Annotated in this window: 43 protein-coding genes and 1 CRISPR repeat array (1 of these 44 running past the window's edge); of the genes, 22 read left to right on the top strand and 21 right to left on the bottom strand. The window is 55.5% G+C overall.

What is annotated here, in order from left to right:
* Positions 1-94: 94 nt before the first annotated feature.
* Positions 95-5058: a CRISPR direct-repeat array (repeat unit 32 nt; unit sequence GTTTCAATCCGCGCCCCCGCACGGGGGGCGAC).
* Positions 5059-5233: 175 nt separating this feature from the next.
* The 11 genes from cas2 to HQL76_10140 all read right to left on the bottom strand — a co-directional run bounded on the left by cas2 (position 5234) and on the right by HQL76_10140 (position 18114).
* Complete coding sequence (gene cas2, locus HQL76_10090) at positions 5234-5524, bottom strand: CRISPR-associated endonuclease Cas2 (protein ID MBF0109515.1); 291 nt, start codon at positions 5522-5524, stop codon at positions 5234-5236.
* 10 nt (positions 5525-5534) lie between these two features.
* Complete coding sequence (cas1c, locus tag HQL76_10095; protein ID MBF0109516.1) at positions 5535-6569, bottom strand: type I-C CRISPR-associated endonuclease Cas1; 1035 nt, start codon at positions 6567-6569, stop codon at positions 5535-5537.
* Positions 6566-7237, bottom strand: coding sequence for a CRISPR-associated protein Cas4 (cas4, locus tag HQL76_10100; protein ID MBF0109517.1), 672 nt, complete (start codon positions 7235-7237; stop codon positions 6566-6568). Before cas4 ends, cas1c begins: the two co-directional genes overlap by 4 nt.
* 4 nt (positions 7238-7241) lie before the next feature.
* On the bottom strand, positions 7242-8195 hold the full coding sequence (cas7c, locus tag HQL76_10105) for a type I-C CRISPR-associated protein Cas7/Csd2 (GenBank protein MBF0109518.1): 954 nt from the start codon (positions 8193-8195) through the stop codon (positions 7242-7244).
* Positions 8192-10003, bottom strand: coding sequence for a type I-C CRISPR-associated protein Cas8c/Csd1 (cas8c, locus tag HQL76_10110; protein MBF0109519.1), 1812 nt, complete (start codon positions 10001-10003; stop codon positions 8192-8194). The genes cas7c and cas8c overlap by 4 nt, the downstream gene beginning before the upstream one ends.
* Positions 10000-10746: a type I-C CRISPR-associated protein Cas5 gene (gene cas5c, locus HQL76_10115; GenBank protein MBF0109520.1), complete on the bottom strand. Its 747-nt coding sequence runs from the start codon at positions 10744-10746 to the stop codon at positions 10000-10002. Before cas5c ends, cas8c begins: the two co-directional genes overlap by 4 nt.
* Before the next feature lie 33 nt (positions 10747-10779).
* Positions 10780-13023 carry a CRISPR-associated helicase Cas3' gene (gene cas3 / locus HQL76_10120; GenBank protein MBF0109521.1) on the bottom strand — a complete coding sequence of 748 codons (2244 nt, stop codon included), beginning with the start codon at positions 13021-13023 and terminating at the stop codon, positions 10780-10782.
* Positions 13024-13238: 215 nt separating this feature from the next.
* Positions 13239-13934 (bottom strand): hypothetical protein, encoded by a 696-nt coding sequence (locus tag HQL76_10125; protein ID MBF0109522.1) that lies wholly within the window; start codon positions 13932-13934, stop codon positions 13239-13241.
* Positions 13935-14007: 73 nt separating this feature from the next.
* Positions 14008-15597 carry a hypothetical protein gene (locus HQL76_10130; GenBank protein ID MBF0109523.1) on the bottom strand — a complete coding sequence of 530 codons (1590 nt, stop codon included), beginning with the start codon at positions 15595-15597 and terminating at the stop codon, positions 14008-14010.
* A gap of 20 nt (positions 15598-15617) precedes the next feature.
* Positions 15618-17738 (bottom strand): ABC transporter substrate-binding protein, encoded by a 2121-nt coding sequence (locus HQL76_10135; protein MBF0109524.1) that lies wholly within the window; start codon positions 17736-17738, stop codon positions 15618-15620.
* Between the two features lie 13 nt (positions 17739-17751).
* Entirely contained in the window at positions 17752-18114 is a 363-nt protein-coding gene (locus HQL76_10140) for a hypothetical protein (GenBank protein ID MBF0109525.1), read from the bottom strand.
* A gap of 69 nt (positions 18115-18183) precedes the next feature.
* Here HQL76_10140 and HQL76_10145 point away from each other — a divergent pair, with 69 nt between their 5' ends.
* From HQL76_10145 to HQL76_10220, 16 genes are all read left to right on the top strand, one after another.
* Positions 18184-18480, top strand: coding sequence for a hypothetical protein (locus HQL76_10145; protein ID MBF0109526.1), 297 nt, complete (start codon positions 18184-18186; stop codon positions 18478-18480).
* Positions 18481-18509: 29 nt separating this feature from the next.
* Positions 18510-18986, top strand: a complete 477-nt coding sequence (ccmE, locus tag HQL76_10150) for a cytochrome c maturation protein CcmE (protein ID MBF0109527.1) — start codon at positions 18510-18512, stop codon at positions 18984-18986.
* 78 nt (positions 18987-19064) lie between these two features.
* The gene (locus HQL76_10155; protein ID MBF0109528.1) at positions 19065-21023 is read left to right on the top strand and encodes a heme lyase CcmF/NrfE family subunit; all 1959 of its coding nucleotides are present in this window, start codon (positions 19065-19067) and stop codon (positions 21021-21023) included.
* Between the two features lie 13 nt (positions 21024-21036).
* The gene (locus tag HQL76_10160; GenBank protein MBF0109529.1) at positions 21037-21573 is read left to right on the top strand and encodes a DsbE family thiol:disulfide interchange protein; all 537 of its coding nucleotides are present in this window, start codon (positions 21037-21039) and stop codon (positions 21571-21573) included.
* Positions 21570-22043: a cytochrome c-type biogenesis protein CcmH gene (locus HQL76_10165; protein MBF0109530.1), complete on the top strand. Its 474-nt coding sequence runs from the start codon at positions 21570-21572 to the stop codon at positions 22041-22043. Before HQL76_10160 ends, HQL76_10165 begins: the two co-directional genes overlap by 4 nt.
* Before the next feature lie 119 nt (positions 22044-22162).
* Positions 22163-22795, top strand: coding sequence for a DUF2760 domain-containing protein (locus HQL76_10170; GenBank protein MBF0109531.1), 633 nt, complete (start codon positions 22163-22165; stop codon positions 22793-22795).
* Positions 22796-22868: 73 nt separating this feature from the next.
* The gene (locus HQL76_10175; protein ID MBF0109532.1) at positions 22869-23282 is read left to right on the top strand and encodes a clan AA aspartic protease; all 414 of its coding nucleotides are present in this window, start codon (positions 22869-22871) and stop codon (positions 23280-23282) included.
* A gap of 24 nt (positions 23283-23306) precedes the next feature.
* Positions 23307-25148, top strand: a complete 1842-nt coding sequence (locus HQL76_10180; protein ID MBF0109533.1) for an Hsp70 family protein — start codon at positions 23307-23309, stop codon at positions 25146-25148.
* Positions 25149-25185: 37 nt separating this feature from the next.
* The gene (locus HQL76_10185) at positions 25186-28026 is read left to right on the top strand and encodes an Hsp70 family protein (GenBank protein MBF0109534.1); all 2841 of its coding nucleotides are present in this window, start codon (positions 25186-25188) and stop codon (positions 28024-28026) included.
* 34 nt (positions 28027-28060) lie between these two features.
* Positions 28061-29005, top strand: coding sequence for an Rpn family recombination-promoting nuclease/putative transposase (locus HQL76_10190; protein MBF0109535.1), 945 nt, complete (start codon positions 28061-28063; stop codon positions 29003-29005).
* Positions 29006-29172: 167 nt separating this feature from the next.
* Entirely contained in the window at positions 29173-29736 is a 564-nt protein-coding gene (locus tag HQL76_10195) for a hypothetical protein (GenBank protein ID MBF0109536.1), read from the top strand.
* Between the two features lie 43 nt (positions 29737-29779).
* A complete protein-coding gene (lolA, locus tag HQL76_10200) occupies positions 29780-30490 on the top strand; it encodes an outer membrane lipoprotein chaperone LolA (protein MBF0109537.1) in 711 nt (236 codons plus the stop codon).
* Positions 30491-30523: 33 nt separating this feature from the next.
* On the top strand, positions 30524-31009 hold the full coding sequence (locus HQL76_10205) for a YajQ family cyclic di-GMP-binding protein (protein MBF0109538.1): 486 nt from the start codon (positions 30524-30526) through the stop codon (positions 31007-31009).
* 8 nt (positions 31010-31017) lie between these two features.
* Positions 31018-32361 carry a 30S ribosomal protein S12 methylthiotransferase RimO gene (gene rimO / locus HQL76_10210; GenBank protein ID MBF0109539.1) on the top strand — a complete coding sequence of 448 codons (1344 nt, stop codon included), beginning with the start codon at positions 31018-31020 and terminating at the stop codon, positions 32359-32361.
* A gap of 3 nt (positions 32362-32364) precedes the next feature.
* On the top strand, positions 32365-33333 hold the full coding sequence (locus tag HQL76_10215; protein ID MBF0109540.1) for a DUF4351 domain-containing protein: 969 nt from the start codon (positions 32365-32367) through the stop codon (positions 33331-33333).
* A 61-nt stretch (positions 33334-33394) separates the two neighbouring features.
* A complete protein-coding gene (locus HQL76_10220) occupies positions 33395-34696 on the top strand; it encodes a replication-associated recombination protein A (GenBank protein MBF0109541.1) in 1302 nt (433 codons plus the stop codon).
* 67 nt (positions 34697-34763) lie between these two features.
* Here the strand turns inward: HQL76_10220 and HQL76_10225 are convergent, their stop codons facing one another.
* Together HQL76_10225 and glnE are read right to left on the bottom strand one after the other, a co-directional pair.
* Complete coding sequence (locus HQL76_10225) at positions 34764-35075, bottom strand: HNH endonuclease (GenBank protein MBF0109542.1); 312 nt, start codon at positions 35073-35075, stop codon at positions 34764-34766.
* A 33-nt stretch (positions 35076-35108) separates the two neighbouring features.
* On the bottom strand, positions 35109-38129 hold the full coding sequence (gene glnE / locus HQL76_10230) for a bifunctional [glutamate--ammonia ligase]-adenylyl-L-tyrosine phosphorylase/[glutamate--ammonia-ligase] adenylyltransferase (GenBank protein ID MBF0109543.1): 3021 nt from the start codon (positions 38127-38129) through the stop codon (positions 35109-35111).
* Positions 38130-38287: 158 nt separating this feature from the next.
* Between glnE and HQL76_10235 the strand changes: the two genes are divergently transcribed.
* The 4 genes from HQL76_10235 to HQL76_10250 are packed head-to-tail and all read left to right on the top strand — an operon-like array spanning position 38288 to position 44968.
* Positions 38288-41557: an AsmA-like C-terminal domain-containing protein gene (locus HQL76_10235; protein ID MBF0109544.1), complete on the top strand. Its 3270-nt coding sequence runs from the start codon at positions 38288-38290 to the stop codon at positions 41555-41557.
* Complete coding sequence (pdxJ, locus tag HQL76_10240) at positions 41554-42291, top strand: pyridoxine 5'-phosphate synthase (protein ID MBF0109545.1); 738 nt, start codon at positions 41554-41556, stop codon at positions 42289-42291. Before HQL76_10235 ends, pdxJ begins: the two co-directional genes overlap by 4 nt.
* Positions 42288-42671: a holo-ACP synthase gene (locus HQL76_10245; protein ID MBF0109546.1), complete on the top strand. Its 384-nt coding sequence runs from the start codon at positions 42288-42290 to the stop codon at positions 42669-42671. The genes pdxJ and HQL76_10245 overlap by 4 nt, the downstream gene beginning before the upstream one ends.
* Before the next feature lie 17 nt (positions 42672-42688).
* Positions 42689-44968, top strand: coding sequence for a GspE/PulE family protein (locus HQL76_10250; GenBank protein MBF0109547.1), 2280 nt, complete (start codon positions 42689-42691; stop codon positions 44966-44968).
* Positions 44969-44987: 19 nt separating this feature from the next.
* Here HQL76_10250 and HQL76_10255 read toward each other — a convergent pair whose 3' ends face one another.
* Together HQL76_10255 and HQL76_10260 are read right to left on the bottom strand one after the other, a co-directional pair.
* Positions 44988-47219 (bottom strand): adenylate/guanylate cyclase domain-containing protein, encoded by a 2232-nt coding sequence (locus HQL76_10255; GenBank protein ID MBF0109548.1) that lies wholly within the window; start codon positions 47217-47219, stop codon positions 44988-44990.
* 97 nt (positions 47220-47316) lie between these two features.
* Complete coding sequence (locus HQL76_10260; GenBank protein MBF0109549.1) at positions 47317-48939, bottom strand: GAF domain-containing protein; 1623 nt, start codon at positions 48937-48939, stop codon at positions 47317-47319.
* 330 nt (positions 48940-49269) lie between these two features.
* Between HQL76_10260 and HQL76_10265 the strand changes: the two genes are divergently transcribed.
* The gene (locus tag HQL76_10265) at positions 49270-49449 is read left to right on the top strand and encodes a hypothetical protein (GenBank protein MBF0109550.1); all 180 of its coding nucleotides are present in this window, start codon (positions 49270-49272) and stop codon (positions 49447-49449) included.
* 218 nt (positions 49450-49667) lie between these two features.
* Positions 49668-51719 carry a methionine--tRNA ligase gene (gene metG, locus HQL76_10270; GenBank protein ID MBF0109551.1) on the top strand — a complete coding sequence of 684 codons (2052 nt, stop codon included), beginning with the start codon at positions 49668-49670 and terminating at the stop codon, positions 51717-51719.
* A gap of 17 nt (positions 51720-51736) precedes the next feature.
* On the opposite strand, the gene HQL76_10275 is transcribed toward metG, so the two are convergent.
* The 6 genes in view from HQL76_10275 to fabF are tightly spaced (at most 53 nt apart) and all read right to left on the bottom strand, a layout consistent with a single transcriptional unit that may run on beyond the window.
* On the bottom strand, positions 51737-53116 hold the full coding sequence (locus tag HQL76_10275) for a YchF/TatD family DNA exonuclease (protein MBF0109552.1): 1380 nt from the start codon (positions 53114-53116) through the stop codon (positions 51737-51739).
* 53 nt (positions 53117-53169) lie between these two features.
* Positions 53170-54645, bottom strand: coding sequence for a hypothetical protein (locus tag HQL76_10280; protein MBF0109553.1), 1476 nt, complete (start codon positions 54643-54645; stop codon positions 53170-53172).
* Complete coding sequence (gene holB, locus HQL76_10285) at positions 54642-55616, bottom strand: DNA polymerase III subunit delta' (protein ID MBF0109554.1); 975 nt, start codon at positions 55614-55616, stop codon at positions 54642-54644. The genes HQL76_10280 and holB overlap by 4 nt, the downstream gene beginning before the upstream one ends.
* A gap of 8 nt (positions 55617-55624) precedes the next feature.
* Positions 55625-56344, bottom strand: a complete 720-nt coding sequence (tmk, locus tag HQL76_10290; protein ID MBF0109555.1) for a dTMP kinase — start codon at positions 56342-56344, stop codon at positions 55625-55627.
* The gene (gene mltG / locus HQL76_10295) at positions 56298-57305 is read right to left on the bottom strand and encodes an endolytic transglycosylase MltG (GenBank protein MBF0109556.1); all 1008 of its coding nucleotides are present in this window, start codon (positions 57303-57305) and stop codon (positions 56298-56300) included. The genes tmk and mltG overlap by 47 nt, the downstream gene beginning before the upstream one ends.
* Positions 57302-57671 carry the 3' end of a beta-ketoacyl-ACP synthase II gene (fabF, locus tag HQL76_10300; protein ID MBF0109557.1) on the bottom strand. Its footprint extends 872 nt past the window's final position, so the window shows 370 of its 1242 coding nt (coding positions 873-1242); the start codon falls outside the window, past its right edge; the stop codon is at positions 57302-57304. Before fabF ends, mltG begins: the two co-directional genes overlap by 4 nt.

Consider the following 57671-nt stretch of genomic DNA (forward strand, 5'->3'; position numbering starts at 1 on the left):
AAATTAAGGAAAGTTACATGCCGATCATGCCACATTTGAAGCCCGAAAACTACGTGTCCCGTGATGGTTGCGGTTTACATACTCTGGGTATGTCGTTTCAATCCGCGCCCCCGCACGGGGGGCGACTTATACGGATTATTTGTTTTCGTCAACAAAAGTTGTTTCAATCCGCGCCCCCGCACGGGGGGCGACCATTTTCGAAAAGTTACCACTTGCGGAAATTATAGTTTCAATCCGCGCCCCCGCACGGGGGGCGACCTCTTTTTTGCTCGTCACGGTGGCGGATAGGGCAGTTTCAATCCGCGCCCCCGCACGGGGGGCGACGCAACTGGCTCGTCGGAATCAGCAAAACGAGAAATGCAGTTTCAATCCGCGCCCCCGCACGGGGGGCGACTTGATTACTCTTTCTTGGTAGTCCCGTCAGGAGTTGTTTCAATCCGCGCCCCCGCACGGGGGGCGACTGCGCAGGTCGTTTCTGGACAATCGTTCGTCCTGGTTTCAATCCGCGCCCCCGCACGGGGGGCGACATAGCACCAAGGCCGAGGATGTGCAGCGGCTCATGTTTCAATCCGCGCCCCCGCACGGGGGGCGACCGGTACAGGACGTTTTTGTGTGCCATGGCACAATGTTTCAATCCGCGCCCCCGCACGGGGGGCGACGAGCATGATGACTACTTGCAAATCATCATGCGGGTTTCAATCCGCGCCCCCGCACGGGGGGCGACCGCCTTCTTGGCGCGACAATATGTCTTTATTTGCGTGTTTCAATCCGCGCCCCCGCACGGGGGGCGACATCATATCTGAGGGAGACAATAAATGACTACAGAGTTTCAATCCGCGCCCCCGCACGGGGGGCGACCTATTCTCATAAAATCATCGACCAGAATGGGATTGTTTCAATCCGCGCCCCCGCACGGGGGGCGACGTGTCCATGATGGTGGCCCAAGCTGTGTCTGGGAGGTTTCAATCCGCGCCCCCGCACGGGGGGCGACTTTATTCATCGACGGATGGCGAAGCATGGTACATGTTTCAATCCGCGCCCCCGCACGGGGGGCGACCAGCAATATGCTGACTTTGTCGATCAAATGGAAAGTTTCAATCCGCGCCCCCGCACGGGGGGCGACTGATCAAGGCGGATGCTCCATCTTCCGCCTTTACGTTTCAATCCGCGCCCCCGCACGGGGGGCGACCTTCGACTCAATTTTCAACCTCAAATTGGCGTCGTTTCAATCCGCGCCCCCGCACGGGGGGCGACGAGCGATGTAATTGATGTAATGGTGTTTGGAGTGTTTCAATCCGCGCCCCCGCACGGGGGGCGACCAGGTCGGTACAAAAATGCTCCTGTACCGTGCAGTTTCAATCCGCGCCCCCGCACGGGGGGCGACCCTTGCGGCGGACAGCCTCTGATACGACATCAGACGTTTCAATCCGCGCCCCCGCACGGGGGGCGACGTCGGACGGGATTGGCTTGGACGACAAAAAATGGTTTCAATCCGCGCCCCCGCACGGGGGGCGACGAGGGATTTATGGACTGGCCCAGTACATCACTTGTTTCAATCCGCGCCCCCGCACGGGGGGCGACATTAGTCAATTCATGGAGGATTCGACATACAACGGTTTCAATCCGCGCCCCCGCACGGGGGGCGACTCAATGGACTCCGTTATCGTATCACTGGCGGACAGTTTCAATCCGCGCCCCCGCACGGGGGGCGACTAGAATTGTTCAATTGCTCTGGCGTCCCAATAAGTTTCAATCCGCGCCCCCGCACGGGGGGCGACTCAAGCTACTCTTGATGATTTCAACGTTGAGACGTTTCAATCCGCGCCCCCGCACGGGGGGCGACCCGTCCAGCTAATACCTATCCAGCCAGACAGGCGTTTCAATCCGCGCCCCCGCACGGGGGGCGACCATGAGCCGCGGCTGGCCGTTCATATCGAAGCGGTTTCAATCCGCGCCCCCGCACGGGGGGCGACGATTGTTTCCTTCCAGTTTATTATATTTTCGCAAGTTTCAATCCGCGCCCCCGCACGGGGGGCGACTCTTCGCCATCGTTGGTCGTCCATGCCATGACGTGTTTCAATCCGCGCCCCCGCACGGGGGGCGACCCCCCTTCGAGATCACACCGTCACCAGGGAGGAGTTTCAATCCGCGCCCCCGCACGGGGGGCGACGACATCTTGCAAATTATCATGCTCACTTACCTCGTTTCAATCCGCGCCCCCGCACGGGGGGCGACCACAAAAAAGTCATTTGCATCACCATATCCAGGTGTTTCAATCCGCGCCCCCGCACGGGGGGCGACCGTTCAAAAACGTTACTTGGATTCGACCGAAAATGTTTCAATCCGCGCCCCCGCACGGGGGGCGACAAGCTGTTATCAACGGGAAGCGGTATGATACTGAGTTTCAATCCGCGCCCCCGCACGGGGGGCGACACACCGTTGGGTGGAAATGAGGTGGCGGGGGGGGTTTCAATCCGCGCCCCCGCACGGGGGGCGACTAATCCCATCATTTTGCATCAAATAATCATGTAAGTTTCAATCCGCGCCCCCGCACGGGGGGCGACTTATGGTACGCAAAATGTTATATTGCGTGCAAAAGTTTCAATCCGCGCCCCCGCACGGGGGGCGACTCCAGCAAGGATGATTAATGCTCAACTTCAATTGTTTCAATCCGCGCCCCCGCACGGGGGGCGACTTTTCGCTTATGCATCCATTCTTGGATGCAAAGGCGTTTCAATCCGCGCCCCCGCACGGGGGGCGACCGCCTGGACTGCCGCCAGGGCCGCACAATTAGTGTTTCAATCCGCGCCCCCGCACGGGGGGCGACATCGGTACGCGAATCCCTTCAGTCTTAATGATCTGTTTCAATCCGCGCCCCCGCACGGGGGGCGACGATTCGGCGGCCTTCTGAGAGACAAATATATAGGTTTCAATCCGCGCCCCCGCACGGGGGGCGACGCTTCCAGGGCCATCCGTTTTTTTGCCTCCACCTGTTTCAATCCGCGCCCCCGCACGGGGGGCGACCCGTAAGGTCTTGGCTGTGATCAATACCCTTGCGTTTCAATCCGCGCCCCCGCACGGGGGGCGACCAGAGATCAAGGAGCACTTCCCCCGGTCTTGTTGTTTCAATCCGCGCCCCCGCACGGGGGGCGACTAGACCTTGATACCAAATCGGCCCTCTGTTGCAAGTTTCAATCCGCGCCCCCGCACGGGGGGCGACCGTCCAACCGTAGGGAGGACGCCACCGTGGGTGGGTTTCAATCCGCGCCCCCGCACGGGGGGCGACCCGTTGCTGCTTCCATTACCGCTTCCATGCTCTCGTTTCAATCCGCGCCCCCGCACGGGGGGCGACTTTCCCATGGGGCGAGGGGGATCTTGCCGATCACGTTTCAATCCGCGCCCCCGCACGGGGGGCGACTTTGGATCGCGCCATGTGGCGCGCTGTGCCTGGCGTTTCAATCCGCGCCCCCGCACGGGGGGCGACAAGCAGATTGCGGCAAGCGACCTGCGTGTTTACGTTTCAATCCGCGCCCCCGCACGGGGGGCGACAATCTTTGATCACATTGACGCAATGTTTTGATATGTTTCAATCCGCGCCCCCGCACGGGGGGCGACACGAGCTGGCGCATAGGTACAGCTTATCCTGGCGTTTCAATCCGCGCCCCCGCACGGGGGGCGACGACCGATCGACTGGCAAGTACGATTGATCATCCAAGTTTCAATCCGCGCCCCCGCACGGGGGGCGACATGCCGTGGCGGGCAAATCCGGGTGCCATGGGAGTTTCAATCCGCGCCCCCGCACGGGGGGCGACCAGTTATTTGAATACGCCAGTATCTCTTTACAGGTTTCAATCCGCGCCCCCGCACGGGGGGCGACTAGGACCGGGCAGTCCGTTCAAGGTCCGCGACGGTTTCAATCCGCGCCCCCGCACGGGGGGCGACGGCGGGATTGCCGCCAAGACCGGTCACGACATTTGTTTCAATCCGCGCCCCCGCACGGGGGGCGACAAGGGTCTCGCCAAGGCCGTCACCTACGATGGCGTTTCAATCCGCGCCCCCGCACGGGGGGCGACCTGGCCAAGCTGGCCGAAAGGAGGTTCGCTGAGGGTTTCAATCCGCGCCCCCGCACGGGGGGCGACCTTTTCCAGTCCGCCTTGCCGGTGGTGACAAACTGTTTCAATCCGCGCCCCCGCACGGGGGGCGACGATAGGAGTGACAGGTCAACGTGCCGCTGCCGTAGTTTCAATCCGCGCCCCCGCACGGGGGGCGACATCCAGGCCGACCCGGATCCAATTCGAGGTAAATGTTTCAATCCGCGCCCCCGCACGGGGGGCGACTGCCTTAAATCGTATCAATAGTCGTGAGGAAGCGGTTTCAATCCGCGCCCCCGCACGGGGGGCGACCAGGGTGAGTGTGGTCTTTTCTCACCAAGAGTGGGTTTCAATCCGCGCCCCCGCACGGGGGGCGACTCCATTACTTTATTTTCTTTTTTTGGATCTTGCGTTTCAATCCGCGCCCCCGCACGGGGGGCGACCGCCTGGGGCAGGACGTCGTCCGGGTGGACGAGGTTTCAATCCGCGCCCCCGCACGGGGGGCGACCATTGATGTTGGCGTCGTTGCCAGGACAGACGTGTTTCAATCCGCGCCCCCGCACGGGGGGCGACCATCGAAGGAGAGGCTGAAAGGGCAAAAGCAAAGGTTTCAATCCGCGCCCCCGCACGGGGGGCGACTACATGTTGCGGTTAATGTCGGGGTAAATTCTGCGTTTCAATCCGCGCCCCCGCACGGGGGGCGACGTTCTCCGACCGCGGAGAGCCTTCCCGCAAGAGGTTTCAATCCGCGCCCCCGCACGGGGGGCGACTAGTCATTTATTGTCTCTCTCAGATATGATAGAGGTTTCAATCCGCGCCCCCGCACGGGGGGCGACTCTCCCTGCCGCGTCACGGCGGCAGGTCAATCCTGTTTCAATCCGCGCCCCCGCACGGGGGGCGACCTTCCTGGCGCGACATTTGATAAAAAAACAAAAGTTTCAATCCGCGCCCCCGCACGGGGGGCGACTGCTCCATTGTAACTACAATGGAATGAAAAACATTTCAAGGCTATTTGCGCGAACCCTTGATAATGAGGTGATTGTTGTAGCGAAAATTTTTCCTTATTATTTATTATCAATCAGATACGATAAACATAAAGATGATGTGCAATATGTACGCTAATGGTTCGCGACGAGTCATGCTTATACGATCAGAGGACCCTCAATATTGAATGAGGGTTTTGCACCAATATGCTCAACGCGAGATTCCCAGTTATTACCAAGATTATAGAAACGGAGGCTGTCTTTTTTGGGATTGATCAATTTTGTCAGGTCATTTTTCAGTGTCACATACTGAGCTGGGTCTACTTTGCACTCAAAAACAGAGTTTTGGACACGTTGTCCGTAGTCGAGACACTTTTTTGCCACGTGTCGTAGGCGTCGTTGGCCGCCAACATCTGAAGTGGAGACATCGTAGGCGATAAGCAAATACATTTTGTGTTTCCTATTTCCAGAGGAAGGCGGGATAGAGGTCCAAATCACCACGGAGATGACGGGCAAGAAGCCGGGCCTGAATGTGTGGCAAGAGACCGACTTCCATTTTTTCATTGAGAAATGGATGCGTCAGTGATTCGCGCTTGCGTTCCTGCCAGGCGACCAGAACCTTTTTACGAGCCTCATCTTTGAGCAAAACGGCTCCGTTTTCATGGTGGTCAAAATCGTTGGCGGTTATCTGTTTGCGATTGAACAGTCCGAGAACCAATCGATCTGCCAGAAAAGGGCGAAACTCTTCCATCAAATCGAGTGCCAGGGAGGGACGACCGGGTCGATCCCTATGTAGAAATCCTACGGCGGCGTCCAATCCACAAGCCTCCAGGGCAGAACGACAGTCATGGGCGAGGAGGGAGTAGGAGAATGATAGCAATGCGTTGACCGGATCACGTGGTGGACGACGGTTGCGTCCATTCAAAACAAGGGTGGGATCCTCTGTCGTCAACATATGGGAAAAAGCCCCAAAATAAACGACAGCCGCATCTCCCTCGATTCCGATCAGTGATTCCCGATCTTCTGTACGCTCGGCACTGCCAACGGATTGTTTCAGAAGCTTGACGGCGTCCTGGATGTGATCATTCCCCAATCCATTCGGACGATCTCGCAGCGTCCGTTGCAATGAAGATCGGGAATTTGCGATTTTGGCAAGGATGAACTGTCGCGCAATGAGCAACGAAGCGTCACTCCGATCGGCACGACGATATTGCTCTCGCCGAAGCAAGACATTTCCCGGAGTAAACCCACTGACAGCCGCCAGAAAACGACCATGGGGGGTGCAGAAAGACAAGGTTACCCCCGATTCGGCGCAGGCAGCCATAAGATGCGAAGATGCCGAAATATCCCATCCCAGGCAGAGGATTCCATCGAGATTGTGCAGGGGAGCACGCAGTAACACTTCCCCATTCAATCGAACTTCGACGGTCTCTCCCGACTTGCCAAGCCACGATCCCTCACGAGTGACAAACAGAGTGTTCAGATAGTGTGTCATGGGTCATGATCCAACATGTGACGCAAACCCTTCCGAAACCAAAGAGAAGCCTGTTCCTCTCGCCCCTCCCGACGGGGAAGACACAATTCCAACAGCGAACAGGCACGACAACGTTTGGCAAGATACCGCTCCGGTGGGGTCACCCCTTCGAAAAAGAGTTTTTTGACCCCATTGATGGCAACAAGGGTGGTGTTACGCAATTCGGCGGAAATGGTTACCGGAAGGCGATGCCGGGTCTCGCCATAAAAAAGCGTCCCCTCGGTGATGGAAATTCCCAGCATCTCCTCCAAACACAAAACCTGGGCGCAAAGTTGTACCGTATCGGCCTCATGAACCTTTGGCCGCCCCCGTTTGTATTCGATGGGAATCACGGCACTCCAAGGTCCACGTCGCGACCGTCCCAATGGTATCCATTCGACGCAATCACATTGGCCACCGATTCCCAACTTTTCCGAGAACACAGGCATGCCGTGACGGAGGATGACGCCGGGACGGCGTTCCACCGTTTGTTCATGGACACGTTCGTGAAGTACGCCACCTTCCGCCGTCCAACGATTTTCAGCCCAAAGCCGCTCCAGATGGATCAATGCACATTGGCGCGGGCAAAACAGAAAATGTTGCAGGGCTGAAATGGGAACATTCGTTCCCATTTCATCATTGCTGCCCATGGATCTACAACCGACGCACCAAGGTCACCTTGCCATTCTCGGTGACCTGCAGACGGTCGCCGACATGGATTTTTTCCTCCAAAGGCTTGCCATCCAGAAGAATCTGATAGTCGGAGAAGGAACGAGACGGTCTGTCGGCAGCCAAACGTTCCGGATTCGCCACCACCGTCACACGGTCAAACAACACATGGGCAGGCGCGTTGCCCATGGGGGTCTCGTGCCGAAAGATCAGTAGTGCCCGAGGTGTCATTTCACCGCGCGCCGCCGAGCGATCATGCTCGAACATTTCTTCCAGGGATTGCCAGAGCAATTCGACGTCGGCATCGGAAAAACCTGTCTGCGCCGCCAGGGGAGCACTGACAAATCCATGGGTCCGATACAAACCATAGGGAATGGTGAATTTTCGTCCCATGGTACGGTTGTCGCCACCTTGCTTTTCTGCCTCTTCCTTGGTGGTGACCGCCATACGGGTGATGCTGTGTTCCGCAGTGATGACCGGATCGATGCTCCGTCCGAAGGTGAATTGCACCGGACCACGTACTTGACCGCAGTTGACTCCGGTGGTCATGACCGCTCCAAAAGCGCGTACATCATAAAAGTTCCCGCACATCCATCTTTTGGCCTTTTCGACATCGTCACCACCACCCTTGCGTTTTCCCTTCTCGCCCTCCAGAGGAAACCCGCAGGCGATATAGGCCCGTTCATGTTGCTGGTTCAAAATGGCCTTTTCACGTACATAGATTTCATATCCCTGGGGATTTTCTTTCCCACCCTGACTGTGATCGATACCATGGGACAGCTGGACATAGTTGCGAATTTTGCGTTTGAGACAGACATCGGTCACCAGTCCATGACCGGTTTCGGCATCCACTCGGGGCAGATTGCCAGCGTCCGGATCACCGTTGGGATTGCCGTCGCGGACGTCGAAAAGATAGATGAAATCATATCTGTTATTCATTCATTGCTCCCTTGTTTCGCTTCATTGCGGGTAAAAAATGATTGACGTTGATGGTAATAGCCGATGGCAAAGGCTCCCTGTTCCTCAAGAGACAAACTTTTTGGTATCTTGTCGATACCGTTCATGATTTCCTGGATCAATCGTTCACGATTGATTTTGGCGCCAGGATTCAATTTGGCCAGGTGGTGTTGATAGGTTCGCAACAACCTTGGCATGACCGCTCCCGGCGTGGCGGAAGCGGCGCCAAAGAAACGGTCGCGTATGGTGGCATTGATCCCGGGAAGGGCCTCTTCCTGGGTTTTTTCCAGGGCGGCAAAGAGACGTCCCATGCGGTAAGAGGGTTCGGTACGTTCGGAATCGAGACTCACAGGTGGTTCTCCTTGGTAATGAGCGGATCGAGTCAGCCAAGCCTTCAGCATGGCCGCACGACAATAATTGATCACACGATCGGCACGAATGCGGCGGATCAGGGCGGCGGCCAGAGCGTTGGGATAGGGACCTCCTCCAAGAATGGCACGCAACAGGGCGCCGCCCAACAAGGGAGGAATATCCTTTGTATCACGCACGGTTTCCCGCAAGATTCTCCAGACGGGAATGAACTCGGGGTCAGGATGTTTGCTGTCAGGACCGTGCTGTACCGCAATTTTCAGTGCGGAATAATGGTCGCGAAGACACTCTATGAAAGAGCCAAGCGTCGAAACGTTCCAAAAACGGACAGACATGCGTCCGGCGTTGGGTGAGAGTCCCAACAGGTAGAACGGGGTCATCGGGTCGTCTCCGATGACGTTCAAATTGCCGCTGCCATGCCGCAGGGCCATCAGAAACCCTTCCATATGACGAAGGGTCTCGACATCCTGTGCGTCATCTTGTCGGTTTCCTCCCGCGCCATCGGTAAAGAAACCGGCCAGCAGATCTTCGCTAACGGTTTTCTGTCCTGTCCACAGGGCCACCGTGTCTCCTGCCAGGGAAAAACGATGCCGTCCCTTTCGCGGTCCATCCAGAAGGGCATTGATGGCCGTGCAGTAGCGAAAGGCCGCATGTTGTGACACCGGTGCGTTGAAACTTTGTTCCTTGGCATAGGAGGTGAAGGTTTCGTCGTTGAACGAAACCAGGGGGGCCCCGGCAGACTGGGTTCCGTGGACCCCCTTGATTTTGGGTTCGTGCAGGCGCGCCATGGACTGATCGGGCAAACCGCTGATCAGACACATCCCCCGGACATTTTCCTTGTCGCCCTCTTCAGGAACCGATCCCGGCAGATTTCGGCGCCACCATGCCTGAATGATCGGGCGGTCGTGAACATATTCCAGCGCCCCCTGGAGTCGAAAGACGCCAAAACCGGTGTTCAATTCCGCCAGATGAGGAAAGTCAACGCCACGTTCGGGACTCCAGGATTCCAGAAAGCGACAGACGGCGGAAAATCCCGGATCGGCAATCTGTTGTTCAAGTTCCAGATGGTGTTTGCGAAACGCCGCGAAACAGGCCCGGGTCCGTTCCGGTTTGTCCTTGGTGTCATAACCCAGAAGATATGTTGCATTGTTCCAGAGAAAACCGGGATGAATGCCGCTGCCGGATGGTTTGGCCTGTCCCGGAACAATCCGCGGTTTTGCGGTCATGGCCTGTTTGCTTTTGCCATTTTTCAAGGGAATCGTGATCTCTTCACGCTCATCCTGGATGGAGTTCAGTGTTCCGTCCTCGGTCAGGATGACGGAAAAAGTCAATTTTTGCTGGCTGAACCCCGGTTCGGCCACCCCATATTCCGGTTCGCGGGCCAGCCGGTCATAAAGATGATACAAGGATTGCAGAATCATCGTCCGTACTCCTGGCAGGGGGTCGCCAGGCATGCGGCCAGATCGATGACACCATCCACCATGTGGGCACGGAAAAATCGTGGGACGCACCGTTCGGTGCAGCAATGCCGCCATCCCTGATCCTTCCGTGCGTCATGGACCAGGTCGTGAAGCATGAAGCCCAGATCTTTCGAACCTTTTAATTCCTCGGGCAATTCATTGGTCCAGGCTTCGAATTCTCCCGGTTGTGCCGGACGAACGTGGGCAGAAAACTCCCGGCATCCCAGGTAGGGACGATGAAAACAGGATCCCTGTTGCAACCGTCGGCGTGCCGTATCCAGGTGTTTGGCGACCGGTTCGGCAGAAAGATCGCCGTTGCGTTCCCGTGGATCCAGCACTTCAATGTGCGCTTCGATGCCGTAACGAACATCCGTCAAGATCAACCCTGCCCGCTGCTGGCGATTGTCTTCAATAGTAATTCCCAGGTGAACCTTGCCACCCCCCATGGCCTGTTTGATCTTGGGGATGGAAACCTTGTGTGGATCCCCCACTTCGTTGCGGCGTATGTTGGTGAAACGGATCGGACGCAAAACCCGGATGCGGTCCACAACCCAACGCATCTGCGGCTTCCAGTAGATCGCCTCCAGAATACCCCGGGCCCCGGATGGCGTCATGACATCGTAGGAAACCCGCTCCACCTTCATTTCCGGTCGCGTCCAACAGGCATAATCGCCCCAGACAACCAGTTGCACTCCATAATTCATGGCCTGGATGCCTCCTTCTTCCAGTTGTTTTCCCTAACCGATCAATCGCGCCGGATCGATGGGTCCCTTGACACTATTTTTCAAACCTGTAAATGCGTCATAGTCATGTCCCGGATGCGTCAGAATGAAAAACCGACCGTGCAACGGTTCCGGGTCGATCATCGCATGTTGAATCATCTGGGCGAACTCCCACTCGGGAACGGTGACAATATAACGTTGTAACGTGCGACTGGCCTTCGCAATGAATTCCCTGGCAGGTTTTTGAATCTTTCTCAATGTTTCCACAAGAGTTTCTGACCGATCATCCCAGGGGATGATGATCGGACGTTGTCCGTCGTCAATAAGGCGAAAACGTTCGGCAGCGGTTTTGAATTGGAAGGGAAACAGGGATTCCGGGCAACTGCCCAGTTTGAACAGTTGCATGATGTCTCCCTTGTCCCAGTCATGAGTGCCCTGAGCATTCCAATAATGGAGGCGAAAATAATGGTCGATGGCCTTCAAACCAAGAGGGTCGTTGCCATATTGGGGCAGTTCGATGATTTCACGGGTCAAATCCGCGGTTTTCCGTTGTTCTCCTGCCGGGATGTGTTGTTTTTCATGCGGTACGAAGATGAACAGGTTGCCGGTTCTGGCACGGCCTTCGCGATTGCATCGCCCCGCGGCCTGCACCAAGGAAGGGAGGGAAGCCATGGCGCGCCAGATCACGGGAAAATCCAGATCGACCCCTGCTTCCACCAATTGGGTGGAAACCACCCGGCACTCCTGTTCTGCTTTGAGCCGCGCTCGAATTTCATTCAAGACGGTGGTTCGATGCTGGGGACACATGCGGGCACTCAGATGCAGGCAATGATCGGAAACCTTGTCCAGGACATCGAACAATTCCCGGGCATGACGGCGGGTATTGACAATGATCATCCCCTGTTTGACGCCAGCCAGTTGTCCAGCCAGATCGTGGTCCGTCACCGGTTGCGTGCAATAATGGACCTGAACCCTTTTGAGGGCGGTGAACAATGTTTCAGGGTTGGAAACAAGTTCCCGCATGTCCACCAGGCCAATGGGAAAATCGGAACGCCGTCCCAGGGCGGGTTGGGTCGCGGTGCAGGAAACCACCGAGCACCCATAGCGGGCAGTCAATTCTTTCAGAACTTCGAGCGCGGGTCGCAACAAGGTGACGGGCAGGGACTGGGACTCGTCGAGGATGATCACCGAGCCGGCGATGCGATGCAGTTTGCGGCAACGCCCGGGACGATGGGCGAACAGCGATTCAAAAAACTGAACATTCGTGGTCACGATTACGGGTGCGTCCCAGTTTTCCGCGGATAAACGGGTATGTTGTGTCTTTGGATCGTCCACATCCAGGTTGGCATGATGTTCCAAGACGATTTCAGGTCCCAAAGCGGCCAATGCCTCCCGAAACCGATCAGCGGTTTGTTCGATGATGCTGGTAAAGGGAATGACATAGATGACCCGGCGCAAGTCATGGTGGGCGGCATGACGAAGGGCAAACGAAAGTGAGGAAAATGTTTTTCCGCCACCGGTGGGAACGGTCAGGGAAAAGAATCCCGTTTCGTCTTCCGCTCTGGCACGGCAGGCGCGGAGAACATCATGACGATGGCGATGTACCTGGGTTTCTGCCTCCGGAAACCTCGCCGCCAGCCATTCATCAAGAGTCTTCGACAATCGCGCCATCCCCGGTCCTTCGCTGGGACGTTGCGCTGCCTTGTCGGGAGACATGAAGCGTTCCGTGGCCAGGAAATCGGCATCGGTAAGACAGGAAAAAAGCATGCGAATGAACAATGCCGCAGCAAATCCATCCCGTGGCAGGGGAAAAGATTTTGCGGAAAATTGCATGATCTTAAGAACTTCGCCAGGGGCACATGATCGCCATTCCTGATCGATGGTTTTGCGCAACCTGTATTTGAGGGCCGATTCCGAAGATTGAGAATCCCAATCCGCAAGACCCGCATGATGACCGGCGACAACATAGGCCAGAATCAGTCCCAGAGGTCCAAGCATCTCCACCGCATAGTGTGCCCCGGCAGTGGAATGATCGACTCGTCCCAGGTCCGAGGCATGACAGTCCGGATCGGTTGCCCTGTGCAGGTAGGTTTGAAAGGCCTGAGTGAATTTGCCCAGGTCATGCCATCGTCCGGCAATACCGCCAATTTTACGGGCAAAAGTTCGCAGTTCGGTCCTGTGTTCCGGAAACATCCGTTCCGCAAACACTGCCGTCATGGCTTCGACCTGGTTGGCGTGTCCATGGGGATGTTCCCACAAGGGGTCGTCTATATATCTTTTATCTTCAGATTCTGCCGTCCGTCGATGTGCAATATGAATTATCATTGATTTTAATAATCATTTTCTGTTGATGTTGCGTAATGCTATCAAGAATGATAGTATCAATCAAGGATCATTTGGAAAATGAATCGTTTCATAGTGCATGAAATAGGCGCGATGAAAATCAATGATCAGAACTGGAACGCGACGAATGATCAACTGTTATGATGATTTTTTTTCGAGACCGGTTTGTCCGGGCCATCATCATCCTGGGAAAACCACTGGGAGAATAGATCGAGAAGGGGAATATCGCTGCTTTCTTCGAGGATTGCGCCAAAATGCAATGCCAGCCAGTTTTCTTCCAGGGAAAGGGGAAGATGAAAGAATCCTTCACCGATGATCCGATCCCTGAGTGTGGCCATCAAACCTGAATCGCCAAGGTTGCGGGTGATTGTCAGGGCGTCTTCGGAAATCTCGACCCCCTCCATGTTCCCGATTCTTTTTCGCGCCGTTCCGAACAGGTGATCCATCATGCGAATGGAAAAGGAGATCGGCGCGGAATCATGCTGAAATTCCATTCCCGACTTTTGTCCGCCAAACAATTTCAGACGCAATTTGAATGTATCGCCATCAATCCGCATCCATTCCGGAATCATGCGGATCAAGACACGGGTATTTTTGGGTCCAGACAGCAGGAAACCATAATGATCGTCATGAAAAGTCATCTCGACCAGGGACGCATCCTTCATGGAGCGTGCCGCCCGGCGCGCTGCCCGTTCGACAAGTTGTGGCGACATCATGACAACGCCACCCGCTTTCCGGAACCGGATCGGCAGAAACGGTCCCGCCTTCTCCAGTGCCTTCCGGGCGCCAAACAGCAGAATCGACTTGAACAGATTGGTTCCAATCATTTCCACGCTCCATGGCTTCGGCCCCATGGTATCCCAAAGTGTATCTCCATTCGAACGTATCTGCCGCCACAACTCATTGAGTCGCCGGGACCGGGGCCGCGGCGCCGGAAGTTGATCCCGACCATGGATCGGTCGCCTTCAGCAATGATTCCATGGATCCCGTCCAATGACTCGTTGAACGCAGACATTCCTCCAGAATACCTTTTTCCTCCACGATTTTTTTGTCGAATACGTCCAGCGATGAATGCAATTCCTCCACCCGTGGCAATTGCTGTTCGTTGGGTTGTCTGAGTTCGACGATCGTTTGCCCACCACGAAGCCCAAGATCGATCAGCTCATCAATTCTTCCGCGAATCTCCTTCACGGTTTCAGTATCGTTGCCAACCTTTCCCTGGTGATGCTCCAAAAGTTCCGCCACAAGTTCCGCTTCTTCCGCGCTCTTTTGGGCATGCTCCCTGATGTCATCGGTAAAGACGGAAAATCCCCGGGTTGCCTCGTTGCGAAACGCCTCGGCGGAGGCGTGGGTCGTCAACATGTTGATTTGCATCAACCGGTTCTTGAGCGAACGAATCACCTTGACCGTCTCCCGACTGGCGATCAAGGCTTCCCGCGCTTCACGGTCGAGAACGGTGATCTTCTTTTCCGCCTGCCGCAGCAGACCCTCCCGATGATTCAGTTGTTCCTGGAAGCCACGAGCCGTGGCAATGTTGTCCTCGATCATCCTTTGAATGGCGTTCAGATGTTTCCCCATCCCGACGATCCATCCGGATTGTTGCCGCTTCTGGTCGTGAACCACCTGGACCATCTGTTCCATGCGCCGAATCGTCGGCAGAACCCCGCGGATCGTTTCTTCAACCTGTCCCGACAGGGTTCGATACTCCGTCTCCCGGGCCAACGCCCGTCTTTCGTGAATCCGTTCAATGAGAATGCCAAGAAAAAACAAGACCGCAAGCAGAGAAAAAATAATTGAAACCAATATCTTGTAAAAAGAAATCCTGGCAGAGGCGGTATCGGCGACCAGGGTTTGCGACAATCCCTCGATCTGTTCAATCCCATCCTTGATCTTGTTTTCCAGGCGGTTGGTCTCGTCTTCCATGGCCGAAAGGCTCTTGGCAAGCGAAGCCACCTGTCGCGCTTCCTCCTCCTCGATGGCCACATGGTCCCCATTCTTCATCAATTCCGGTTTCATCAGGAATTCATACTGATAGATGCCACGAATCAGGGTGGCGGCAAGATGTTCGAAATCACCATGGAGTTTCTCGATTTCCTTGAGGGTGGTCTTGATGGCATCCACGGCCCGCATCCGCTCGGGATCTCCTTCCCGCTCCAGCCTTCGCTGCGTTATGTTGCGTCCCTCCAACAGGGTATCGCCAATTCTTTTTCCATATTGAATGAATGAATCATTGGCCAGCTCGAATTTTTCCCGATTCCCGATCCTGGCGTTCAAGAGCACTTTGTTGAATTCGATGCCCTGACCCAAATGCTCGCGGGCAGCCACGCCGATGATCCGCGACAAAGGAAGATCCAGTCCTCCCAACCGGTTCAGGGTGTCGGTCCATTCCTCCGCCGCCATCAGGGCAATGGTCAACACCGCCAGCACCGGAAGCGCCACGGCAAAGAATAGAATTTGCAGATGATGGGTAAATCTTAATTTTTCGAGCATGGATGCCAGAAATCCCAGGGTTACCGGAACAAATGGATGATCGCTCCGAGCATGAGCACCGGATAGAGCACGATGGAGGCAATATCGATCCTGTTGGCCATGATCTTGTTGCCATGGATGAAAAAAGAACTGGTAACAACAGTTTCAATAATTGTCAGAAAAATAAGATAGTAGGTCATCATGAAAAAAATATCCGCACGAACCAGATAACCAACATCAATCTTGTTGACATTGTGAAAGGACATGGCCGTCAGCAATGCCAATATGCCTAATGAAAACCGGGAGCCAACATATTCATAGTTGACGAAAAACTGACTGTAGGCCATCAATACCATGACCAGCAGCGGAAGTAATTTGACAGTGTATTGTTCCCAGTTTCTCCGCAACAATATGTGATAATCAAATTGCGAGTGTTCCATCTCGAACAGTTTTTTCTTGTATTTTGGATTCCGATAGCTCCAGATGGTATCCTTCTCTCCGGTGAACTGAAAATGTTTGACGTCGGTCCATGATTTCAGACTTAGATCGTTGCGCAAAAATGAATCATCGGCAATATCGGTCACCAGGATCAGGTCTTCCTTGACCTGCACCTTGGGTTTGATGCGGATTTGCAGTTCCTGTTCGTCGAAGGGATACTCTTGAAGCGGAAAGATTCCTTCCATCTGGGCAGAGACATCATAGGAAATAAAATTAAAATTATTCTCCGGATCAAAATATTTTTCCCGAATCTGCGCTGAAAGAACCTTGCCATAGGTCATTTCAAAATTCAGCTTGGCATTCCAGGTGGGATCCCATCGAAACCAGAGCAGAAAGTCGGCGGTGAATGAACCGCCAATGGGGTCGAAATCTTTGATTTCCTTGACATGGAGTCCGGTGAAGACAACCGTCGTTCTCTTGACGAACCGGCCATTCATCATGAAGGCGTTACTCTTGGCGCCACGCGCCTTGACAAGTTCGGGATACCTGGCATTGCTGAATTGAAAGCGGGCAGGGGCATGGCGACCCTCCTTGACCTGGCCGATCGCGATCCGTTTTCGCGAGGCCCCCTCCTCATTGAAATAAATGGGGCCGGTAATGCTTTCGACCGCATCTTCCTCATCGAGAATCTTGGACAGAACCGTTCGTATCGCCACCCGGTCGGCCCCACCTTTTCTGATCGCATGGGCGAACAGCATGACCGCTTCATAGGCGTGCGTGGCCACCCAGTCGGGATTGGTCTGAAAGGTTTGCACAAAATCATCCTGGTAGCGCTTCGCTTTTTCCCCAAGAAGATTGGGAAGAAATGGGGTGACGGCATAGACATCCTCGGAGTAGATCCCCGCCAGCCTGATAAAATGAGGACCACCAAGGCTTTCCCCGCCAATAAACTCGCATTTCAACCCCTTGTTCTTGATATATTTGATGACGTGTGCCGCGTTGGTATAGTTCATCGCCAGAAAAACGGCGCTCGCCTGTCCGAGCGCGCCCAAACCCCTTTCGAGCGGATCGGGATCAAATTTTTCCGGATTGATGGCAATATCGGCAACCGGTTCCACGGCGTTTATTTTCAATTCTTTTATAAAATAGTCACGCAGTGACTCTCCATACAAATTGCTGGTATTTATTATTGCTATTTTGTTTTGGTCAAGACCATGCAATACATAGTTTGCCAGAAATACCGCCTGATAAAAGTCATCGGGGATCAGACTGAAATTTCCAGGATACAGGGCGGTTACCTTGGGATTGGTCGCCGACGGGGTGATCAACGGTATTTTCAGTGCATCGTAGATCGGACTGGCTTCGAGTGTCGCGTTGCTGAAATAATGGCCAACGACGCCGAGAAGATTTGCATTTCGGGCAAGATGTTCCGCCGCCTTGTGAACGCCTTGATTGTCGGCAAGGTTGCTCTGGTCATCTTCGATGCGGGCTTCAAGGGTGATGGGTCCCAGTTCACCACTCTGGTTGACATGGGTGATCGCCAGTTCCACCCCCCGACGCATCGATATTCCGACCTCCGAGAAGGGTCCCGACATCGGTCCCGCCAGACCAATGAGGAAAATCTGCTTTCTCCCACCGTGGAACAGCGTGCCATAAATCAGGCTTCCCGTCAGAACCACGACCAACAGCAGCAGCAGATAGACCCTCCGTCGGGACCCCTTCATGCGCTTCGCCTCCTCAATGAATGGGGGCGGGGATGTTGAAATCATGCGGCGACGGTGTCACGACCGGGGGGCGGTCAAGGATGCCGCCTCCGTCCTCCGGGTCGAATTCATGGACGGGACCACCTCCCTCCAGGGTGAAACCGTTCACCGATGGCATTGGAACATCATCCGGTTCCACCTCACGGGAAAAATCGCCGCCGCTGCCAATATCCCCAGGGGATCTTTTCGTTCCAAATGGTTCAAGTTCGCCACCTCGCGGTTCGGTCGCCAATACGGACGCCCCCTGGGCATGGGATTCCAGGCCAACGATCAAAACCAACCAGGCCATCACGGTAGCCAGTGACACTGCAATCCGATGAACCGTTTTTTTTTCCATGGAAACCATCACCAGACCGCCCGTGTATCCGGATGGATGCGGTTACCCATCCCATGAAGTTGGTTTCGGATGTTTGCCATCAAACTTGAGCCAAAGCTGAAAGGACACATGGGGAAGGAAGCGAGGAGGGGCCGTTCCCAATCCGGGAAAAAAAAGAAAATGCGCGAATTGCGGTTGACCGGCGGAATTCATTCCCGGAAAATGACCGTGGCGAAGGCGATGCCGTTCAAGGTCCTCTCCCGTGTGGCAGCATCAGAAAGGCATCGCTCCTCGCCATTGACGAAAGTCTGGCTTGATCCATATCCGTTTTTTCCATTGCGGCTTGAAGTGAACCAGGACGAACAAGGTCCGGAAAGGGCTCCTTGACGATGCGCCAGGAGCAGTGAATCGATCTCATGAACCGATCAGGAAACCAGGACGCCATGCGGGCCAAACGACGTCTTTTTCTTTCCTTGACCCTTCTGGTCGTCTGCGGCGCCCTGGGGGCATTGATCTGGACCTCCTTTTCGGGTTCGCTGGTCTATTTCCACACCCCCACGGAAATCCGTGAAACCGGCGCCGCCAAGGCGGGACAGAAGGTACGGATCGGCGGCATGGTCCAGGAGGGTTCGCTCGTCAAGGAACCGGGAACGCTCAAGATTCGCTTTCTTGTCACCGATGGACAGAATACGGTACCCGTCCTTTATGACGGCATGACGCCCGACCTGTTTCGCGAAGGGCAGGGGGTTGTCGTCGAAGGTCCGTGGCGACCGGGCGAGGCATTGATCGCCTCCAGCATCCTGGCCAAACACTCCGAGGATTACATCCCGGTCGAAATGACCCCCGAAGGGATCGCCAAATCCAAGGAATCGCTGCTGCGCTCACTTCAATGACCGTACCGTCCATCCGTTTGACCACGTTGCGGACGTCACCGTCATCTTGTCGTCCCTCCCAGGCAGCCAGGAAAGACCATGTGGATTGAAATCGCCCATTTTGCCACGATCATCGCCCTCCTGCTGCTGCTTGTGCAAACGATCGCTCCCATCGTCGGCGTCGGTCTGGGACGTCCCGTCTGGATTCGGGTGGCTCGCCAGGCATCCTTCACCACGGCTTTTCTTCTGACTCTGGCCATCGTTGGTGTCGTCGTTTCCTTCCTGAATCATGACTTCTCCGTCAAGTACGTCGCAGAGCATGCCTCGCGCAGCTTGCCGCTTTTTTATCTGACGACCGCGCTTTGGGGCGGGCATGAAGGTTCATTGCTGTTTTGGGCCTGGTTGATGGCGCTCTTTTCGGCCCTGGCTGTCGCCTGGCACTGGTCCACCCACCCCCGCTCGATCCCCTGGGTATTGTCGATCCTCGGGGCGTTGGGTTTTGGTTTTCTGGTACTGGTGCTCTTTCTTTCCAGCCCCTTCGAAAGGCTTGCCGAACCCCCGTTCGATGGCCGCGATCTCAACCCGCTGCTCCAGGATCCGGGCATGGTGTTCCACCCACCTTTTCTCTATATGGGTTACGTCGGTTTCGCCATTCCGTTCGCCTTTGCCATCGCCGCCCTGATCAATGGCCGGATCACCGATGAATGGATCCTGGCCACCCGGCGCTGGACCCTTTTTTCATGGGCCATGCTGACTACCGGTATCGTTTTTGGCGCCTATTGGGCCTACTACGAACTGGGCTGGGGGGGCTATTGGGCCTGGGATCCGGTGGAAAACGCCTCCTTCATGCCGTGGCTCGTTGGCACGGCGCTGATCCATTCGGTCATGGTTCAGGAACGGCGCCGCATGTTCAAAACCTGGAATCTGTTCCTGATCATCACCACCTTCGCACTGTCGCTCCTCGGGACCTTCCTGGTCCGATCCGGGGTGCTTTCATCGGTTCATGCCTTCGCCTCCGATCCTGGTCGGGGCGTCACGATTCTCATCTTCATGGCCGTGGTGCTGCTTTTTTCCTTCGGACTTCTTGTTCTGCGCGCCGACCGCCTCCGTGGCGAAGTCCATCTCGAAAGCCCCTTCTCCATGGAAGCCGCCTTTCTCTTCAACAACCTGTTCCTGGTCATCGCCGGATTGACCGTCCTTCTGGGTACCCTGTACCCCCTCGCGGTCGAAACCCTGGGAAACGCCAAGGTCACGGTCGGGGCTCCTTATTATAACAAGGTCTTCATCCCCATCATGTTGGGTATCCTGATTCTCATGGGTTTGGGACCACTGCTCGTCTGGCGCGGCGACAAGGGATCCCGGCTGCTGCGAACTCTGATGCTTCCGGTCGTCAGCGGCATCGCGGGAATGGGCCTGGCCTTTCTGGTCTTCGCCATCGATCATCCCTATGGCGTGGCGACTGTCGGTCTGGCTTTTTTCGTCATTCACGCCCATGGGCTTGATTTCATCCAGGGAATCAGAAAAAGAATGGTCAACGCCAAGGAGGGACCGATCCAGGCGGGAATGACCCTCATTGGCCGCAACAAACGGCGCTACGGCGGCTTCCTCGTCCACTTCGGGGTGTTGATGATGGCGGCAGGCTTCGTCGGTTCCGGATTGTTCCAGGAAGAAAAAAATCTGGTCATGGCCCAGGGGGATTTCGTGGTCATCGGCCCATGGCGGCTTGAGTTCGAAAAACTTGTCGAAATCGAGGGCAACAACTGGAAAGCACAGGAAGCCATCATCCAGGTGAATGGTCCTGCGGGGAAATTAACCCTGCATCCACAAAAGAGGGTCTACCGCGATCACCAGATGCCGACCACCGAGGCGGCCATCTTTTCGGGCCTTCGGGAAGACCTTTATATCGTCCTCGGCGACCCTGTCACCGATACCACCTGGGCGTTCCGGGTCTACCGCAACCCACTGGTTTCGTGGATCTGGAACGGATCGGGTCTCATGGCCCTGGGCATCCTGTGGGCCTTGATGCAGGGGCGTCGTCCGGTGAAAACCAGGGAATAAGTGGAAAAGATCAATGGCCAACCTGTGGAAAACCATTCTGTTGGCGGGGGTGGCAATCATTCTGGGGTTGTTTGCCCTGGGATTGGGCAACGATCCCCGCAACATTCCCTCACCCCTCGTCGGGCGGTCAGCGCCAAACCTGGACGGACCAGCCCTCGATGAAGGGCCGCCAATCGCCATGGAAGCGTTCAAGGGGCGATGGCTTTTGGTGAACTTCTGGGGCTCCTGGTGTGGTTCCTGTGTCCGTGAACATGGGTATCTGGTGGCATTGGCCCGGAAAACCGCGTCGCGCCCCGACTTTGCCATGGTCGGCGTCGATTTCAAGGATACCCGGGATGGGGGACGCAGGTTTCTCGCCGAACTGGGCGATCCCGGTTATCGCCATCTTTTCGACCCGGATCAAAAAATCGCCATCGATTGGGGGGTCTATGGCGCCCCGGAGACCTATCTCGTCGATCCTTCAGGGATCGTTCGCCATAAACATGTAGGGCCGCTGTTCGACGGATGGTTCGAAAAAATCGCCCTGCCCATCATGGAAACAAAACCATGAGCCGCGCCAAAATGTTCTTGATGGTACTGTCGCTGATCATCGCCGGCATGGGGGTGGAACTTGGCGCGGCCACGGAAAAAAAAGAGGATCCCACCGAGGCGAGCGTTCGCGAAATTGCCAAATCATTGCGCTGTGCCGTATGTCAGAACCAGTCGATCTACGAATCCAATTCCGACCTGGCCAAGGACATGTTGGCGGTGATTCGCGCCAAGGTGACTGCCGGGGAATCGGAACCGGCCATTCGCGACTATTTTTTTCAGCGTTATGGTGATTATATCTATCTGGAGCCTACCATTCAGGGCGGTAACCGGATTTTGTGGCTTGGTCCGTTCATCGCCCTGGCGCTCGGGGCTTTGGCTTTGTTCTTTGCCCTGAAACGGTGGTCTGCCTCTTCCCCGAGGACGCCGCCGTCGCCGGACGAATCTTTTCGTCATCGCCTGAAAGAGGAGATGGAAAAGGTTGATCTTTAGGGGCGTTCACCTTTTAATGGATCGCCCGGAGCGGGAAATGTCACCCTTGAGATCGCGCTCAAGCGGACTCAACCATCAAACAGGAGCGGAAAGGGGCTGTCTCGATGCGCTCGATTTCCATGTTCGCAGTCTTTACCCAGGTCATTCTTCTTGTTGCCTATATTGATCCGGAAGCAATTGTTCCCTTTGACTTTATTGAACTTGTTCAGCAGAATCGCGAACAATTCCCCTGGGCCGTCCTTGCCATCTCCCTGTTGCTTTTGCCTGCCATTTTCGTGATCAGAATTCAGTCCGGACCGAAAAAAATAAAACCTCGGGCCGAGGCGGTACGTCCCGAGGCGGAATTGCCGGGGAGCCAACGTTGCGAGGCGGAGATCGTTGCCTTTCTCGGGGTGTTGCAGGAGAAGGGGCGGTTGATTGATTTTCTGATGGAGGAGATTGTTTCCTATGAAGATGCGCAGGTCGGGGCTGCCGCCCGCGTGATTCACGAAGGATGCCGCAGTGCCTTGAAGGAACATTTCGACATCATCCCCGTCCGTGACGAGGCCGAAGGTTCCAAGGTCATTGTTCCGGCGGGGTTTTCTCCCGATTCCTTTCAATTGTTGGGAAAAATTACCGGGGAAGCGCCGTTTACCGGTACTTTGGTCCATAAAGGCTGGAGAACCCAAAAGGTCAAGCTGCCCCGGACCCTCAAGGATTCGGGGGGGGGACGACTTCCCGCCATTGCTCCGGCCCAGGTCGAGTTGAAATGACCGGATCTGTTTTGTTTCATGGTGTTTGACTGCCCGATTTTAGCCCAACTTTTGAAAATGTCTGGAGAATGAAATGGGGTTGGTCACTGCGAAAATTGAACTCAACAATGCACGGAGTGAAAAGAGGCCGGTCTATACCGAGGCTTTAGTGGATACGGGAGCTTTGCATCTTTGTATCCCTGAGCATGTTTGTATCCAACTTGGATTGGAAGAAGTTGGAAAACGGGAAGTGATCACCGCCGATGGAAAAAAACACCTTGTTCCCTATGTGGGTCCAGTCACGATCAAATTTGAAGGTCGAACCTGTATGACGGGTGCTTTGGTGTTGGGTGATGGTGTTCTTTTGGGAGCCATCCCAATGGGGGATATGGATTTGATCGTGATTCCTTCTTTGCAAACAATCACAATCAATCCTGAGAGCCCGAATATACCAATGTCCGTGGCAAAGGGAATAAGGCGCGTGGAAAATTTTCTTTCAATCGTTTGAAATCCGGGGGGAGAAGCCATTGCCATGACCCGTCGATTTGTTTTGGGAATAGACCTTGGAACCAGCAACAGCGTCCTTGCCGTCAACGATCCGGAAACCGGGACCACGGAAATCGCCACGGTGACCCAGATTCTGGGCGCCAACAAAATAGGTGAAAAGGAGACCCTCCCTTCCGCCCTCTATCTTCCCCATGAGGATGAATTTCCCACTGGCGCGGTACAACTTCCGTGGGATGCGGAAACTGCGCAACGATCGGCGATCATCGGACATTTTGCCCGTGATCACGGCGCCCTGGTCCCCGACCGCCTGGTCGTTTCCGCCAAATCATGGCTTTCCCATCCCGAGATCGATCCGAAAAAAAACATTCTACCGTGGCAATCGGAACGCTTCGACATCCGCATCTCCCCGTTTGAATGTTCCCGACGAATCCTGAAGGGAATCACCGAGGGATTTATCCACGCCCAATCATTATCGGGAACGAACCGTTCCCTGGACGAAAGTCAGGTCGTGCTGACCGTTCCCGCCTCCTTCGACGAGGTTGCAAGAAACCTGACCGCCCAGGCGGCCCAGGAAGCGGGTCTGGGTCAGGTGGTCCTTCTGGAGGAACCCCAGGCCGCTTTTTATGCCTGGATGGACCAGGCAGGGAAAAAGTGGCGCGAACAGGTGACTCCGGGAGATTGCATCCTGGTGATCGATGTCGGAGGCGGAACCGCCGACTTCAGCATGATTGCCGTGGCCCAGCAACAGGGGGAACTGCAACTGGAACGGATCAGCGTTGGCGAACATCTGCTGTTGGGCGGCGACAACATGGATCTGGCGTTGGCCCATACCCTGATGGCCCGGCTCGAAGAGAGCGGCAAGACCCTCGATGACTGGCAGTTTCTCGCTTTGGTGCATGCAGCGGGCCGGGCCAAGGTGCGCCTGTTCGAGGACCCGTCCCTGGAAGAAATTTCCCTGGCGATTCCCTCTCGTGGCGCCAGCCTGTTCGCCAAGACCGTCACCATCAAACTCGACCGTAAAACCTTGACCCAGGTGATCGTCGAAGGATTTTTTCCCATGGTGGCGGTGACCGACCTGCCGCAGGAAGGACGGGCCTCCGGACTGAGGGAGTTTGGCCTTTCCTACGCCGCCGACCCGGTCATCAGTAAACAACTGGCCCGTTTCCTGACCCGAAGCCTGGCCAATGTTCGATCCAATCCAGCCTTGGGATCCATGGTTCCCGACACATCGATCGCGGAAACCTTTCTGGCCCCGACCGCAGTCCTGTTCAACGGCGGTGTTTTCAAGGCTGAACCATTGCGGATGCGGGTTCTGGAACTTCTTTCCTCCTGGCGTGGCGCCCCGGTGCGACTACTGGAGGGATTTCAACCCGACCTTGCCGTGGCCAAGGGCGCGGCCATTTACGGATCCTACCGCCTGACCGGAAAAGGGATGCGGATCAAGGCGGGAACCGCACGATCCTATTATGTCGGTCTGGAATCGACCCGTCCGGCGGTCCCTGGATTCATCCCCCCGATCAAAGCCCTTTGCGTCGTGCCCCAGGGGATGGAGGAGGGGAGCGAACGGCTGGTGTTGGAGAAGGAATTCGGTCTCATGACAGGAAGCAAGGTCCATTTTCGCTTTTTTTCTTCCGATGTGCGCGGCGGCGATGAGGCGGGGGTCATTCTTCCCAATGCACAGCGGGAACTTGACGAAACCCACTCCCTTGAAATCGACCTTCAGCAACTGGAAGCGCTTCCTCCGGGTCAGATCGTCCCGGTACAAATTCAGGCCGTGGTTACCGAATTGGGGATTTTGGAACTGTGGATGAAACATACCCGCTCGGAACAAAAATGGAAGATTGAATTCCAGGTCCGAACCGAATAGCCTGTGACACTCCTGTCTCTTTATACCCTGAACCCTCATGTCCAAAGCCCGTTTCAGCATCGGCATTGATCTTGGCACCACCAGCAGCGTCATGGCCTTCCAACCTCTTCAGGGGGGAAGCGGGACCGAGGTGTTTTCCGTCGTCCAATGGCTGTCGCGCGCCAACGTCGGCGAGGCCGCCACCCTTCCTTCCTTTCTGTATCTGCCTGAGGCGGCGTTGTTGTCACAATATGCCGGCAAGGGAGGGGGTAAGGATTCCTGGATCATCGGCCATCTGGCCCGGGCCGAGGCCTCCCGGTCTCCAGGACGGGTCGTCCATTCGGCCAAATCCTGGCTCTGTCATCACGCCTCGGACCGGACTGCCTCGTTTCTCCCCTTTGGTTCCGAAGAGATTGCCCACGATGAGAAAATATCGCCCCTGAGGGCCCTTGCCCTGATCCTCAATTATTTCAGTGGCGTGTGGAACGACCGCTTTGCCGCTTCGGGTGATGATTTTTCCTTCGAAAAGCAGAGCATCACCATCACGGTTCCCGCCTCCTTCGATGCCGTGGCGCAACGCCTGACCCTGATGGCGGCCCGCGATGCTGGCTACCCCGATTCCGTCCGGCTCATCGAAGAGCCCCAGGCCGCCTTCTATCGCTGGTTGGAACGCCATCCGGGCCAGGCCCCCTTGTGGAGCCGCCTGCCCGCGGATCGGCAACAGGGATGCCATGTCGTGGTGATCGACATCGGTGGCGGCACTTCCGATTTTTCGTTGTTTTCCCTCGAACGGCTTGCCGGGACAACACAACCTTCGATCCGCCGGGTCGCGGTCAGCGAACACATTCTTTTGGGCGGGGACAACATCGATCTGGCCATTGCCCACCGGATGCAATCGCAAATGGTCGGGGAGGGGGGGCATCTGACCGGACAACAATGGGACAATCTGGTCGCCCGATCACGAGACCTCAAGGAAAAAGCGCTCGCCGACGATGGGCCCGCCGATGAATACTTCAGCCTTTCCATTTCAGGGCGGGGATCGTCTCTGGTCGCAAGCGCCTTGTCCGCCCGCATCACCCGCGGAGAAATCCACCAAATACTTTTTGACGGATTTTTTCCCGAATGCTCAAGACTGGCCGTTCCCGAGGTGGCCCGCGGTGCCTTCAAGGAATGGGGCCTTCCCTATGCCGCCGACAGCGCCATCACCCGCCACCTGGCGGCCTTTCTTCAGGGACAACCACGGGTGGATGCCGTTCTGTTCAATGGCGGTACCCTGTTCCCTGCCTTTATCCGTTCCCGTTTGACGCAACGGATCCAATCCTGGCAGGAGGGGGTTTGCCCCCTGGAACTGGACAATCCGGAACCCCATCTTGCGGTTGCCCTTGGCGCGGCCCGTTACGGGCGCATTCTTCATGCCAGGGAACACCGGATCGAGGCGGGGGCGCCACGGGCCATATTCCTGGAGGTGCATCGCAAGAGTGACGGAAAAAAACAGGGAGGAGGGGCGCCGCCATCGTTGGTGTGCATCCTCCCCCGAGGGGCCAGGAGCGGCGAACGGTTTGACATGACCGATCTCGCCCTCTCCGTACACATCAACCGTCCGGTCCGTTTCCAGAGCCATTATTCATTGCGTGGTGGCAAGGTGACCGCGGGAACCCTGGTGGATTGGAATGACAAGGAATTCCACCCCCTGGTCTCTCTGGAAACGATCGTTCAACTGGATGAGGATCAGGCCCGGCAATGGGGCAAGGCCATTCCGGTCGCCCTGAGCGCCGAACAGAATGAACTGGGATTGCTACAGGTCTTGTTGCACAGCCAGAACCCGGAATTGACACAAGTCTGGCCGCTGGAATTCAACCTTCGCCCTCATGAGTCGTCCGCCGCGGTCCCGGCCATTTCCCGACAGGCCGAGACCACCATCACCGCCCAACCCAACGTCTCCCCCGAGGCCATGGACCGGGGGGTGGAACGGATCGAAGAGCTGTTTTCACGAAAATTCAATCAACGAGACAAACTGACCGCCACTCGCCTGAACAAAAGTCTGGAAGAACTCTTCGGTCGTCCCAGGGGTGAATGGAACTGGGTGCTGGTGCGGGGGTTATGGGAAACCTTGCACAAATGTTCGCCGTTCCGAGGCCATTCCATTGACCATGAGGAGACCTGGTTGATCATGGCCGGCTATTTTCTCCGTCCCGGTTTTGGCGCGGTCATGGATGAGCAACGGATCGATGTCCTGTGGCGGATCCTGGAAGGAGGTCCGGCGCATTCGGGAAAAAGAATCCGCTTGCAGGAACATATTCTCTGGCGCCGTGTCGCGGGGGGACTCGACCGCCAACGGCAGGAACGGCTGTTTTCTCCCGATTTGAACACCTTGCGCAGTGCAAAAAATCCCTCCCCGGAATTAATCCGTCTTTCCGGTTCGCTGGAGCGGTTGGGGCATGACATCAAGGGAGAATTGATCGACCTCTATATTCATCGGGCCGTGGAACTCCTCAAAAGCAAACAGTATGCCGATCCCTACATAAATGCCCTGGGCTTGCTGCTCAATCGCGCCCCGCTTCATGCCGGTCCCGAGGCGGTGGTCTCTCCCGAAAAGGTGGAACAGGCGTTTTCCGCTTTTTCCTCCCTGGATTGGTCCGGGTCTCAGGGAATGGAAATGCAGACCTTGTTTTTGCAGGGGGCTCGGGTCGTGGACAACCGGAGCCTTGACCTTCCAGCGGGCGTGCGCAAAAAAGTTGCCGCCAAGTTGGAAAAATCTGGGGTTACACCGTTGAAAGCCTCGCGCCTGTTGGAATTTTATCCCCTGGTTCGGGCCGATCGGGTCAGCCTCTATGGCGAATCGCTCCCTCCAGGGTTGTTCATCGGCGGGAGCGATGGCGCGGAGGGTGGGGAAGGGTAACGAAGTGTGATCGAATGTCGAGGAGAACCAACACGTGAAACAGAGGCGATTGATCAGCTTCGACTGGGCCTTGAAACGCCTGCTACGCAGCAAGGCCAATTTTGAAATCCTGGAAGGGTTCCTCTCCGAACTTCTTCGCGAGGATGTGCGCATTGTTGAAATCCTGGAGAGCGAAAGCAATCGGGAAGCCCGCAACGACAAATTCAACCGTGTCGATCTCAAGATCAAAAACACCCGGAATGAGATTGTCATCGTTGAATTGCAATATGAACGTGAGTGGGACTATTTGCAGAGGTTACTCTTCGGTACCGCCAAGGCCATCACCGAACATATGACGGAAAGCAAACCTTATGCCAGTGTCATCAAGGTTATCACCATCAGCATTCTCTATTTTGATCTGGGGCGTGGCAGCGATTACATCTATGTAGGCAGCACCTCTTTCAGGGGGATGCATACCCAGGAAGAATTGGCTTTGGACGAAGGACAGAAAGCCTTGTTTCAACGCCCGTCGGTTGCTGCTCTTTTCCCAGAGCACTACTTGATCAAGGTGGAGAATTTTGATGATGTCGCCCGCGACACCCTGGATGAGTGGGTCTACTTTTTGAAGAATTCCGATATCCGTGATGACTTTACAGCTCGTGGACTGAAAAAGGCCAAAGAGAGGCTTGATGTCCTGCAATTGCCGGAGATGGAACGCAAGGCCTATGAATGCTATCAGGACGAACTGCATGACCATGCGAGTTTTGTGCTTTCCACCTATGGTGCAGGTAAATGGGAAGGACGGCAGGAAGGACGGCAGGAAGGACGGCAGGAAGGAGAAGCCGCACTCCTCACTCGCCAATTACAGCGCCGCTTTGGTACTGTGCCCGAATGGGCCAGCGAAAAAATCGCCAAAGCCGAGCCATCTTCACTGGAGGAATGGAGCCTTCGATTTGTGGATGCCCAGTCACTGAACGATGTTTTCTCGGACCAGGTGTAACGTCATTGCGATTGCCTGATTCCATGGACCGTTCCGATTCCATGCAACCTCTGGTACGATGAATGGTGCCTGTCTTTTTTCCAGCTCCGGCCATCGCGTTGTCAATCCTTGGTCGTTTTTTTCGGGCCTGGACTTTGCCACCATTTCTTCCAGGATGACGTGAATCCATGATCGCTTTAAAATCACCGAGAACCTGGAGTGATGTCTGGTGTGATCGTGGTCGGGATGTGTTGCTGCGGGCCACTGCGGGCTTGACCGGGATAAGCCAAACCTGGGGGCAAAAAATTGCCGTCGCTCTTTCATGGGAAAGCCTGTCCCGTCATCGTACCCTCTGGGTATCCAGGTTCAATAAAATAATAAAGTTTGATACCGATACCTCCTCCGACACGCTCCGGCAGGTGTCGCGTGTGGCAGTGGCGACGTATTCTTCCACAGGGGAAATCCGGGCATCGGATTTCAAGCAAAGTCCGGGAAGATTTGCTCAGGCTGGCGAACCCGGGTTCCAATCCCGATGGCCACGCGAACCCTATCATCTGAATCTGTCCGAAACAGCCCGACTTGCCAATGGTATCGCCATCCATGCGACCGGACCGGAAGGAACAAAAGAAAAATTTATCCACCATGTTCAGGAAGTTCGGCGCAACGGTGGATACGATCATCCTGTGTTTCAGGAGGCCCGTGCGCTCCTGAATCGATTTCATCCCTCACCCGACATCCAACCGGACGGTTGATTCAGCCATGATAAACGTTTGCATGACACAAGATTCGTCCCGAATGAAAACAGACGGTACGGGTAAAAAACGGTGGTCGATCCTCTGGTCGATTATTTTTTTCGGTTTTCCATTGTTTCTGTCCTTTCCTGGTCATGGTGGTGCCGAGAATCCAAAAGAGGTCACTCCCGAAGAGGGACGGCAGGCATTTTCCCGATTGCAATCCTTTCTCGCCACCATGCATACCATGGAGGCCGATTTCATCCAGAGGGTCGTCAATCCGGCCCAGGGAACCCCTGGGGAAAGCAAGGGAACATTCCAGGCTTCCCGTCCGGGAAAATTTCGATGGGATTATCAGTATCCGTTCATTCAGCACATCATTTCCGACGGCAAGGAGATTTTTTTCTATGAACCCGACCTGAAACAGGTCTCCGTGGCCGACTGGTCGCGTTTGAACAATTCTCCCGCCTCGTTTTTTGTCAGCGATGAACCCCTGGAGGTGGTATTTGATTGGACGGTCCATACCGATCCCCTGTTCAACCTTCCCTCGATCCGCCTGAAACCGAAAAAACAGGGCGATGTTCAATACATCGATGTTCTGCTCAATCCCGAGAAGAGTGTGTTGATCAAGCTGTCCATCCTTGATGCCATGGGAAATCTGTCTCATTTTCATTTTTACAAATCGCGCATGAACGCCGCGATTGTGCCGGATCGTTTCCAGTTCAAGGTTCCGCCAGGAGTCGATGTTGTCAAAACCGAAGCGGTCAAACAATAATCCATGCGTCATGTCTGAAATCCGGAGCTGCCCATGCCTTCCTTCGACATTGTATCGGAAGTCAACCTTCAGGAAGTGGACAACGCCGTCAACCAAACGGCCAAGGAAATCGGCACCCGGTACGATTTCAAGGGGTCCAAATGCAGCATCGAACATGAAGGGACGACCATTACCATCATCGCCGACGATGAATACAAGCGGGAACAGGTGGTCCTGGTGTTGAAGGAAAAAATGGTCCGGCGCAAGGTCGATACCGGAGTCCTTGATTTTGCCAAGCCGGAACAGGCATCGGGCAACCTTCTGCGGCAGGTGGTCACGGTCAAACAGGGAATCGACGCCGATCTGGCAAAAACGATCTGCAAGATGATCAAGGGGTCCAAACTCAAGGTGCAGGCTTCCATCCAGGGCGATACCGTGCGTGTTACGGGCAAGAAACGTGACGACCTCCAGGAAGCGATCGCCCGGGTCAAGGAGGAGAAATACGAACTTCCCCTCCAGTTCATCAATTTTCGCGATTGACCACCGTCATGCCAAAGGGGACAAAAGGGGGAAAAATCGGTGTCATTTCCCTGGGGTGTCCGAAGAACCTGGTGGATACCGAAAAAATGCTGGGTCGGTTCTTCGAAGCGGGTCATACCCTGACCCCCAATCCCGAAGAGGCGGATCTTCTTGTGGTCAATACCTGTGGTTTCATCGCCCAGGCGGAAGAGGAATCCCGTCAGGCCATCCGGGAGATGGCGGCCATCAAATCGCGACGTCCAGGAGTGCGGCTGGCTGTTACGGGATGCCTGGCCCAACGCCATGGTTTGACACTCAAGGAACAGATTCCCGAAATCGATCTGCTGTTGGGCACCTACGACACCCCCGAACAGCCTCGATCCCTGGCCGTTCCACCCAGACGCCGCGCCTTGGCCATACTTGATCCCCTCCAGCGTCCCCTGGACGGGGCCGCCCGTGTTTTGACGACTCCGGCGCATACCGCCTATCTCAAAATTGCCGAGGGCTGCAACAATCCCTGTTCCTTCTGCATCATTCCCCAACTGCGTGGTCCATTCCGTTCGCGTCCGGAGGTGGAACTGTTTGGTGAGGCCCGGGCCCTCGCCAAAGGGGGAGTACGGGAATTAAACCTTGTCTCCCAGGACACAAGCCTTTATGGCCGTGACCTGGTTCCTCGTTCAAACCTGGTGACACTGCTCCATGGACTGGAAGAGATCGATAAAATTCAGTGGATTCGCCTGCTTTATCTCTATCCCACACTGGTCCACGATGACCTGCTCGATCGGGTGGCCGCCTCCGAAAAGATCGTCCCCTATTTTGACATTCCCTTGCAACACACCCATTCCGCCGTCTTGACGCGAATGAAACGGGCGGAGCGGGGAGGGGACATTCGCCGTTTGATCGAACGGATTCGAACCCGGATTCCCCATGCGTCCATCAGGACCACCTTCATCGTCGGCTTTCCGGGCGAAACAGAAGAAGAATTCCTGGATCTGGAGTGTTTTGTCCAGGACTATCGCCTTGATCATGTCGGTGTCTTCGCTTATTCCGATGAACCGGGGAGCGCTTCGTTTGCAATGCCCGACAAGATTCCCACAGCCATCGCCGAGAAACGGCGGCAACGGATCTATGAATTGCAACAGCAAATCAGCCGGGAAAAATTATCGGAGATGATCGACCGCACCGTTTCGGTTCTGGTCGAAGGTCCCCTCCAGGAAGAACCATGGACCCACCAGGGCCGCACCGCCGGTCAGGCCCCCGACGTCGATGGCCATGTCAAACTCGTTGGGAAAGGAAAGGTCTCTTCCGGAACCATGGTGACTGCCAGAATCACCAGCAATACCGCTTATGACCTTATGGCCGAGATGATGTGACCCTTGGACGCTGCCCCCGACAAGACCTGCTGGCACTGCCTGGCCGGAGAACTGCTCAAGGAGTTGTTGACCCCGGTAGGCATCGAAGTGGCTCTGGAAGTGCCGGTCATGGCCAATCCTCCGAAGGCCGATCTGATCCTGCTTCGAAAGCACGATCTTTACTGGAACAGAAAACAAACGGCTTTACTGGCCGATGGATTGCGGGACCTTGAATCGGAGCATATCCTGATCGAACTCAAGGTGACTGAAAACCTGAGTGAGGAGGCATTATCGCAGATTTCGGTCTACGACACCCTCTATCTGAAGTCCAAAAGATTGAAACGTTCACAACTTCACAGTGTTCTCGTCGCCTCGCAAACACCTCGCCCCGAATTTCTCACCCGCTTCTCTTTTGAATCTTTGCCAGTCAAAGGTGTCTATGAAAGCAAACCGACATGGGGTGGAAGGATACGTTTAATTTTATTGAACGAACTGGCGAATACATCGCATAATGCTTTCTTGAAATGTTTCGCGAGTCGAAAACCGGAAAGAATAGCGGCGTTTGAAACCATCAATCAATCTGGATTATTGCATCGATCCGATGTCCTGGATCGGATCTTGCTCGGTCTATGGAGAAGATTAATGAAAGGTTCCCTGAATACCCCCGAAACGGATCATGTGGCTATGGGTGAACTGGCCCGGCTTGGTCAGGAGCTGCTTGACAGCGCGATTGATTCGATGTCCGAGGAGAAACTTTTTTCTCTTCCCCGGGTTGGACAGCGAGTACACGAAAAAATAAGGGAAGGACATCGGGAAGGACATCGGGAAGGTGAAGCGGAGATGTTGAAACGGCTGTTGCGCCGTCGTTTTGGTGATCTTCCTTCCTGGGCCGTCGAAAAAATTGCCACGGCAGACGAACCTCTTCTGGAAGCATGGGTATTTCGGGTACTGGATGCCCGTACCCTGGAAGAGGTGTTCTCCGAGGAAATATAATTTTTCGCATTCCACCCACAGTCTGTATACACTCAACCTAAGGGAGGAGAAAACAATAACCATGGCGGGACGTCTTCCTCCCCTCGCCGACCGCATGCGACCGCAAACGCTGTCGCAGGTACGAGGACAGGAACATTTGACCGGACCGGGGCGTCTTCTTGATCGGGCCTTGGCGGCGGATCGCCTGCCCTCGTTGATTTTCTGGGGACCTCCAGGCAGTGGCAAGACCACGCTGGCCCGCATCATCGCCGGGCATACCCGGCATCCGTTTCAGTCGATGTCGGCGGTGATGGTGGGGGTGCGAGAAGTGCGTCAGGTTGTCGAACAGGCCCGGGTCGAGAGACAACACACGGATCATCCCACCATTTTGTTCATGGATGAAATTCATCGCTTCAACAAGGGACAGCAGGACGCATTCCTGCCATTCATCGAGGATGGAACCATCATTCTTCTGGGAGCAACGACGGAAAATCCTTCATTCGAACTGAATGGAGCCTTGTTGTCCCGCACCCAGGTGGTTCAGGTGTACCCGTTGAATGTCGAGATCCTGATGGAAATCATCCGGGAAGCGGCCATGGATCCGGACCGGGGTTTGGGAAATGGCAACCTATCGCTGTCGGAGGATGTGGTAGCGGCCATCGCCGAAACGTCGGACGGGGATGCCCGTTTTTCCTTGAATCTTCTGGAAACCCTGGCAAACCTGAATCCATCCCGCGACGGTCAGGCGGTACAAATAGGCATGAAGGAACTGGAGGCTGCGGTCCGGAATGTGACCTTGCGGCATGACAAATCGGGCGAGGCGCATTACAACCTGATTTCGGCTCTGCACAAATCCTTGCGTGGTTCCGATGTGGATGCTTCATTGTACTGGTTGGCGCGGATGTTGGTCGCGGGAGAGGATGGACTGTACGTGGCGCGGCGCATGATCCGTTTTGCCAGCGAAGACATTGGCAATGCCGATCCACAAGCCCTGGTGATTGCCCTGGGGGCGAGGGATGCCTATCATTTCATGGGGAGACCGGAGGGGGAACTGGCCCTGGCGCAGGCGGTGATCTATCTGGCGACGGCCCCCAAGAGCAACAGCGCCTACGTTGCCTATGAGGCGGCCAAGAAAGCGGCGGTGAAGTGGGGATCGCTGCCACCGCCGCTCCATTTGCGTAATGCACCAACCCGTCTGATGAAGGAAATGGGGTATGGACAGGGTTACCAGTATGCCCACGATTATGAACATGCTCTGGTCCATCAGGAACATCTGCCCGATCCCCTGATCGGACAGACGTTCTATGTCCCGGTCCAACGGGGGTATGAACGGGAAATCGCGAAACGACTGGCCTATTGGAAAAAATTGAAGATGGACAAATAACTTAAATATTCACAAATCCTTGGATTCATCGGAACACCGTCAACCTGGAGCGCTGGTCCAGAAAATGTCAGGCCGACGGAACTTCCCGGGATTTAAGTTCTTCCATCCGCGCCCGCCATTTTTCTGGAGGCATGTTTTCTTTCATTTGGTTGCACGATTGACAGGCGGGGACGCAATTACTTTTCGATGTCTTGCCACCACGGATCAATGGAACCTTGTGGTCCATGGTCAAATCCTTTGGGGCAAAACGTTGCTGGCAATAGCTGCATTTCCCGGTACCGATCCGATTCTTCCACCATGCCGACTGGCGCAGAAGTTTTGCTTTTTTTCTTTCGATGTCCAGAAATTCGGGATCCGCTGGAAAAAAATCATGGTCCATGATGGCGTGTCCTTTCACTTTTTCGATCCGCGCTCAAATCGCGCCTGCTCCGGGAAGATACCGCCGAATGATCGTGAACACCCGGTCCATCCGATCGCGTAACTGTTCCATAAGTTCGTTTTTTCCAGAAAGGGAACAAAGCCTTGCCAGACGATCACGCATGATCGGATCATTGGAAATCCGGTTTTCCGAACGATTGTGCAACAGGCGCAACCGGTTTTCGACGAGACGGAAAAATTGATAAGCCTCCTGGAGCAGCGCTCCTTCCTCCGGATCCAACACCCCGGCCCGACCCAGGGCATGAAGGGCCCGGGTACAATTTCCCTGGAGTATGCCTGGAAATCTGGAGCCATGGGCAAGAATCAGCGCCTGGACCAGGAATTCGATATCCACGATGCCCCCCCGGCTTTGTTTGATGTCCACCTGATTGTTCGACGGCTTTTTTTCATGAAAGATGCGGTCCCGCATCGCACCGACCTCGGCCCGCACCGTGGATTCGTCCCTGGGTTGCAAAACGATGTCGCGAATCACCCCCTGGATTCGCGCTCCCAATGCGGCATCTCCCGCCACAAACCGCGCCCGAATCAACGCCTGATGTTCCCACAACCATGATTCGTGGTCATGATAACGACGAAAGGCGGAAAACGAGGTGACCAGTGGACCCGACTGACCCGATGGACGCAGACGCATGTCCAGCTCGTAAAGAAGGCCATGCCGGGTCAGGGTGGTAATATGGGAAATGATCCTCTGACCCAGGCGCGAAAAGAACATTTCATTGGAGACCGGATGCGGTCCCGAGGTAAAAGGTTGTTCCCCCTGGCCCCCATGAATGAAGATCAGATCCAGATCGGACGAATAATTCAGTTCCCTCCCGCCCAGCTTGCCCATGGCCATGATGGCGAATGGCACACGCTCTTCTTCGGTCCCAACTTTGTATCGGGGTTCGCCGTGACGATGCATCAATTCGTCCAGGGCATCCCGGAGCACCTGTTCGAGGATCACCTCGGCCAGGATTGAAATGCGAACCATCACCTCGTCATTCTCGGCCAAACCGGACAGATCACGCACGCCGATGCGCAACATTTCGTTGTTCTTGAACATGCGCATCGCATCGAAGCGTTCCTCGACATGTTCCACCCGTTCCAGGCGTTCGGCCAGCGCCAGTCCCAAGGCATTTCTGTCCTCCTGGCTGGTCAGGAATCCGGGGGCGATCATTTGATCCAGCAGGTGGGGGTTGCGGATCAGAACATGCGACAGCAGCCCCGAAGTGCCAAACAGACGGAGGATCAGATGGAGCAACGCCGTGTTTTCGTAGAGCATCGCCAGATAGCTGACGCGGTGCCCCAGGGCCTTGAGAAAATCACCAAGATGATGCAGGGCCAGGTTGGGATCGGGGGCGTCCAGAACCCCCCGAAGCAGGATGCGCGATACTCGCCCATACCACATACGGTCATGTTCCCTCAGGGAAATCCCTCGTGGACCATCGCGAATCACCCGAATGCAACCGGCTGCCGATTCGGGGGGGGTCAGCCCTGCGTTTTCCATCACCGTTGCCGTTTCCGGCGCGTTCAGGTCGTGTTGCAGCAATTGCCCGACAACCCCGTCCTCGTCACCCTTTCTGTCGGGTTTGCCCTCGAAAAACAGGTTTTCGTAGATGGCATGGACCCGTTCGGTCGTGCGTGTCATCCGTTCGCGCAATTCCTCGCTTTGGGAAAACCCCATGCGCCTGGCCACCTTGCGGTAGGATTCGGGATCGTCCGGCAGGGAATGGGTCTGCCGTTCGAGTTCGATCTGCAACCGGTGCTCCACGGTGCGCAGAAACAGATAGGCATCGGTCAGATCATGGACCGTTTCCCGAGTCAAAAGTCCGTGCCGTTCCAGGGCCACCAAGGTGGTCAGGGTTTCGCAATGACGCAGTCCCGGATTTTTTCCGCCATGAATCAACTGTTGACTCTGGACAAAAAACTCGATTTCTCGGATACCGCCAAATCCAAGTTTGACATTCCGGGTATAATCCGCCACCCGATGAATCTTTTGATCGATTTTCAGTTTCATTTCACGAATGGCGTCCAGCGCCGTGAAATCCAGATAGCGGCGGAAAATGAACGGTTCGATGTTCTTGAGAAATTCCCAGCCAAGCTCCATGTCGCCCGCGACCGGACGGGCCTTGATCATGGCGGAACGTTCCCAGGTCTGGCCCCATGATTCGTAATAGATTTCCGCCGAACGGCGTGACAACGTCAGATCACCCGTTTCCCCTTCGGGACGCAAGCGCAGGTCCAGACGAAAGACCATCCCATCCGCCGTCGTCTGACTCAACAGGCGAATCAGATCCTGGCCCAGACGGTTGTAGTATCCTTTTATGGAAAGACGTTTGGGACCAGATGTTTGACCACGATCATCCTCATACAGATAGATCAGATCGATGTCGGACGAAAAATTGAGTTCCCGCGCCCCGAGTTTACCCATTCCCAGGATGACGAATCGGGACGGTTGTGCTCCCAGGCCAATGTCGATCATCGGGGTTCCATGATTCCGGGAAAGCGATCGATCCAACCACCGATACCCCGCCTCCAGACAGGCCTGAGCCAGATCGGAAAGATCATGGACGGTTTCCTCGAAGGAGGCCATTCCCGATAAATCCCTGAACCCAATGAAAAGATAAGCCCTCTGTTTGCATTTTCTAAGAAAAGTCGCCGCTTGTTCCCAGGAATCGGCCTCCATGATGTCACGAGCAAGGTCCGCAGGGGAGGGGATCCGATATCCCAGGGGACCGGGATCTTCATCCAGGAATTCAGGCCACTTTTTGGCCAGATGAGAGAGAAATGGGCTGTTTCCTACCACGGTCAACAGCCCCTTGTCCCGGTTTCCGGGACGTAACCAGGTGGAAAGGCGAGAATGATGGCGATGATCCGACATGGATTGTCGCAGGAAATCTTCCAGCCAATCCACCACCCGCGACGGTTCGGCGGTCGCGTCCGCCTCCCGTTTCAGGGATTCGAGCATTTCCGTTGAAAGTTCGAGATGTTGCGCCAGTTGTTGCCAGACATCCATGGATTCGGTTCTTTCCTTCTTTATTTTTGTCCGGTATTGTCATCTTCCGGTCAATCGGTAGAATGTATTTTTTTCTTCTTCTCATGGGCATTCCCATCCATGGAAACAACCGTGCTCCAATCCATCCACACCGTGACCGGGAAATGTTGGCCTTGTTGATGCGACGTTTTCCTCAACGTCGGTTCATGGGTTGGATGGGGCGTATCCTGGCGGTACTTTTTTTCGTTCCGATGATCGGACTGTGTTGCCTTTGGCTGTGGCTCGTCCTTTCTCCTCCCGATCTTGCCCCGTTGATTCCTTCGCTCGTTCGGACCATCGAGGAACGAAGCGGATGGCGGCTCCGGCTCGAAGGTCTCGACCTTCATCCTGGTTTATCATTGATGCTGGAAGGAAGAAAGGTCCGGTTTTCAAGTCCCCAAAGGGAGGGGACCATTCTGGAGGCGGACACGGTGTGGTTGCGTTTTTCCCCACTGCAATGGCTTCAGGGTTGGCCCGCATTAAGTCTGATCGTCGATGCCCCGGAACTGAACTTTCGCCGCGATCGGGAAGGAAACATCTTCCTTGGCGATCAATCTTTAAACCATCGGGTCGATCAAACCCAGGGACAAAAAAACGAATCGGACCGGATGCTTCTTCCCGTTGGCCACGTCGTCCTCGTCGGTGCAAAAATCTCCTGGCTCGATGAAAACGCAAAAGCGCGGAATCAGCCACCATCGCCAATACAGTTGCGGCGATCCGATCTGGGATTGTTTCTCGAACCCGATGGCGTCGTCCGCGTCACTCTGGAGGCCAGGATGATTCATGGGGACATGTCCGGTCCGGTACGGTTTTCGGGTATCCGAAACGCCAACGGTGATTGGAATGGCAACCTGACCATCGATCCCCTTCGCCTGCCTGAACGGGGACTCCCTTCGGAAGCGGCACCCCCAGGTCCCATGTTTTCCGGTTCGATCCATGTTTCCTTGAACTACCTCTGGCTTGCCACTGCCGATCGGTTCCAATGTGACTGGAAGGTGACGACGCTTGCGACCCATCTGCATCTTCCCCGGCTGTTTCGCTGGCCGATTCCCGTGAACCGGGGAGAAGCCTGGGGGACATTCGCAAGGGATAGAACCCATTGGGACCTGGAGGTGGAACGATTTGCCGTGGCCAACACCGACGGATCCGCCGAGGGAAGTCTGAAATTGATGGATATGGAGGGAACACAACCATTGATCGACCTGGTGGCGACCGCCAGGGGGATTCCAACCGATCGGGCGAAAATATACTACCCGGCCCACATCATGCATTCTGGCCTGGTCCGTTGGCTTGAACAATCCCTGCATGGCGGCGAAGTCCGACAGGTCCAGGTTCATATCAAAGGTCCGCTCAAAGAGATTCCGTTCGCCACCCCTGCGGAACAGGGGAATCCGGAAACCGTTTTTTCCATTCAGGGAGAGGTCGAACATCTGGATCTGACTTTTTTTCCAGGCGTGCCGGACCTCAAGGACAGTGTTGCCAAGGTGAGCGTCGATCGTCTGGAAATGGTCATTCGTGTTCCCAAGGCCCGATTTGGCAACACCCCAACCCTTTCCGGAAAGGTACGCATCGCCGACATGGTGCATCAGCCCATGGTCGAGATCGAAGCCCTTCTCCCGGAAGTCGATCTGGAATCGACCTGGAAAACAGTGGTTGCCAATTCAAAACTTCATTGGGATCAAGCGGCTGGCCTTCAAGGGATGAAGATTTCCGGTTCTGGGAAGGCTGATCTTTCCCTGTTGTTGCCGCTGGCCAACCTGAAGGATGCCTGGTTTGGCGGAACTCTGACCTTTGATCGAACCCGCATCGCCCCGCCATTTCTCGATGCCCCCCTGGAACAGGCCAAGGGACGCCTTTCCCTGGATCCGTACCGGTTGAATCTTGAGTTGAACCAGGCAACCTTCCAGCAGAAGCCCATCTCCCTGGTCGCCGAGGCAACCTCCTATCGCGTGCCGGGCAAAGCCCTTGTGACGGGCAGGATCGACACCAGGTTCCAGAAGGAGGAGATCGAACGCCTGTTTTCGGCACTCCTGGGCAGTGACGGCTCGGTGGAAGGAGAGGCGCCGATGGTCGTGAATTTTAAACGTCCTCCCGGATCGGCCCAATGGGACCTGTTCATCGATGTGCGGGCCAATCGGTTGGGCATTCGTGGCGGCCTCGACTGGTTCAAGTCAATGGATTCGGTCGGGGCCGTCATCATCAACGGGCGTTCCGATCTTCAAGGAGCGATCAAGATCGATTCCTTGCAGGTCGATCTGGGAAATCTTTCGTTGATGGGCGCGGGCTCGTGGCATTTGCGTACCAGCGATGGCGCATTGAACATCTCCCGATTTCGCCTTCAGGGTCACCAGGGCGCCTTGAAGATTCTTCATACCTCTGAAAAAAACGATTCCGGACCGGAATCCTGGATCATCGAGGCACGCATGAACAGGCTTGATTTTGCCCCCATGCTCGAACAAACGGAACATACCGAGGCCGATCATGTTCCAACCGATCAGCCCTCGATAAGAAAACCGGTCACCTGGCCCAGGATCGAAATCACGGTACATGCCGCACACTTTTCCTTGGCCAACGATGTCCGGGGAAGGGAGATGGATGCCCGGATGTCCATCGACAACCATCGGATGGCGCTGCACCATCTGCTTGGAAAAATCGGCGACTCCCGGCATCGGGCGCATGGGGAACTGCGGTGGCCGGCGCGGTTGGGTCGCGGTCCCTACGTCGGATCTGTTCACCTTGACAGTGGCGACATCGGACGGTTGTTCCAGGGATGGAACATTCAGGAGGCCTTTCTGCAGGGAGGTCAGGCCAAGGCACACCTGACCCTGGATGGATTTCTGCCACCAGGCGACAAACTGAAAAACCATGTGAGCGGAAAGGTCGATTTTTCCGTGACTCAGGGGACCATCGCCCGTCTTGGTTTCTTGTCTCAGGTTTTGGGCCTGTTTTCACTTGAGGAATTGCCCAATCTGGTGTTCCTGGACCGGCCCGATCTGACCGCCGATGGGTTTCATTATGACCGGATCCAGGGAACGTGGAACCTCGAAAGGAGCGTCGCGACCCTCGATGAACTCGACCTCGATGGCCCCTCCATGAAAATGGTCGTATCGGGATCGATCCATTTTCCGCAAAAAAAACTGAATCTGTTGCTTGGGATCCGTCCGATTCAAACCCTGGATCGAATCATCAGCAGCGTTCCGCTCCTGGGAAAACTTGTCGCCGGCCAACGGGAGTCGGTCGTCGAAACCTTGTTCGACATCGAGGGCACCATGGACGAACCCAGAGTCAGTATTCGTCCAGTGGCAAGTATCATTCCCGGCATTGTGCGTGATATTCTGACCCAGCCTGATGATCCCAATGAGAAACCAGGGGCGCAATCCGACAGAGGAAAAGGGGAGGCGGTACCATGATCAAACTTGGAGTCAACGTGGACCATGTCGCGACGCTCAGGGAGGCCCGGGGGGAACGATACCCCGATCCCGTCTCCTGGGCCCTGGATGCGGAACGCGCCGGTGCTGATTTCATCACGCTGCATTTGCGCGAGGATCGAAGACACATCCAGGAACAGGATGTCCACTCCCTGTTGTCGATGACGCAAACCCACATCAATCTGGAAATGGCGGCAACCGAGGCCATGATCGCCTTCGCGCTCGCCCATCCCCCCACCGAGTGCTGCCTGGTTCCGGAAAAACGGGAAGAATTGACGACGGAAGGGGGGCTTGATGTCCTCCACCATGGCCATCGATTGCGGGAGGTCGTGCAAACCCTGACCCAAGCCAATATCGAGGTATCCCTGTTCATCGATCCCCTGGAACGGCAGCTCCAGGCGGCCCGCGAGTGCGGCGCCCCGGTGGTCGAACTCCACACGGGCCGATATGCCGAGGCCAGGGACAGGGAGGCGCGTCTCCAGACCCTGGATCAACTGCGCCGCGCCGCCCGCCTTGCCGAAGAATTGGGCCTCAGGGTCCATGCCGGACACGGCCTTCACTACCATAACGTCGCGGACGTGGCCGGGATCATGCCGATCGTCGCGCTCAACATCGGTCACGCCATCGTTTCCCGTGCGGTCTTCACCGGTTTGAGCGAAGCGGTTTCCACCATGAAACAACAGATTCGTCTGGCTTCCTGGAAACACGGCTCATGATTCTCGGCATCGGAACCGATATTGTCAAGGTGGTCCGTCTGGAACGGAGCGTGGCCCGCTTTGGACAAAGATTCATCCAGAAAATTCTCAACCAGAGGGAAATCGAACACTGCAATCCGGGACCGGGTTTTAGCGCCTGTCTTGCCCGGCGCTTCGCGGCCAAGGAGGCCCTTGCCAAGGCCCTGGGAACGGGAATGTCCCAGGGGGTTTGGTTCACCGACATCGAAATCATCCATACCACCGCCGGGAAGCCGGGATTTCTTTTTTCCGGCGAAACCCAAAAAAAACTGGCCGCGCTGGCGCCTCTGAACGTGCATCTTTCCATCAGTGATGAACGCGAATTTGCCGTAGCCTTTGTCATTCTCGAAACCGATCCGTGAAAGAGCCTTCGATGAACATGGCCGGACCCGATCCGATCGTCGCTGAATTGTTGCAATCCCTTTCCAGTAACCGCAGGGAACTGCTCAACATCATTACCAAGGCCCTGGGCGTCGCCTCGACCTTTGCCGATGTTCTGCCCGAACTCGAAGGGCACATGCTCAAATTTCTCGAAGCGCAACGGTTGACCGTCTATCAAAATGCCCGGGATGGTCAGGAAATCATCGCCAAATACAAGACCGGACAGGAATTGTTCGAGATTCGCCTCCCCCTTACCGCCAACTCGATCGCCGGATACGTCGCCGTCAGCGGCAACCCCATCCGCATCGATGATGTCTACGACGGCGAGGCCCTGCGCAAGATTCACAAGACACTGAATTTCAATTCCATGTTCGATAAACGCTCCGGCTTCCGTTCCCGGGCGATGATGGTCGTTCCCATCAAAAACAGCGCTCCCCTTCTCGGGGTCCTTCAGGTGATCAACAAGGTTGGACAGAACGCTTTTTCCGATTTCGACATGAAACTGGCCATTCATCTGGCCGGCCTGTTGGCAAAAAAGTTTCATCAGGAGTTCGAGGCGACCGACAGCCCTTATGATTTTCTCATCAAAAGGGGACTGATCACCGCTGAAAAACTTGAAGCATTCCAGAAACGGACCAAAAAAGAAGCGGTCACCATGACCTATCTTCTGGTTCAGGAACAGAAGATTCCCCAGGAACTGGTGGCCGCCTCCCTGGCGAGTTACCACCAGGTCCCCTTCATGCGTTACGATCCCAACATCACTCCGCCAAAGCATTTGTTGAAGAAACTCAACATGTCCTACCTGCGGCGTCAGTTATGGGTGCCTCTGGCGGGTGATCCCGAGGAAGAACTGTTGATTCTGATCGACGATCCCTCCGATTTTGCACGGCAAATGGAAATCCAGAGGGCCTTGCCGGCGAAAAAATATATTTTCCGTGTCGGCTTTCCCGAGGACATTCTGCAATATCTGGGAGGTGGCGCGGTCTCTTCGTTTCTTCATGGCTTGGCCGGGAAGATGGAAGAGGAGGATGTCGAGGATTCCGACCGGCTGGAGGAGGGGGTCGAGGCGGGGGAAATCAACGAAAATGAAAGTACCGTCATTCAACTGGTCAATCGCCTGATCATCGACGCCCATCGCGCAGGCGCCTCCGACATTCACGTGGAACCGGGAAAGGGAAAGGCGCCGTCCGTGGTACGGTTGCGCATCGATGGCATCTGTCGCCAGGCGTTGGAAGTTCCCTCGACGCATATCCGGGCCGTTCTGTCGCGCATCAAGATCATGGCCCGCATGGACATCGCCGAACGACGCAAGCCCCAGGATGGAAAAATCATGGTGAAGGTCAAGGGGCAACCTCTGGAATTGCGGGTGGCGACCATTCCCACGGTCATGGGCGAAAGCGCCGTCATGCGGGTCCTGGCCTCGGGCAGTGGTGTTTCGTTCGACAAACTCAATCTGTCGGAGCGCAACTACAAGGAGTTGGAGCGACTGATGCAGACTCCTCAGGGAATTCTGCTGGTCGTGGGGCCAACCGGATCGGGAAAAACCACGACCCTTCATTCAGTCATCGGCAGGATCAATACCCCGGAACGAAAAATATGGACTGCGGAGGACCCGGTGGAAATCACTCAACCGGGATTGCAACAGGTGCAGATCGATCACAAGATCGGCTTCAATTTTGCGGCGGCGTTGCGTTCCTTTCTTCGTGCCGACCCCGATGTCATCCTGATCGGTGAGATGCGCGACCAGGAAACGGCCCACAGCGGCATCGAGGCCTCTCTGACGGGACATCTGGTTTTTTCGACGTTGCATACCAATTCCGCACCCGAAACGGTCATCCGGTTGTTGGATCTGGGTTTGGATCCGCTCAACTTTGCCGACGCCCTGTTGGGCATTCTGGCGCAGCGTCTGGTACGGACGCTGTGCGAAGCATGCAAGCAGGCCTATAAACCCCAGGAGGAAGAATGGGATCGGCTGCGTCGTCTGTATGGCGAGCGCTACTGGGATGAACTGGGGCGCAAACGCGAGGAAACGGTGCTGTATGCACCCAACGGATGCGGCAAATGCAGCAAGACAGGATACAAGGGGCGTACAGGAATCCATGAACTGCTGGTCAACTCCAAGAAAGTCACCGAAAAAATCGCCCATCGCGCCTCCGCCGAAGAGTTGCGAACCATCGGAATCGAGGAGGGAATGCGGACTCTGATTCAGGATGGCGTGATGAAGGTATTGAAGGGGCAGATTGATCTTTCACAACTTTTCCGGGTTGCCGTGGAATGATTCGGGACGTTTCATGGAATCATCGCGGGGGGCGGCAGGTTCCGTCCCAATCCACGGGAGGAGGGGTTTTTCTGAATTTCCTGATGCGCGCCAGATAGAGTTCACAAATCCGATCCTCCGGATCCTGCCGCAGCAACTTGCGAAACCCCTGTTCCGCCAGATCCCATTCCATCATGCGAAACTGGGCCATGGCTTTGTGGCAGGCCTCGATCGTGGCCATCCTGTCCGGGGCGACCTGATCCCTGAAACCGATCGGCTCATGAATGGAAACCGGCTTGTCCGCATCCTCGGGCACGATCCGGTCCAATTCGCGAAAAACCATTTCGGATACCAGGGATTTTGTCTCCTCGGCCACCAGAATCGGGGTGTCATATCCTTCCACGAGCCGGACCAGTGACTGGACCATGAGGAATGGTTGACCAAACGCGGTATAATCATTGCGAAATCGCGATCCAATGCTCCCGGTGGTCACAAGGCCCGACTGGATGGCAAAATGGCAGTGAACCACGGGAAGACCGCGCATTTGAAATTCGTCTTCGAGCTTTTCCAACCGTGTACTCATCGCCATGACCGCAGCCAGGGCATTGCGTCCGTGTTTGGGATCATCCAATGGCGCTCCCCAGAAGGCAATGATCGACGCGCCATGATAATGGTCCAGGGTGCCGCGATATTCATGGATGATTTCCGTCATGGGCGTCAGAAAACCATGCGTCCATTGTTCCATCTGCATAGGGCTCAGCGTGTCCGCCTTCCTGTAGAAATCCTGTACCACGGCCATGACGACGGTCACCTCCCGTTGTTCGCCCTTGATGGAAGTGGGGTATCCGGACCGGGCCAGTTCATCGATCACCGTGGCCGGGAGGTGTTTTCCGAAACTTGTTTCGAGCCTGTGCCGCTTCAACGACACCGCAAAAATCTCGAAGGCGACATCGATCGCAAACAAGAACAGCATGAGAATCATGGGCGCCGCCAAAGGGACATGAAGGTCCCAACGCGACCAGACGTAGACGTTGCCGACGATCAACACCACGGAAATGACCAGTACCACCAGAAAACGCCAGGACAGAGGAATCCGCGGAAAGAACAGGGAAACAACCAAACCGATCACCGCCAGCAACACCATGTCCGACCATGGAAACAGGTGTGGTCTGCTTTTGAATGTTCCGTCCAGCATGCCGCTGATGATATTGGCATGCAGTTCGACTCCGGGGATGGCATGGGCGAAGGGCGTGACGAATGGAGGTCGCAATCCCGTACCGATGGAAGACCCGACCAGAACGATGGCGGCGTCCAGGAGTTGTCTCTCGGGAACCCGTTCAAGAATATCGATGGCCGAAACGTAGGGAAAACTTCCCTTGCCGCCGCGGTAGGGAATGAGAATGCCCCCTTTGGCATCGACGGCGATTCGGTGTCGTCCCAGGGCAATCCATTCGAAGCCTGCATTTTTTGCCCCCTGATGCCTGCTGTTTTCCTGAAATTCCAGGGTCAGAGGTGGGTCGCCAAGAATGGCGCGAATGATTCCCAGTGACAGGGATTGATAGAGGGCGCCGTTGAAAACCTGTAGCAAAGGGGTATTGCGGGCGACGCCATCGGGGCCGGTCAGCGGATGATCCAGGAAACCGGCTCCGGCGGCGGCATCCTGGAGTTCGCCAATGTTGGCCGCATAGCCGAACGCCTTGACCGAATTCAGATCATCGTGGCCAAGCTCATGCAGGGTAACGACGGGGGAGGGGAGTTTACCCGAATCGGCCAGGCCCGAAAACGAGGTTTGCAGAAAATTGAATCCCAAAATGACCGGACGATCGCGCAGGCTTTGCGCAAAGATCCGGTCCCGGTCCAAAGTCGGCTTGAGTTTATGAAACTGGTTGAGAAAAATGGAATTCTGACTCAGAGGTCCCTTGGCAAGAGATTCCAGAAGGGAAAGTCCCGAAGAAGTGTCGGCCTCGGAAAACACCAGGTCGAACCCAAGCACCCCAATTCGATAATGGTCGAACAGGGTATCCACCAGGGTCGCCATTCGATCACGCGGCCATGGCCACGACCCCAGACCCGCAAGGCTTTTCTCGTCGATATCGACGATGACGATGCGGGAATCTTTCGTGCCTGGGGCGGTGTTCCGAACCTTGACATCATAGATGACCGATTCCATACGCTCCAGAAACGGCACAACGATGCCACCGGCCCCGTGAACCAGAAAAATGATGGTAATCCCGATCAATAATAAATAGCGACCGGTCTGCCAATGGGCCACAAAGTCCCCCTTACCGCGAAAACGGGACGGCGACCCTGGATCCTATTGGAACCATGTCGGTCGAAAGGGACACCATAAAGCATCCATGGTCGTTCATTCAAGGGTCATAGCCGGGAATCTTGTTGATGGCAATCGTGTCGATCTGTTTTGGATCCAGATATTTTGCCGCATATTCCATGAAGACCCTTTCATCGATGAACACCTTGAACAGATCGGGATCGACGTGTTGGTCTTTTTTCATGAATCCCAGGATCTTGAGCGATTCGGAGAGGGTCTTGGCCGGTTTATAGGGACGATCGTTGGCCGTCAGTGCTTCGAAGACATCGGCGATGGCCATGATGCGGGCGCCGATGGACATCTGATCGCGGGTCAATCCGGCGGGATACCCCTTGCCGTTCATCGTTTCATGATGGGACCCCGCCATTTCGGGAACACGGCTGAGTTGTTTGGGAAAGGGGAGCTTTTCCAGCATGTTTTTCGTGGCGACCACATGGTGGTTGATGATCTTGCGTTCCGCCGGGGTCAGTGTCCCCTTGGCAATGTTGAGGTTTTCGATTTCGTTGTCGGTGAGAAAGGGGTGTCGCTTCCCGTCGCTGTCGATCCATTCCTTTCGCCCGATCTCCCGGACCCGATTCTGGCGATCGGCGGACATGAATTCTCCGCCAAGATTGGATTCGCGAATGAACGCCTGATCCTGGCCGAGTCGTTCAAGGTTTTGTTTCAGTTCCTCTTCCAGGGGGGCAATGCGGGCAGGATCCCCGGCTTGCAATGCCTCGACCTTTTTCCGGAGAAATTCGATCTCGGCGTCTCGTCTCAGAACCTCGAAACGGGCATCCACGGTATGAATGCGATCATGGATGGTTTCAAGCTTGGTCGCCTTGTCAACGACATATTCCGGGGTCACGACCTTGCCGCAATCGTGCAACCATGCCGCAATTCTCAGTTCGTAGAGATCTTCCTCGGTGGGGGAATAATCCTTGAGGACGCCGACCTCGCTTTTGGCCGCGGCCCGGGCCAAAAGGTCCGCCAGCACCGGAACACGTTCGCAATGACCACCGGTATAGGGCGATTTTTCGTCGATGGCGTTGGCGATCGTTTGAATGAACGCCTCGAACAGATTTTTCAGGTTTTCGATCAACCTCTGGTTGGTCATCGAAATGGCCGCCTGCGAGGCCAACGACTCGGCCAATTGTTGATCGGCCAGGGTAAAGGGTTTGATGGCCCCGGTGTGGCTGTCCTTGGCATTGATCAGCTGCAAAACACCGATGATTTCATTTTCATGATTTTTCAGGGGAACCGTCAGAAACGACCGCGACCGGTAACCGGTCATCTGGTCGAATTTTTTCGTTCCCGAAAAATCGAACCCTTCCGCTTCGTAGGCGTCGGGAATATTGATGGTGCAATCCCCAAGCGCCGCCGCCGCGGCGATCATTTGCAGATTGGGCTGGCCGTCCTTGTAGAGGGGGAGGGCAGGGAAGGGGATCTCGACCCCCGTCGTTCCACCCATGGCAATCTTCAGGGAGTCGGTGCGTATGATCTCGAATTTCAGGGTGTTGTCAGCAGTCTTGGTATACATCGTGCCGGCATCGGCATTGGTCAGATCCTTGGCTCCGAGGAGAATGTTCTCCAGCAGCCTTTTGGTATCCCGTTCCGATGAAAGGGCAATCCCCAATTGATTGAGCTTGTCAACCCGAGCCAACAAATGGGTGACATCACTCATGTCAAGATCGGCGGTGGCATCGCCGCCGGGAGATTCCTCGTCATCGTCGGAATCGCGCGGTTGTGTATCCTTGTCATCCATGAAAATGTTCCTGCCCTTGTGAATCCAGCAAGTCGGCCCCAAACCACGGATCCCAGTATAAACAATTCAGATCGCTTTTCCATCTTATTCGGCCAGGACCGTTCAAGGATTCATACATTATTTGACAATTCATCCTTTTGTTTCGATGGCTGTCCGTGATGGCAAAGCGTGTCAAACAAAGTTCTTTCAAATCCTGATTGGGTTGTGATATGCTGCTGTTGGTCTTAATGTTCACTCGGAAAGCCGCGCATGACCGCCGTCACTTTTTCCACCAGGCGTGATCTCAAGGATCTTGAAATCCGCATGGAGACGCGATTGAAAGAACTTGAACTCCGCATCGCCGCCGAACTGGCCCCGATCAAATGGGGCATGGCCATTGCCATCGGTGGTATCCTTACGCTCATCCTCAAATCCTTCTTCCCGCATTGACCTGCGCATCACCGCACCCGATTTAACATAATACATCTTATGCGACCAGCAGCACGGTTATTGAAGGCCATTGGCGTTCCGAAGGATTTCCGGCACCCACGTCGCATAAGGCGCGTTATGTTAAATTCATGGGACGCTCATTCTCCCTTGGCAAAACAACCCGTCCTGGTAGATCATCATCCGCGAATATCCGCAAACCCCATGCAAGGTTGTTCCTCATGCGCCCCATTTTGGTTACAAGCGCCCTTCCCTATGCCAACGGTTCGATTCATCTTGGTCATCTGGTCGAATACGTTCAGACCGACATCTGGGTTCGGTTTCAAAAGACCCGAGGCAGGAATTGTCTGTATTTCTGCGCCGACGACACCCATGGAACGCCGATCATGATCCGGGCGCGCAATGAAGGAATCACCCCCGAAGCGCTGGTTGCACGGATCCATGACGAGCATGTCCGCGATTTTTCCGATTTTTTGATCGGCTTTGACCACTATCATTCCACCAACTCGGAAGAAAACCGCCTCTTGAGCGAGGAAATCTACCGTGCCAACCGCAAGGCGGGCCACATTCATACCGCCCTGGTCATGCAGGCCTATTGCGTCAAGGATGGCATTTTTCTTCCGGACCGGTTCATTCGCGGTCGCTGTCCCTCGTGCGGGGCCATGGATCAATATGGTGATTCCTGTGAATCCTGTTCCGCGACCTATTCACCGCTTGACCTTGATGAGCCGTGCTGTGCCTTGTGTGGCACGCCTCCCGAAGAACGGGAGTCGGAACATTATTTTTTCCAATTGGGCGATTTCGAACCGTTTCTCCGGGAGTGGACCCGTTCCGGGGCGTTGCAGGTGCAGATGGCCAACAAACTTGACGAATGGTTCGAGGCGGGACTCAAGGCCTGGGACATCTCCCGGGACGGCCCCTACTTCGGTTTTGAAATTCCCGACGCTCCGGGAAAATATTTTTATGTATGGCTTGATGCCCCCGTTGGTTACATGGCCTCTTCCCTGAGCCATTTCAGGCGCCACGGCATTGATTTTGACCGTTACTGGCGTCAGGACGATCAGGTGGAAATCTATCATTTCATCGGCAAGGACATCCTTTATTTCCATACCCTCTTCTGGCCTGCCATGCTCAAGGGGGCCGGCTTCAGGACGCCGACCGGGGTTTTCGCCCATGGTTTTCTGACGGTCAATGGACAAAAAATGTCCAAATCTCGTGGAACCTTCATCACGGCCCGAAGCTATCTTGAAGAACTCGATCCCGAATATCTGCGCTATTATTATGCCGCCAAACTGGGCAAGGGGGTGGATGACATCGATTTGAATCTGGAAGATTTTGTCCAGAGGGTCAATGCCGACCTTGTGGGCAAGGTGGTCAATCTGGCTTCGCGTACTTCGGGTTTCATTCACAAGCATTTCGCGGGGCAATTGTCTGCCCATTATCCGGAGGATCAGGGATTGTTTTATTCATTTACCTCGGAAATGGAATCCATCGCCAATCTGTACCAGGAGCGTGAATTTGCCCGGGCCATGCGGGCGATCATGGCCCTGGCCGACCGGGCCAACCGTTTCGTCGAAGAGAAGGCGCCATGGAATCTTGCGAAGGAACAACGGTTTACTGAGTTGCAGGAGACCTGTACCATTGCCCTGAATCTTTTTCGCCTTTTGATGATTCAGTTGCATCCGGTATTGCCCGTCATGGCGGAGAAAACGCGATTGTTTCTCAATCTCAAGGAGATGAACTGGAGTTCCTCGATCCAGCCATTGTTCGGAACCCGCATTGAGCCTTTTCGTCCCTTGATGCAGCGCGTCGATCCAAAAAAAGTCGAGGCCATGGTCGTGTCCTCCCGGGCGGGCGATGGGGTCCCCTCCCCTACTCCCGTGGTGGTCGCTGCGACTGTCGAGGAAAAAGTGGTTGCGGTAGTGCCACCGCAAGAAGCGAGTGCCACCATCGACCTGGAGGCCTTCATGGCGGTCGATTTGCGGGTTGCCCGGGTTCGCCACGCCGAGACCGTGGCCGGGGCGGACAAACTATTGAGACTGGTCCTTGATGTCGGACCCTTGGGGGAGCGAACGGTCCTGGCGGGTATCCGGTCGGCCTACGTGCCCGAAGGTCTGGTGGGACAGTTGGTGGTATTGGTGGCCAACCTGCAACCGCGAAAGATGAAATTCGGGATTTCCGAAGGCATGGTTCTGGCGGCGGGCGATGGTGCGGGAAAATTATTTCTTGTCGCTCCCGGTCCAGGGGCAGAACCGGGTATGCGGATCAAGTAATGATTTGATCCGCATCGCTATCCGACCTGGTTCAACAATCGTTTCCTGAAGGATACCCCCAATTCTTCCCGGGCGATTTGCCGACACGCTTCAATATCCACTCCCGCCAACCCTTCGACCGCCGTCACAACCACCTCGGGGACATGTCGTTTTACCGCATGGCAAAACTCCTTCACCGCGCCATACGATCCAGGCATGGACGGATGGCACAAGCTGTCATAAACCGTTTCGTTCTGCGCATTCAGGGAAATGGAAACGGCATCGATGATTCCGGAAAAAGAAGGGGTGACATCGCGGCCATGGACCCGGTTGGCCAACCCGTCGGTATTGATCCGTATCCTGGGACATCCCCGCCCCCTGGCCCAGTGGGCCACAGCCAACAAAACCGGCAGTCGCAACGTCGGTTCACCAAAACCACAAAAAACCAATTCATCATACGAAGATACATCACCAAGCGCTGCAATGATCTCCTCGGCCTTCGGATTGCGCCGCAACGTCAAATCATACTGGTGAACCACTGGACGTTCCCACTTGGGACAAAAAGAGCATCTCAAGGTGCAGCCATGGGTCAGGTTGACATAGATTCCCCGGCCAATCACATATACCAGTGTTTCCCCCTGTGCCACCAAGGTTTCCAGACGAAACAGATTCCGATAGTTGGATGTCGTCTCATGTGCCAGTTCCTCAAGGGAAATTCCTTTGACATCGGCCAGTACCCGAGCCACCTCGACGACTCGGGCAGGTTCGTTTCTTTTGCCGCGAAAGGGAATCGGCGCCAGATAGGGCGCGTCCGTTTCGATCAGTAACCGATTCAAGGGAACCGCCGTCGCGATTTGCCGCAACGACTCCGACCCGCGAAAAGTCAGGATTCCTGAGAAACTGATGTGAAATCCAGCCGCCAGCGCCCACTGGGCCAACGCCATGGAACCACTGAAACAGTGAATGACGCCACCAACACTCTGCCCCCCCTCCTCCTCCAGGATCCGGATGGTATCCTCTTCTGCCTCCCGTGTATGGACGATCAATGGCAATTGGCGGGCTGTCGCCACCCGGATGTGTTCCCGAAAAACCCTCTTTTGAGAGTTACGCGGCGAATGGTCGTAGTGGAAATCAAGCCCGGTCTCGCCTACCGCAACCATTCGCGGGTGTTCCAGGGCATGGAACAACTCCGTCATGAACCGGGGCGAGGCCTCGTCGGCATGATGCGGATGAATGCCGGCGCTGATGGTCACGTTGTCATGCGCTTCGGCCATCCGGATCAGTCCCTCGGTTTCGGTCAGTCGGGTGGCAACCGTGGTGACGAAGACCACTCCGGCCTGATGCGCCCTTTGCAGGACCTGATCCAAATCCTTGTCAAACCGGGAATCGTTCAGATGGCAATGACTGTCGGCAAACATGTCGTGTCCAACTTTTCTTTCAATAATTTGAGTCCAGATGGTCAGCTGAATCGTTATCCAAGGGATCCCGGTTGGCCCGCCACCTTTCTTCGTTTGCGCCGCCGCCGTCTCGAAGAGATTTCCGGCGGCAATCCCGGACGCCCCTCGGCCATTTCCCTGGTCGAGGAATCCGGGACGGGTCCTTTCTCGATGGACGTTCCGGCAGTCGCTTGGATTTCTTCTCCAACCGCTTCATTGTTTTGGGCCGGGGAAGACTTTTTTCGGTTTCTTTTCTTTCGTGAGCGCCGCTTTTGTCCGACCGATTCCATCCCCTCCTCCGGCACCGGGACCTCTTCCCGAGTTTCGCAACGGATGGCCTCCTCGGTCCGTTCCCCGGAAATGGCTTCCTGTTGCTCCACGACGCGACCCTGGGTTGGCGCCACCGACGAGACCATCGGTTTTTCGGATGACAATTCTACCGCTGGACGGATTTCCCGGGTTCCATCGGCAAATTGACAGGTGACGCTCCCACGCAAAGGCTGGACGCTCCGTACCAGAACTTCACGACCATCTCCGATCCAATAGACGCCCTTGGGGGATGGTAAGGAGTTTCTCAGATGGGAATAGGTATCATTTTCGTAGGCCAGACAACACATCAGACGACCACAAACCCCCGAGATGCCGTCAGGGTTCAAGGAAAGGTCCTGGTTTTTGGCCATCCGCACCGAAACGGGATGAAACTGCTGCAAATACTGGGAGCAGCAATAATCCTTGCCGCAATGTCCCACGCCTCCGAGCAGCCGGGTTTCATCGCGAACGCCGACATGCCGCATTTCTACCCGGATCGCCAACTGCTCCGACAGATTCTTGACCAGATCGCGAAAATCGACCCGAGCATCGGAAGTGAAGAAAAAAATGGCCTTCGTTCCTCCTGGTTGATAGGTCACCCGGGACAACTTCATCGGCAGCCCCGACTTTCGAATCAACTCCCGGCCCAGAATCTTGGCCTTGAGTTCTTTTTCCCGTCGTTCCCGGGCCTGATCTTCTTCTTGATCCCCCAACTTGCGAACGATGCGAATGATCCGGCCAGGATAAGGTTTTCTCGGATCATTTTTCCCAGAGAAAACTGCATGGGAAACAAAAACGACCCGACCTTCCATTTCTCCGTCCCTCGTCTGGACAAGCAGGCGATCCCCAGCCACAAGATCGGGAACTCCAGCCACCAGGCGATAAACCATGCTCGATCCCGACAATCGAATCCCAAACAACCGACGCTCCCCCCGACCCGAACGGGTCAATGGGTTCAAACCACCCTGCCCCGAAGCCAAAGACGAGTCCCCTTGGCCCAACGAATCGTCACCGGCAGACGCTTCTTCTCCGGATGGGAGATCATCCGTCACGGGTACATGATGATGTATGGATAATCCACCTTCAATCCCGGTTTCTTCCCCGGTCTGCATGCCGCCATCCGATTCCTGGCGTTCCAGGTCGTTTTCCGCGCAAAAGGAATCGGCAACAGAGTGCAACAAAGGTTCAGTTCCATGGCTCAAGGGACGGCTCCAGAAATCCGCAGAATCCTGATGAAGATCCCCTCAAGGAGGAGACGTTTGTTGACGTTGATCGCCTCTGCCAGCGCAAATGCCTTTTCGGCGCTGGTCGCAACCACCAACCACCCACGAACCCGTTCGGGAGCGGGTGTCGTGACAAGACAGTCACGCACCCGATCCGCGAGCCATTGACGGATGACAAACCGTGCCAGGAAAAACCGACTGGCGTCGGACCATTCTTCGGCGACGTCGCATGCCCCCGACAGACGTCCCTGACGCATCATCATGTCCAGGTCCCGCGAAAGCCGTTCACACCCCTCCAACCGCCCCTCTTCGATAAACTGCATGGCGATGCCCAGATTCCCCTCGGAATAGTTCATCACCGATTGCAACGCGGCATCGGTCAGCGTCACCTTGCCTTTCAGGATCGACGAAAACTCTTCCCTGGACAAGGATTGAAAACCATGGACAACACATCGCGACCGAATGGTCGGCAACAACATTCCCGGTCGGCAGGTCACGAGAATCAGGATTGAATTGGCCGGTGGTTCCTCAAGAGTTTTCAACAGCGCGTTGGCGGCGGCGGCATTCATTTCGGCGGCATCATCGACCACCGCCACCTTCCATTCCGATTCCATCGGCGTCAACGAGAGAAATCGCGATAATTCCCGGATCCGATCGATCGAAATACGGGTCTTATCCTCTTCCTTTTCAACCCATTGGACATCGGAATGACAACGAACGGAAATCTTGTGGCACACGTCGCACTGGCCACATCCGCCCAGGGAATCATTCGATACGTCATGAGTACACATCAAGGATCGAATGAATGCCGCGGCAACGGTGGCCTTTCCGATTCCGGAGGGGCCGGAAAAAATGGAGGCATGCGGGATGCTTTTTTTATTCAACCGTGCCCGCAACCCCCGAATCACCTCCCGATGACCGACAAGTGTACCCAAAGTATCGTGGGCCATGGTGTCCTTCAAGAAAGAAGTCGTGAAAATGTTTCCCACACGTTGATCCATATTTTTTCGCCAATGTTTTCCCTGGAGTCGAAACCGTCGATGACGAAAAAACGCGCATCATTCTCCTTGGCCAGGGTCATGAAGCCCGCATGGACCCGATCCTGAAACGATTCCCCTTCCTGTTCGAATCGGGTTTCCGGAAAAGATTGGCTTGAATCAAGTTTTCCCTGAAGGCGTCGGCGGCGTTCCGCGGCATCCAAAGTCAACAGAATGGTCAAATGAGGGGTCAATGATCCCATGGCCCATCGATGAATGGCCTCGATCATGGAACGGTCGATTCCCCGGCCATATCCCTGATAGGCCATGGTGCTGTCGAAAAAACGATCACAGACAACCCACTGCCCCCGTTCCAACGATGGACCGATCACCTGGCGGACATGCTCGATGCGGGCGGCGATCATAAGGAGAAGTTCTGTCTTTTCATGAATCGAATCAGGTTGACCCGAAACCAGCAGTTGCCGCAGACGTTCCGAAAACGGACATCCTCCGGGCTCCCGGGTCAACACGACCGGAACCCCCAGATGGGTCAGCCGTTGCGCCAACAGATACGCCTGGGTTGATTTTCCCGAGCCATCGGCCCCCTCGATGGTGATCAATTTTCCCTTTCCAAGGAATGGCGTGGCGATTTCATCAATGCGGTCGTCCATGGCGTTGATACCGGTCCACGTTGCGTTCATGCTCTTCCAACGTCGCTGAAAAGACATGGGCCCCGCTTCCATTGGCCACAAAGTAGAGCGCCTTGGTCGATTCAGGATGAAAGACGGCATGAATGGAGGCCTGTCCGGGACTGCAAATGGGGGTCGGCGGCAATCCCTTTCTGGCATAGGTGTTGTAGGGCGTCGGCGTGTTGAGATGTTTTCGGGTGATGTTACCGTCAAAATCGGCAATCCCGTAGATGACCGTCGGGTCGCTCTGCAACATCATGTCCCGCCCGAGGCGGTTGTGAAACACACCCGCGATCAGTGGTCGCTCCGACCCTACCCCGGTTTCCTTTTCGATGATCGAGGCCAGAATCAACGCCTGGTAAGGTGTGAGGGAAAAATCCTTGGGACGCCCTTCCCATTCCTGTCGCAGCACTTTCCGTCCCCGTTCGATCATCCGGCGAATCAGATCGGAAGCTGAATCGCCATTGCGATAGAAATACGTGTCGGGAAACAGCCACCCCTCCAGACTTCCGCTCCCCTCCAGGCGCATCGATTCACCCAATGCGGGATCCAACAAAAGGCGAGGCGCCTCCTGCCACCCCAGTTTTACCATCGACGCGGCAATTTCCCGCAGGGAAAATCCCTCGGGAACGACAAGGCGGTATTCCTGAATGCCCTGTCCGGAATGCAACTGTTCGAGGATGTCCCATGGGGAGCGCCCGCGTTCGAATCGATATTCTCCCGCCCGAATGATGAATCCCTGATCGGAAATCCGCGCCAGAGCCAGAAACCAGAAGGCGGAAGAGATGATTCCTTCCGCCTCCAAGGTTCGCGCCGTCTTGTGCAGATTGGACCCCCTGGGAATGACGACCATTCGGGTTTCCGGGGCGGGACGGTTCAGAAATGAAAAAAAATGAACCACACTACCCATCAGAAACACCAGGAGAACCACCGATGCAAGCAGCATCCCCTTCTGGACCAACCGATTTTTCAACGAACGCGCTTCAACAACAAACTGGAATTGGTACCACCGAAACCAAACGAGTTGGTCAAGGCGAATTCAAGATCGACGTCACGCGCCGTATGGGGCACATAGTCCAGGTCGCATTCGGGATCGGGATTGTCCAGATTGATCGTCGGCGGGACCTGTTTGTGATGCAACGCCAAAGCGGTAAAGATTGCCTCGACGCCGCCCGCCGCCCCCAGGAGATGACCGGTCATCGATTTGGTCGAGGAGATCATCAGTTTTTTTGCCCGTTCCGGTCCAAAGACCATCTTCATTGCCGTGGTTTCCACGACATCGCCCAGCGGGGTCGAAGTCCCGTGGGCATTGATGTATCCAACCAGATCCAGATCCGCC

This window comes from Magnetococcales bacterium (genome assembly GCA_015228815.1).
GTDB lineage: Bacteria > Pseudomonadota > Magnetococcia > Magnetococcales > UBA8363 > UBA8363.

Bases quoted from the DNA above. Each gene is read 5' to 3' on its own strand.
- cas2 (MBF0109515.1), bottom strand. From the start codon at position 5,524: ATGTATTTGCTTATCGCCTACGATGTCTCCACTTCAGATGTTGGCGGC.
- cas1c (MBF0109516.1), bottom strand. From the start codon at position 6,569: ATGACACACTATCTGAACACTCTGTTTGTCACTCGTGAGGGATCGTGG.
- cas4 (MBF0109517.1), bottom strand. From the start codon at position 7,237: ATGGGCAGCAATGATGAAATGGGAACGAATGTTCCCATTTCAGCCCTG.
- cas7c (MBF0109518.1), bottom strand. From the start codon at position 8,195: ATGAATAACAGATATGATTTCATCTATCTTTTCGACGTCCGCGACGGC.
- cas8c (MBF0109519.1), bottom strand. From the start codon at position 10,003: ATGATTCTGCAATCCTTGTATCATCTTTATGACCGGCTGGCCCGCGAA.
- cas5c (MBF0109520.1), bottom strand. From the start codon at position 10,746: ATGAATTATGGAGTGCAACTGGTTGTCTGGGGCGATTATGCCTGTTGG.
- HQL76_10125 (MBF0109522.1), bottom strand. From the start codon at position 13,934: ATGATTGGAACCAATCTGTTCAAGTCGATTCTGCTGTTTGGCGCCCGG.
- HQL76_10130 (MBF0109523.1), bottom strand. From the start codon at position 15,597: ATGCTCGAAAAATTAAGATTTACCCATCATCTGCAAATTCTATTCTTT.
- HQL76_10135 (MBF0109524.1), bottom strand. From the start codon at position 17,738: ATGAAGGGGTCCCGACGGAGGGTCTATCTGCTGCTGCTGTTGGTCGTG.
- HQL76_10140 (MBF0109525.1), bottom strand. From the start codon at position 18,114: ATGGAAAAAAAAACGGTTCATCGGATTGCAGTGTCACTGGCTACCGTG.
- HQL76_10145 (MBF0109526.1), top strand. From the start codon at position 18,184: ATGTTTGCCATCAAACTTGAGCCAAAGCTGAAAGGACACATGGGGAAG.
- ccmE (MBF0109527.1), top strand. From the start codon at position 18,510: ATGAACCGATCAGGAAACCAGGACGCCATGCGGGCCAAACGACGTCTT.
- HQL76_10155 (MBF0109528.1), top strand. From the start codon at position 19,065: ATGTGGATTGAAATCGCCCATTTTGCCACGATCATCGCCCTCCTGCTG.
- HQL76_10160 (MBF0109529.1), top strand. From the start codon at position 21,037: ATGGCCAACCTGTGGAAAACCATTCTGTTGGCGGGGGTGGCAATCATT.
- HQL76_10165 (MBF0109530.1), top strand. From the start codon at position 21,570: ATGAGCCGCGCCAAAATGTTCTTGATGGTACTGTCGCTGATCATCGCC.
- HQL76_10170 (MBF0109531.1), top strand. From the start codon at position 22,163: ATGTTCGCAGTCTTTACCCAGGTCATTCTTCTTGTTGCCTATATTGAT.
- HQL76_10175 (MBF0109532.1), top strand. From the start codon at position 22,869: ATGGGGTTGGTCACTGCGAAAATTGAACTCAACAATGCACGGAGTGAA.
- HQL76_10180 (MBF0109533.1), top strand. From the start codon at position 23,307: ATGACCCGTCGATTTGTTTTGGGAATAGACCTTGGAACCAGCAACAGC.
- HQL76_10185 (MBF0109534.1), top strand. From the start codon at position 25,186: ATGTCCAAAGCCCGTTTCAGCATCGGCATTGATCTTGGCACCACCAGC.
- HQL76_10195 (MBF0109536.1), top strand. From the start codon at position 29,173: ATGATCGCTTTAAAATCACCGAGAACCTGGAGTGATGTCTGGTGTGAT.
- lolA (MBF0109537.1), top strand. From the start codon at position 29,780: ATGAAAACAGACGGTACGGGTAAAAAACGGTGGTCGATCCTCTGGTCG.
- HQL76_10205 (MBF0109538.1), top strand. From the start codon at position 30,524: ATGCCTTCCTTCGACATTGTATCGGAAGTCAACCTTCAGGAAGTGGAC.
- rimO (MBF0109539.1), top strand. From the start codon at position 31,018: ATGCCAAAGGGGACAAAAGGGGGAAAAATCGGTGTCATTTCCCTGGGG.
- HQL76_10220 (MBF0109541.1), top strand. From the start codon at position 33,395: ATGGCGGGACGTCTTCCTCCCCTCGCCGACCGCATGCGACCGCAAACG.
- HQL76_10225 (MBF0109542.1), bottom strand. From the start codon at position 35,075: ATGGACCATGATTTTTTTCCAGCGGATCCCGAATTTCTGGACATCGAA.
- glnE (MBF0109543.1), bottom strand. From the start codon at position 38,129: ATGGATGTCTGGCAACAACTGGCGCAACATCTCGAACTTTCAACGGAA.
- HQL76_10235 (MBF0109544.1), top strand. From the start codon at position 38,288: ATGCGACGTTTTCCTCAACGTCGGTTCATGGGTTGGATGGGGCGTATC.
- pdxJ (MBF0109545.1), top strand. From the start codon at position 41,554: ATGATCAAACTTGGAGTCAACGTGGACCATGTCGCGACGCTCAGGGAG.
- HQL76_10245 (MBF0109546.1), top strand. From the start codon at position 42,288: ATGATTCTCGGCATCGGAACCGATATTGTCAAGGTGGTCCGTCTGGAA.
- HQL76_10250 (MBF0109547.1), top strand. From the start codon at position 42,689: ATGGCCGGACCCGATCCGATCGTCGCTGAATTGTTGCAATCCCTTTCC.
- HQL76_10260 (MBF0109549.1), bottom strand. From the start codon at position 48,939: ATGAGTGATGTCACCCATTTGTTGGCTCGGGTTGACAAGCTCAATCAA.
- HQL76_10265 (MBF0109550.1), top strand. From the start codon at position 49,270: ATGACCGCCGTCACTTTTTCCACCAGGCGTGATCTCAAGGATCTTGAA.
- metG (MBF0109551.1), top strand. From the start codon at position 49,668: ATGCGCCCCATTTTGGTTACAAGCGCCCTTCCCTATGCCAACGGTTCG.
- HQL76_10275 (MBF0109552.1), bottom strand. From the start codon at position 53,116: ATGTTTGCCGACAGTCATTGCCATCTGAACGATTCCCGGTTTGACAAG.
- holB (MBF0109554.1), bottom strand. From the start codon at position 55,616: ATGGCCCACGATACTTTGGGTACACTTGTCGGTCATCGGGAGGTGATT.
- tmk (MBF0109555.1), bottom strand. From the start codon at position 56,344: ATGAACGCAACGTGGACCGGTATCAACGCCATGGACGACCGCATTGAT.